Source organism: Lacticaseibacillus salsurivasis (assembly GCF_036246225.1).
GTDB classification, from domain to species: domain Bacteria; phylum Bacillota; class Bacilli; order Lactobacillales; family Lactobacillaceae; genus Lacticaseibacillus; species Lacticaseibacillus salsurivasis.
This window is the reverse complement of record NZ_BTTP01000001.1, coordinates 334786-392456: the sequence shown is the minus strand read 5'-3', so window position 1 is coordinate 392456 and position 57671 is coordinate 334786. Positions and strand designations below refer to the sequence as shown.

Sequence of the window (57671 nt, the reverse complement as noted above, 5' to 3'; positions counted from 1 at the left end):
CAACTCCTGCACCATGGTGGCCACATCTTTGTCTTTCAAAACGCCGATGATCAGGGTCACCCGCTGCGCCCCAAACACAAGCTTCGCCGCACTGAGCATCGCCTTGATGCCTTGCGGATTATGGGCGCCATCAATCACGATCAGCGGGTCATCACTGATTTTTTCCATGCGCGCTGGCCAGGTGCTGGCAGCCAGGCCTTGCCTGATGTCAGCGGCAGTCAATGGCCACTGGTAGGCTGCCGCTGCGAGCTGACTGGCGACAATCGCCAAACTGGCATTGACCACTTGGTAGTTACCCACCAACGGGATGCGAAGATGGTGCAAATCCGCCTGTCCTGGCATTGAAAAATCAAACCGTTGGCCCCAGCCCTCAAGCTGCGCCCCAGTGGCATCAAAATCCTGGCCTGCCACCAGCCACTGACTGCCGGTCAGGGCGACGCGCTTTTTGACCTCCGCCATCGCCTCGGCTGGCAAAGCGGCGGTGACCACCGGCCGTTTGGGCTTGATGATGCCGGCTTTGTGCCGAGCCACACTGGCTAGGGTCGGCCCGAGCAGCGCGGCATGATCCAAACCCACGCTGGTAATCACGGACACCAAAGGATCGATGACATTCGTCGAGTCGGTATCACCACCAATCCCGACTTCGATCACCGCCAGATCAACGTGCTGCGCGTGAAAATACCAAAACGCCAGCGCCGTGATGTATTCGAATTCCGTCACCGCAAAATCCGGCTCGTGCTCACGCACTTGCTTCAGCGCCGCATCCACTGTCGCCGCCGCCTCGACCAACGCCGCATCAGCAATCGGTTGATGATTGATCATGATGCGTTCGTTGAACCGCATAATAAACGGCGAGGTAAATAAACCAACTCTTAGCCCGCTGGCTTCCAAAATATGGGCAATGGCTGAGCTGGTGGAGCCTTTGCCATTGGTGCCGGTCACATGCACATACCGGCCCGTTTGCGGATTACCCAGCGCCGCCAGCAGCGTGAGCAACCGCTCATGATCGCCGGTTTTGGCCAAGCGGGGCAGCGCATGAATCGCCGCCACCGTTGCTTCGTATGTTTTCACGACTAAGCCTCCCTACCAAAAAAGCCGCCTGCCTGCGCAAACGGCTTTTGCTTGAATTTAGAATACCACGACTGGCGTGCCGACGGAAACGACATTCCAGAGCTTAGCGATGAAGGCTGGCGGCTGGTTGACACAGCCATGTGAGCCGTGTTTCAAGTACCAATCGCCGCCGAACGTTGGCTGCCAGGAGGCGTCATGCAGACCCACACCGGTGTTATCAATTGGCATCCAGTAACTGACTGGTGTCTTATAGTCCTCACCGACCAAAGTGGCATTACGCTGCTTGGACCAGATATCGAAGACCCCACTCGGTGTTGGCGTCGCAGGCTTCCCAGTCACCACGTCAGATTCCATCACGAGTTGACCATTCTTGTAGAACCATTCATGCTGGTTGACCTTATCCACTTCAATGTAGGTGTTGCCAATATCGGTGCCATCAGCATGGTAACCAGTTCCTTGGTACAGCACCGTCTGGTCGAAGTCGGCGCCTTTTTTGATAAGTTCAATCAAGGCTTTAGTTTCGGCCGACTGGCGAATACTCCAGCCGTAAATCCCAGCTGGCACGGTCACAGTGCCGCGCTTGGTGGACTGGAACTGCCGCGACTTGTCATAAGTGTTGTACTTGGTGGCCAGACTGGCCACATACTTGGCCACGCCTGACTCACTCACTGTCACAGCGCCGTCTTGATAACTCAACCAGCTTTGCAACGTGGCCGTCGGGATGGTTTCCTTGTGATTGGTGATGGTGATCACGGCTTTGATCTTGCTGATGGCTTTCAGCTTGGTGACCGCGTCTTTGAGCTCAGAATCCGAGCTAACGACTTTAGGCTTCACATAGCTTTTCGCCACTTGCACCTTGGTCTGGTTCGCCTGAATCGTGCTGGCAATTTCATTGGCCAGCTTCGTCGCGTCAATCTGGTTGCCGGCTTTTTCCTTTTGGATGACGTAATCACCATTTTCCACAGTGACTTTGGCATCTTCTGGCGCCGTGCGATTGGCGTTCAGACTTTGCGCTTCGCTGGTGGCATAAGCCTTGATGGCCGTTTGATCAGCGCTGCTGGCCAAGGCCGACTGCTCGCCCTTAGCCAACACCACGGTGGTAAAGCCCCACGGATTTTGCTTTTTGATCAGTTTATTCAAAAGCGCCGTGTAGTCACGATTGAGGCCCAATTCCTGACCTGACACCGTCGCCACCGTCTTGCCTTGATCCGTCAACTGATAAGTGACGTTGCCCAGCTTGGCTTTTAACGTCTGATTGGCCGCTTTCACGGTTTTGCCGCCGATGGTGACCCCCATCACCTCGGTTTTAGGCAAAAAGTGATCGCGATAGTGTGAACTGCGGACGCCGAAAAAAGCAGCAACCGCGACTACCGCTACGGCAATAACAGAAGTGATAATCCATCCTTTTTTCTTCATTGAAATCTCCCTACTTGTTACTTTTACTTGGTACTTTCAATCCGGCTCAATTATAACATACTTACTAAAAGTACGTAGAGGCCTTGCAATGCAGATTGATTATACCGCAATCAAGTCGCAGAAGGGCAACCATTTAAGCTTGCTTGGTCTGGGTCAAACGGCCATCTTCCATTTTGTAAACGGCATCAGCAAAGCCCAGCAAGCGTTCGTCATGCGTCACCACCACAATCGCTTTTTTACGGTTATGCGCCAAATCATGAAGCATTTGTCCCACCACTTGCACCCGCGGCCGGTCCAGCGCCGCGGTGGGCTCATCGGCCAGCACGATTTCCGGATCAGGATAAAGTGCCCGGGCAATGGCGACGCGCTGCTGCTGACCGCCAGATAATTCATTCGGGAACTTATTTAACAGCTCCGCGATGCCGAGCTCAGTTAGTAGCTGGGTCAGCGCAGCTGGCGCCAGGTTGCCCTGGGGCCGAATGCGGTCCACCAGCTTGAATTGATCCGCCACCGTCAAGTACGGCAGCAGATGGTAAGCCTGCAACACAAAACCAATTTGATTCAGGCGTAGTTGTTCTTTTTCTTTGGATGAGCGCTGCTGATAGCTTTCACCGGCCACTTGCACCTGGCCGCTGGTTGGCGTCAAGAGCCCACCAGCAATCGTGAGGAGCGTGGTTTTCCCGGAGCCAGAGGGACCCACGATTAGCGTGAGTTGCCCGGATTCCGCGACAAAATTCACATCGTGCAACACCTGCACCTGCGCCGTGCCTTGACCAAAAATCTGATTCACTTGTTCAACTGCTAATGCTGGCATGTTTAACCTCCTATCACGGTCAACGGATCGACCTTAACCACGCGCCGCACGGGAATTAACCCGCCAATCAAGCCCATCGCGAGCAACCCGACCCCCACTGCGGACAGCAGCGGGAGGGAAAAGGCCATTGGCACCACCGCCGGCATCGCCACTGCAGTGATAATCAGAAGCACTGTGCCCCCAACTAGCCCTGCTGCGACCAGCAGCAAGGACTGCGCTAAGGTGGCTTGCACCAGCACGCGGCTTGGCACCCCTTGCACCCGCAACACGGCGTAATTCGGCAATTTTTGCATGGTGAGAATGTACATGAACACGGCGATAATGATGAGTGAAATCACCATCAAAAAGCCGATCATGAGCTCAAAGGTCATGTTCTGGGCCGAATAGCCAGGCAATTTTTGAATGAAGGCGGCAGTTGAATAGGCTTTGGTGCCACTGGTACCCAGCTTAAAAGTGTCAGACTGCGCCACCACGGCACTGGCTGATAGATTCGGCATGCCGCCTTTCAGCGTTTGCCAAGCGCTCATGGTGCCATACAGCACCGGCGCAATATTCATTTTGGCCCCGCTGGTAAACCCAACAATGGTGTAGTGCTTGGCTAAGCCATTCAGGGTGATGGTACTGCCAAGCTTGTAGCCTTTGAGCTTCAGCGAATCATCGGCCAACACTTCGCTGGCTTTGGTTGGCTTGCGGCCGCTGGTCACAGTCAGATTTTTGGCGATGAATTGACTGGCCTTTAACCCCAGAAAAGTCGCCGAAACCTGCTCGTGGCCTTTGGCTTTTACCGCGACCGAGGCCTGACCGACCACCGCGGCATCCTTGGGCAAAGCGCCCACCTGATCCGTGGTTAACAGGGATTGCCGCATGTCGACATTGGCGTTAGCGTTCAGCACCACGGTTTTGACATGCCAAGAATCTATGGCATCCGTGTTTTGCTGAGCCAAGCCCAGGGCCAGGCTAGTGAGGATAAAAATCAGATAACTGATCAACACAATCATCGCCACAATCAGCGATGAGCGGAGCTTTTCTTTTCGAATTTCTTTAAGTGCGAGAAACATTCACAGGGCCTCGATTTTCTAAAATTTGCAGTGCGGCCGCGAGTTGCTCTAGGCGGGCTTCAGCGGCATTTGGTGCTAACAAGACGTCTTTGATGGTTTGATGGCACAAGACCTCAGCCGCCCATGCTGCAGCATCCGGTGATGGCGGCGTGGGCCGCGCTGGCAGTACCGCCTCATTGGCTTTGAAATGCATCACCATCAAGGCTCGGTAAGGACTCACCTGCACCCCGACCAGAAACTGGCGCGTATTGGCCAGATAATTGGCTGCATCAAAACCGCCAGCAGTGGCGACATGAAGGCCAGCGTGAATCGTTTGCATCGCACTGCCGAACAGATACCGATAAGCATCGGTCAGATCGGTGAAGTATTTGTAAAAAGCACCGCGGGCAATGCCGGCACTTTGCACAATTCGCGCCACCTGGGCGTCGGCGACGGGGTAAGTGCTGAATTCTTGATTAAGGGCGGCCACAATGCGCGCCTGCTTGTCAGCATTCAGATGCATAAAGGTTGCGGATACCATAATTGCCTCCCTTCAAAGTGACACCGTGTCAATTTAATAAGTCTACCACAAAGTGACACCGTGTCAACTTAAATTCAAAAAACAGAGTGACACGTGGCCACTCTGTTAGTTCGTGCTTATTTGGCTGCTTGCAGTTCCTTGATGCGAGCATTCGTGGCGTCAAGCTTCGCCGCATAATCAGCTTGCTTGGCTTTTTGCTCGTCAATCACCGCAGCTGGGGCCTTGGCCAAGAAGCCTTGGTTGCTCAGCTTCTTGTCAACACGGGCAATTTCTTCTTCCAATTTCTTTGCTTCCTTGGTCAACTTCGCAATTTCTTCGTCCAAGTCAATCAACTCTTGCAGTGGCACATACAAGGTCGCACCGGTCGTAACGGCACTGGCCGCCAAGGCTGGGGCCGCCACATCACTGCCGATGGTCATGCTCTTGCTGTGGACAAAACGGTCAATAAAGTCGCGGTTGGTTTGGAACACCTCAGCCAGGCTGGCATCCTGCAACTTAATGACCAAGTCAATGGGACTCGCCAGCGGGGCATTGACTTCCGCCCGAATGTTGCGGACGCCGCGGATGACTTCGATGATGGCTTCCATTTGACTCACCGCTGCATCATTGGCAAACGCCGGGTTAACCGTCGGGTAAGCGGCGGTAACCAGTGACTCGCCCTCATGCGGCATCGTCAGCCAAATCTTTTCGGTGACAAAAGGCATGATTGGCTGCAATAAGCGCAGCGTCTGATCCAGCACGTAGCGTAAGTTGATGCGCTTTTGGACTTTAGCCGCTTCATCATCGCCGTACAAGACTTCCTTGGCCATTTCCAAGTACCAGTCGGCCAATTCATTCCAGATGAAGTTATACAAAGCGCGGTCGGCTTCCCCGAATTCGAACTTGTCGAATAAGGTGGTGACGGTTTGGACGGTGTCGTTCAAACGGGCAAAGATCCACTGATCGGACAGATCAAACTGGCTCGGGTCTGGCTGCTGGTCCGCGGTGGTATCACCGAGGTTCATCAGGACAAACCGGCTCATGTTCCAGATTTTGTTGATGAAATTCCAGGCTGCATCCATCTGGGTGTAGGAGAAACGCGCATCCTGGCCGGGTTTATTGCCTTGGGTCAGGAACCAGCGCAACGCATCGGCGCCATATTTTTCAATGACGTCCATCGGGTCAATCCCATTGCCCAAGGACTTGCTCATTTTGCGGCCTTGTTCATCCCGCATCAAACCGTGAATCAAGGTGTACTGGAACGGCCGCTGGTCGGTAAACTCGAGGCCCTGGAAAATCATGCGGGCGACCCAGAACGGAATGATGTCGTAGCCGGTGACCAGCGTGTTAGTTGGATAGTAGCGCTTGTAATCTGGCGCGTCGGTATCTGGCCAGCCCATGGTCGAAAATGGCCACAAGGCGCTGGAGAACCAGGTATCCAAGACGTCAGGGTCTTGCTCCCAGTTTTCTGGATCTTTCGGGTCTTCCATGCCCACATAGACTTCACCGGTTTGCTTATTATACCAGGCTGGAATCCGGTGTCCCCACCAGAGCTGGCGCGAAATGACCCAATCATGGATGTTTTCCATCCAGTTCAAGAAGGTGTGTTCGAAGCGGTCCGGCACAAAAGTCACCTTGTCCGGGCCTTGCTGGTTCTTGATGGACGCTTCCGCCAGTGGCTTCATCTTGACGAACCATTGGGTGGACAGCCGCGCTTCCACCTGCACGCCGGTGCGTTCGGAGTGGCCAACACTGTGCACAATCGGCACAATTTTGATCAAATCGCCAGATGCCTGCAGATCCTTGACCAGCGCTTCGCGGCATTCAAAACGGTCCATCCCTTGATACTTGCCGGCATTTTCGTTCATGGTGCCGTCATCATTCATGCAGTTGATGCGCGGTAAATCATGCCGCAAGCCCACCTGGAAGTCATTGGGGTCATGGGCCGGCGTAATTTTAACGGCGCCAGTCCCGAAGTCCATGTCAGCATGTTCATCAGCAATAATCGGAATCTTGCGCCCCACCCCAGGGACAATGACTTCTTTGCCGATTTGATCCTTATACCGCGGATCTTTGGCATTCACGGCAATGGCAGTATCACCAAACATGGTTTCCGGCCGCGTGGTGGCAATCTCGATGCCGCCTTCAGTACCATCCGCATAAGGATAAATCAAATGGTAAAAGGCGCCTTTATCATCTTGGTGAATCACTTCAATATCGGACAGCGCCGTGCGCGCCTGCGGATCCCAGTTAACAATGTATTCACCGCGATAGATCAAGCCTTTGTTGTACAAGTCAACGAAGACTTTACGTACCGCCTTGGACAAACCATCATCCAAAGTGAAGCGTTCCCGGTCATAATCCAGGGACAGGCCCATTTTGGCCCATTGCTTGTGGATGATAGCGGCGTATTCATCCTTCCAGTCCCAGACCTGTTGAATGAATTTTTCACGGCCCAAATCATAGCGCGTCACGCCTTGCTTGCGCAACTTGGCCTCAACTTTGGCCTGAGTGGCAATCCCGGCATGGTCCATCCCCGGCAGGTAAAGCGTGTCATAACCTTGCATCCGCTTTTGGCGAATAATCATATCCTGCAACGTGGTATCCCAGGCGTGGCCCATGTGCAACTTCCCAGTGACATTGGGCGGCGGGATTACGATTGAATACGGTTTGGCCTTTTTGTCGCCGTTAGGCTTGAAAACGCCTTGTTCGAGCCATTTCTCATACCGGCCCGCTTCAACGGCCTTGGGGTCGAATTTTGGGGCTAATTCCTCTTTCATGCTGTTTCCTCCTATATTTGGTGTGACCTGTGAATGGGTAATATTTGGACCGAAGCGAGAGCTGGAGGCATAGTTGCGCTCCGCAGCCTGCCTAGTTACGCTCACGAAGGCAACGCTTGAGTGATTAGCTACGCAGTAGTCCTCGCCGCGTGCCGCGGCAATGCCGACTGCTAGGCTAATCATCAAGCTCAGTGCGCCTTCGTTCGCAGCCTACAAAAAAGCCCGCCCTATTTCTAGGACGAGCGTGCTCGCGGTACCACCTAAATTAAGCTAGCTAGGCTAACTTCTCTCGGACCTGGTAACGGGTGGTCCCGGTTGGCCCTACTGACTTCAGGTCAACAGCTCGCAAGCTACCTCTCGCACAAAGGTTCAAGGCTTGCACCAGCCGCCTTGTCGCTGAAAATCCTCTGTTTGAGCCTCTTGGTCATCGCGTTACGGCCATTATAACCAAGCCAGCCCCCAGCGTCAACGCGCCTTTTGCTTTGGCAGCGCCATTTTGGTGGCGTGCTGTTTTTGATGTGCGGTATAGAGCAGGCTTTGCAGCTCTGAAGTCAGGTCGATGTACCGAATCGTTGTTTCCGGCCGGCAGGCGACGGGCTGCGGCGCAAAGGTTAAAATCGCGGAAATGCCGGCGGCTTCGAGCTGGTTGATCACTGCCGTTTGGGCGCTACTTGGCACAGCCACAATCGCCGTGTGAATCGTCGACTCCAAATGGGCCGCCAAAGTCGCAAAGGCGTAGACCGGAATCCCGCCCACTGGTTGGCCAACTTTAGTCGGATCAGAATCAAAGGCCATGACAATGTTCAAATCCGGATTGCGGCGAAAATTGTTCTGCATCAAGGCGGCGCCGAGGCCGCCAACGCCGACCAAAATCATCGCCTCGGCAGAATCAACATCAAGCAATTGCCCGAAGGCCTTCACCAGGGTTTCGATGCTGTAGCCATAGCCGCTTTTGCCCATTTCGCCAAAACTGGAGAAGTCACGGCGAATGGTCGCTGACGGGATGTGAATAATCTCACTTAAGCGATGTGAGCGAATTCGACGAATCCCCTCCTGCTGAAGCTGCCGTACAGCCCGGTAATATAAAGGTATCCGATTGATAGTTGCTTTTGAAACATGGGTTTTTGTCGTTTGCATGCGGCCGCCTCCGCCTCAATTTAGTTCAATACTTCACACAATCAGTCTAGCATAATGATTGTGAAATATCAAACAAACTTTGACGCAAAAAAGGGCTGTGCCAATGTCACAGCCCCTAGATACACTCCGAATGTTCCAACAGAGTTACGTGCCAAAAGGCCGGAACCGAGCAGCTAGCTACGCCATCCACCGAGTCCAAAGTTCGGACTTGGTGGATGGCTTGATCAGCCCGTAGCGCGAAGCGCGTACAGGCTGACATGCGTTAGAAAGGCTACCTGTCGGTTCCAAGACCGCCTTTTGTCACAGCCCCTAATAAGCTAATCTAACTGCATTTGGATAAAAGTCACCGGTTGGCCAAACGCCTCTGCCGCCCGCTGGCCCGTGGTTTTGAAGCCTAGGCTTTCATACAAGTGGCGCGCGCGGGCGTTGAAGTCAGCCACCTCTAACCTGACCGGCCCGGCATAGTGATACCGCTGGCGCCCAAAGGCAATGCCATCCAGCACAAACTGATGGCCGCGCCCCTGGCCAGTGTAGGCCGGGGCCAGGCCCAGGCCGATGGTCATGATGCCATCAGGGAAGGAAAACTCATACATGCCAATCAAGGTTTCATCCTCGCCTTCAAGCACGGAATAGTAATCAGCGCCATCATCGGCGAAAATCTCATCCATCACTGCCGGCTGAGCGTCCTTAGGGGTGTTATAGAATGTATCGGGGTCAGGGTAGGCCCAATTCAAGTACGCCAAGGCTTCGGGCCGGTTCATGTAACGAATCGTCATTGCCAGCACCCTCCTAAAGTAGTTCAGTAATCAGATCTTGATCTTGGTTCATGAATTCATCAGAAGACTTGATCTCAGTGATTTTTACCCCAGCCAGCGCCCGTTCCATCAGGCCAGCAACATCGAGTTTGCTTTCGAAGTAACGCGACTTGTCCAAATTCGGCTTCGTCTTCGGCGAAGGCGGCGCAAAAATGGTACAGCAATCTTCAAATGGCATGATGGACAAAGCATAGGTATCAATGTTTTCCGCCACTTTGATGATTTCCGTCTTATCCATCGTTGCCACCGGCCGGATAATCGGCATCGTGGTGACGTCATTGATGGCGACCATGCTTTCAAGGGTTTGTGAAGCGACCTGACCGATTGATTCGCCATTGACGATGGCTAGGCCGCCGCGTTTTTCTGCCAGTGCCGCGGTCAGCCGGAGCATCAACCGGCGCTGCACCGTCATCAGGTACCCTTCTGGCACGGTGGCCTTGATGGTTTCCTGGATTTCGGTGAATGGCACCTGAATGAACTTGATGTAACCGGCGTAAGGCGCTAGTTTCGTGGTCAGCTGCTTGGCTTTATTCAAGGCGCTGTCGCTGGTGTAAGGCGGGCTGAAAAAGTGAACCATTTCAATATCGACCCCACGCTTCAGGGCGTAGTAGCCTGCGACAGGCGAATCAATGCCCCCAGACAGCATCAGCATCGCCTTGCCTGCGGTACCGACTGGCATCCCGCCTGCCCCCAAAATGGTTTGGGTGGACAGATAAATCGCTTCGCGGCGCACTTCCACCCGCAAGGTGAAGTCAGGCTGACGCATTTGCACCTTCAAATCAGGCCGGTGATCCACGAAAAAGTCGCCCAAGTTCAGGTTCATCTCGTTAGTGTCCAGCTCAAAGGTGTGATCAGAGCGCCGGGTGTAAACCTTGTAGGAACTGCCCTCCGGCACCGTTTCATTCATCAAAGCCAGCGCCGCCTCGTGTACGGCAGCCATATCTTTGGCGACCTTCACACTGGGTGAGTAGCTTTGAATCCCAAAGACCTTGCTCAAGCGCGCCATGACGGCGGCGGAATCCTCACCATTCAGCTCAATGTGGAGCCGATCTCGCTTGGGGCGAATGGTTAACGCCGGGAATTCGTGCAGCGCTTTGGTAATGTTGCCGTGCAAGCGGCCTATGAACGCTTGGCGGTTCTTGCCTTTGGTGGACAATTCGCCATAGCGCACCATAATTTCACTGTAATTCACTCGGTTTCCTCCTTATTCAGCATGTGCTGGCATGAGTTTCTTGAAGCCAGCATACACTTGGTCGAATGCCTGGTTGAAAGCATCGGCTTCTTGCAATGTGTTGTATTCATCTAAACTGATCCGCACCGCACTGGTAGCCACGTTATCCGGCACCCGCATGGCGGCTAGCGTACTGCTTTCGGTGCCTTTTTTACTAGAGCAAGCACTGGTGGTGGAAATATAGATGTCATGCTGCTCAAAGGCATGCACAATGGTTTCACCGCGCACGCCTGCAATGGCAAAGGTCAAAATATGCGGGGCAAAATCAGGGGTCAGCTGGCTGAACATCACGGTGTTGTCCGCTTGGGCCACATGCTCATAAATGCGCTGGCGAATGGCCGCTTGATGCGCCACCTTGCCAGCCTCGTCATCGAGCAACAGCCGCAGCGCCTTGGCCATCGCGGCAATGGCTGGCACATTTTCAGTGCCAGAGCGCAGGTTACTTTCCTGCCCGCCGCCAGTCAAAAGTGGCGCCAGGTGTTTGCCTTCCTTCATATAAATGAAGCCCGTACCACGCGGGGCGTGGAACTTGTGCCCTGAGAACGTCAGGAAGTCGATGCGCGGATTGCGTAGGCTAGGCATCAAGCCTTTACCAATCGCCTGCACCGCATCGACGTGAAAATGAACATTCGGGTAAGCGGTCAGAATTTTGGCTACCTCGTCAATCGGCTGCTTGGCCCCGATTTCATTGTTCACCGCCATGATCGACACCAAAATGGTGTCATCGCGCAGCGCCGCTTTCAAATCGGCGGGGTTGATAAACCCGCGCTTATCCACGGGCAGATACGTCACCTCAAAACCCAAGCTCTCCAGCTGCTTCATCGTGTTGATTACCGCGGGATGTTCCACCGCGGTGGTAATCAGATGCTTGCCGAAAGGCCGCTTTTCGATGGCGGTGCCTTTGATAATCCAGTTATCGCCTTCCGTGCCGCCACTGGTGAAGTAGATTTCATCGGGCTTAGCCTGCATCAACTGGGCAATCTGGGCCCGGGCGCTTTGCAGCATTTCGTCAGCCTTGCCGCCTACCGCATGCAGGCTCGACGGATTACCGAAAAAGTCCTCGCTGACTTTGCGGTACGTATCCAGCACCACCGGCAATGCCTTGGTGGTGGCACTATTGTCAAAATATATCATGACGGTCATTCTTCCTTTTCGTAAGTTTAGCTGCTTGCCAGTATACCAAAAACGCAGGCAAAAAAAAACCAGCAACTCTGGGGTTCAGCTGCTGGTGCGGGGCTTAAAACAGATTGTTGTGCTGCTGGGCGTTATAGTCATCGGCCACTTTCTGGTAGCTGCCAGCTTCAACCGCCTCGAGCGCGGTGGCAATCGTATCCGCCGCGGTTTGATAATCGTACTTGGCGTAGGCCACTTGGGCCTCGGTCATCGCCTGCGCTACCGCTTCATGGGAAGCTTTGTAGCGATTAGCATATTGCAAGAGCTGTTCGGTCATGCCGGCAGCGTCAATCACATCGCGACTTTGCTGCTTGAGCTGATCGATGTCACTAGACACCTTAATCAGCTGCTTGGCAATTGCGTCCAAATCGATTTTGACTTGGTTCATCGCCTGCTTAAGGCTGGTGATTTCGCTCGTCACCACCTTGAAGAAGTCGCGGTAGGCTTTCGGCAGGCCAGGCAAATCATGCCGCGAAACTTCATAGCGGATATCGCGCACCGAGCGGTCAAAGGCATCCACCTGATCGATGGCTTTTTGCTCGGTTTCGCGCAGGCCGCTGACCGAATCGTTGATGGTCGCCTGTTGCTTTTCGATAGCGGTCAGGTCGCTACGATCTTGGGTAAATTGACTCAGCACTTCAGAGTACACGGCCTGGTGCGCGGTCAGTTGGTCAACCGCCTGATCATAGGCCTGGTTGATATCATTCAGTTGGACCTTTAAGTTATTGGTGGTTTTGATTTCATCGTGATTCAGTTGATAGCTTTGATTCAGATGATCGAGTTCAATCGCTAAAGTATGGTTTTGCTGAAGCGCGTGATTGATAAACTGCCGTAAGTCGGTTTGACTATCAGCCACCGCGGTTTTGGCCTTGAGCTCTTTTTCCATCACCGCATAAAGGGAGTCAATCTTGTTAACGATAGTCTCGGTGTTGGCGGTCAGTTCGGTGACGGCCAAATCTTTAATCTGCTGGTCGGCGACCTGCAGCGCCGTCGTCACCTCAGCCACACCAGCCGGAACATCTTCCGTGAACTGGAACTGCTGAGCGGTGAGCTGCTCAAACCCGCTTTGAATTTCTTTGACTTGGCCGGGGAATTCATTGACCACTTCATTGACCAGCGGTGGCAAAGTCTTGACCTGCAGCTTGATGGCTGCAACCTCATTTTTCAGCTGGCCGAGTTCGCCTTTGGCCTTGGCTGGGTCACCCGCGGCATTCAGCTCATTGATGGCTGACAAGCGCGCCGCAATTTGCTGGAGACTATCTTCCAACGCCGGCAGCGCCTCACCAAAGGCAAAACTCTTCGCCAAAACCGTCTTCCGCGCTTCCTGATAGCCTTCGCGCAGTTGATTGATGCGCTTGGCATTTTCAGCCTCGCTGATCTTAATGGCAGACAGCGCCTTGTTGATCTGATTCATCTGCTTGGCCGCGCCCATTTGCAAGGCCTCAATATTAGCGATACCGTCTTTCACCTGGCCAAAGTGGAACTGCTTATTCGCCTGTTCCACATCAAGCAGCGCCGTCTGCAATTCCGTCAGCGTGCCGTCAAGTAGCTCCTGATAAGCCTTGGCCCACTTTTGAAATTCCTGGCGACTATCGCCACTCAAGTTCAGCTGTTGAATGCTGCGAATCAGCCCGGCCGCGCTGCCAGTATCCAGCGTGGCGACTTCCTCATCCAAGGATTTGATCACGCGCGCGTTGTCCACCTGATACCCCCAAACCCCTAGGCCGATCAGCACGATAATAATCAATGCAATGATAATCCAAGTCATGTTATTACACCTTCCGCCATCCGAGAGCCGCAGTTGCAATTTATCAGCGGGCCCACTAAACTGTCCCTATTACAAATCGACAATCGTCTTCGGTTCCTAGTATCTCAAAAACGCCGGCAATATGAAAGGCTTTCTCATAGGAAAACCCCGTTTCTGTAAGGAATGAAGGCAATTTCACTCAAGGAGTGCTGCATATGACCCCAATCGATCCGCTACTGGTCGCGCAAGTTGATGCCCTGCTGACCGACGAAACCAATGTGATCACTAACTTAGCCAACGCCAGTGCCGTGTTGTTCAACGGCATGGCAGCCGTCAACTGGGCCGGTTTTTACCTTTACCACCAGGCCCAAAACAGCCTCGACCTTGGCCCCTTCCAAGGGCAAGTGGCGTGCATGCATATCGCCCCAGGAAGCGGCGTGGTGGGCACCAGTTTTGCTCAGCAAAAAGCGTTGCGGGTACCGAATGTCCATGAGTTTGCCGGCCATATCGCCTGCGATGCGGCCAGCAACAGCGAAGTCGTCGTCCCGCTAGTCGTCGGCGGCACAATCGTCGGTATCATGGACATCGATTCGCCTGAGCTGGACCGCTTTAGTGAAAACGACCTGAAAACCTTACAGGACTTTGCCCAGACGCTGGCGAAACACCTTGACGCCGAGGCGCTAGCTACGGTATACTAGCCTGCGTGTAAAATAATGCAGCAGTGAATGGAATGGTCGGCTCCAGTTTGGCAACCCTTAGCGGAGAGCTTAGTAACCGCGGCTGCGAGAGCGAACAGCTTAGCTTAACTGCCCGTGTTTTGAATTCACAATTCATTATTTTACTCCAAATATAAATCTTGGAGGAAATACCTTATGTCTCGTTATACTGGTCCTCGCTGGAAGCAGTCCCGTCGTTTGGGGCTTAGCCTTTCCGGCACTGGTAAAGAACTTGCTCGTCGTCCCTACGCCCCTGGTGATCACGGTGCTAACAACCGTCGGAAAGTTTCCGAATACGGCCAACAGCTCACTGAAAAGCAGAAGCTGCGTTGGATGTACGGCTTGAACGAACGCCAATTCCAAAACCTGTTTATCCGCGCCGGCAAGATCAAAGAAGGTACCCATGGTGATAACTTCATGATCCTGCTCGAAACTCGGCTGGACAACTTGGTTTACCGTTTGGGCTTGGCCTCCACTCGTCCGCAAGCACGTCAGCTCGTTAACCACGGCCACATCACGGTTGATGGCAAGCGCGTTGATATTCCTTCTTACGAAGTTGCTGCGGGCCAAGTGATTGGCTTGCGCGAACGGAGCCAGAACCTGACCATCATCAATGACTCACTGGAAGCAACGGTTTCCCGTCCTGCTTACGTGACCTTCGATGATAACAAGAAGGAAGGCTCCTTGGTTCGCCTCCCAACCCGGGACGAACTGGAACCAGACATCGACGAAGCCTTGGTCGTTGAATACTACAACCAGAAGCTGTAATTTTAATTATTGTGTTTGGTTATCAAAAGCTTTATGCCTTGTGCATAAGGCTTTTTTTGTCGAAACAAAAAATTCCACCAACCTGATCTTGATGGAATCTTCATATCAATGCGATCTGGGATACCGCTACTGCTAAGCGACTCGTGTGCATGTTTGATATACCGGTAAATTTGTCCATAGCGCGAAGGGTGTAAACCCCACTACCTACCGTCACTTGATTTCATTTGTATCAAAGCCTCGGTGTGCTACCAACACCCGTGGCACCATGTGGATGAAAACCACACCGGAAAATACAGCTGCCAGAAAGTCACAAAGCGGTTGGGCAGCAAAGGCCATCGCTGGGGTGAAGCAAAGTGGCAAAGCAACAACACCGAGGACATAAATGCCTTTACGCAGTAGTGAACAGGTCAATGCGACTTTGGGTTGTTCCATGGCAATACTCATATCTGTCACCGTCCACTGTACCGCCATGAATAACACCCCAGATGCATAAAGCTTGATATATGGCACTGCCCGTTGTATCAAGTAAGCGTCGGCAGTAAACAAACGGACAAACACCGGTGTCGCAAACAACGTGAACATCAGCATCACAAAGCAAAACGCAAAACATACTGCGTAAATCGACCATAAGGCTGCTTTCACCCGCTCAACTTTATGGGCACCTAAGTTAAAACTCACAATCCCTTGACACCCCATCGTGATCCCGCTTAACGGCGACGTAATGAGCAACATGTAACTTTGGATCAGTGTCGCACAAGTCACCAACATGTTTCCTTCAGTTGGTCCACCGGTTCGTTGCAGAATTGTATTCAATAAAATTAATAAGCCGCTATCTAAGGCATAAGTAAAAAACGGTGCCAAACCTAAATGGATGATTTGACGACACAAAGCTGAATCCAGTTTTTGCCAATGAAGCCGAGCAGTCAATGGCATTCGGCACAAACAAATAATGGCAAAACACGCTGAAATGGTTTGCGAAATCACTGTCGCAATCGCCGCCCCAGCAACTCCTAAATGCATGCCAAAAATCAAAATGGGATCCAAAATCAGATTGAGCACCGTTCCGGCCAATACCGTCCCCACACCCAAACCAGCATGACCTTGCGCAATTAAGAAGCTATTCATTCCGCCTGATAAGAGAGCAAACACCGTACCACACAAATAAATCGTTAAAAATGCTGACGCGTAAGGAAAAATTGCGGGACTTGCACCAAACCACCATAACAGTTGATTACGGATCAATAAAAAAATCACCGTCAAACTTAGGCCCATTCGGATCAACAATCGTAACGCGTTGGCCATCACCACTTCGGCCCTTTGAATATTTCCTGCCCCTAAGGCCATGGCCATCACCGGCGTGCCGCCTTGTCCAATCAAATAACAGAATGCATACAGCACGGCAATAATCGGACCGCAAATGCCAACCCCTGCCAGCGCATCGGTACCAATCCCTGGAATATGTCCAATAAACATCCGGTCCACCACACTGTATAAAACGTTGATGAACTGCGCCAGCATTGTTGGGATTGCTAGTTTTAATACCAGTGATACGATTTTGTCTTTGCCTAAATCATTCGCTTTTTTTTGATGCATGGTTGCGCTCCTCTAACTGTCAAATTAAAGGAGTCTACATGAATTTACCGCTGATATGTTTGAAGCATGTTTTGTATCGTCGCCTGCAATAATTTACGGGCCGCGACTGGTTGCAGCAATTCAACCTTATCACCAAATGACAACAACCATTGAACCAAGCTTTGACTATCGCTGTATGCTCCTGTGAGCCGCAGCTTACCATTGGCCTCAGGCTGTAATTGGTCCGCACTAAACTCATCTAAAATACGCCATTTCACGCTTGGATCGAACAATGCGGTGAAGTGAATCGCATCTAAGCCGTGAGCAATTGGTTTCATCTCCGGCATTGGGACTGTTCTGGGGTCAAATCGAGTGGCATCGACATGCAGTGCTGACATGCGATTCACTTTATAGAGACGAAATTCGTCATCTTTCAGACTCCAGCCCCACACATACCAATTCGACCATCGAAAGACGACAAAATAAGGTTCCACCGTGCGCATGCCTTCGTTTGTTTGTGAAACATAGGCAAACGTCAACAGCCGATTTTTTTCAATAGCTTCCTCTATCATCGTCAATTTCGGGGTCAAATGGGCATGATACCAAGATGAAAGATCGATCAACATGTAATCTCGCCCATTGACGACCGAGTTTGCGCCTGTCTGGAGCTTTTCCATCAAGATTTCATAGTAGTGACTCCCACTGACACTATCCAAACTGCGCAAGCCAGCCAAAATACTCTTCATATCTTTTGAAGTCAGCAATGTCCGATCGATGCGATAGCCGCTCACAACGGAAATGCCGCCACCGGTCCCTCGCGTCGTGTATAGCGGCACACCGGCTCTTGTCAGTGCATCGATATCACGATTAATCGTGCGTTTAGAAACTTCGAATTTTGCCGCCAACTCTGGCGCCGTCACCCGATCTCTTTGCAACAGAATTGCTAAAATACCAATTAATCGATCAATTCTCATGTAAACTCCTTCACCCGCGTTTTAGAATCAAGTTAGCCACCATCGCCTCAAATTTGAGACGATAAAAAACACCAAGACAAAAGTCCTGTTATCATTGAAGCTACCATACAAACAATGAAAGAAGGATGTCTTGATGCAAGACCAGCTTATCACGCCTCACGTTAAAGGTCACCACCTAACCCCATCTGAGCGTGGAGAAATCGCAGTTCTCCACGCGCAAGAAAAGTCCAATCGAAAGATTGCCGACCACCTCGGTATCAATCGCCAAACCATCGCCAACGAAATTGCTCGCGGGCAGACCGACCAGGTCGAGAAGGTCAACGGCAAGCTGCACTACTATAGTGTTTACAGTCCTGAAACTGCCCAGATACGTTATCAGGAAAACCGCCAGCGCTGCCGTCGCCCGCTTAAGCTCTCGAAGGTCCAGGACTTCATTACCTACTTTACAAGCCACTTTCAAGAGGATAGCTGGTCACCTGACGCGGCCGTTGGCCGCGCTAGGGCAGAGGGGCTATATTTGCCCGACGAAATGGTTTGTACTGCGACGCTTTACAACTATATCGACGCTCAGCTACTGGAGGTGCGAAATATTGATCTGCTTGAGAAGCCTAGTAGACGTGTGAAGCATAAGGCCAACCACAAGTTCCAACGCATGCTGACGGGTCGCAGTATTGACGACAGGCCAAAGCGTGTGGACTCTCGTAGAGAGTTCGGCAATTTCGAGCTAGACACCATAGTTGGTAAGCGCAATGGCCAGGAGAGTGTACTGATGACACTGATTGAGCGCAAAACTCGCTTCCAGTTCGTGCGCCTGATTGATGGTCGTGATGCGGACTCGGTTAACTATGCCATGCGCGCTATCGTCAAGGACCACGGGGACATCATCAAGACCGTCACGGCGGACAACGGTTCAGAGTTCGCAGACTTGTCATTCGTACTCGACGGAGTCGCTGACGTATACTACGCCCATCCTTATCGCTCCAGCGAGCGCGGCACCAACGAAGCCCATAACCGGATGCTGCGACGGGACTTCCCCAAGGGCCTGTCTCTAAATACCGTAGGCCCTCAGGAGGTGGCCGAGGCCGGACGTAAGATCAACGACCTCCCACGTCACATCCTGAAGTACCAGACCCCCACAGAACGATTCGTGGCGGCATCCGCTCAGGTCCGACGCCGGGCGGCTAAAGCGTCGACGCCGACTAACTCACCAACTTCATAGATAACAGGCTTTCATACGCCGGATCGGGCCAGGTGGCTAACTTGTTCTTGCAATTTGCGGTAAACTCCTTCATTGATCTTAGATTAACAAACACAACACGACACCAGTATGTCATGTTTAGTAAACGAATGGAACGACGTCGATCAAAAAATTGGCCAGCTTTTAGACGGACGATTTGATCATTATTATCGAGGCACTTGAATGTTGCACGCTGTTGCAGAAATCATCAATTCATACCGATTCTCATAGCATTACCTCACGGGACTTTACTCGAATGTCTTAATGTGTCTGGATTTGTATTGAATCAAATAGGCTATATTCGCATCGTTACCACCAGAAGTTGTAATCGATCGTCCTGCTTCGGCAGACAAAAAAGCATTTGGCCATTTGGTCAAATGCTTTTTTTGCGCCTTGATTTGTCATAAAGACTACTGCTGGGTACGCTGATAACTGCGGGTTAAGAAAGCCGCCATACTCTCGGGTTCGGTGCCAGTGATGGTTTGAAAATCTGTGGTGACCTGGTCAAACAACCCCATGGCCCCAGCCGCATACATGCTGGCCAGTTCTGCCCCATCCCCTTCAGCTGCATAGATCCGGCCAAATTCTTGGGTGGTCACCGGCGCATAGCCGATTTCGTGGCCCGTCGCCGCGGTCATAATTTGGCCGAGGGCCGGCATCGTTAGGCTTTGTCTTTGCGTCAGCGTGTAAGTTTGCCCTTGGCTTTGCAACTCAGGCCGCGTGGCTAAAGTGGCGATGGCGTTAGCACTATCTGCTGAGGTGATAAAGCTCATCGCCTGTTGACCCACGGGATAAATCAGCGCCTTGCGCTCAATCAGCTCTGGGAGATACGGCACCAACGGATCGGCGTACAACGCATTTTTGATGACCGCATAATTCAACCCACTGGAGGCCAACCGCCGTGGCGCGTAGCCATAGTATGGCGCCATCACAAACGGATTATGCTCCTGATCAGCGTAAAAACTGACAAACACCACGGCTGGCACCCCCGCCTGCTTGAGCGCCTGAAGTGAATTTTCGAATTCCGTGATGCGCTGCAAAACATCGTAAGTCTTGCTGGGTATGTAAACCACCACGTCTTGGCCGGTGAAGGCGCGCGTCATCGTGGCGACATCACGATAATCACAAGCAGCTACATGAATGCCTTGTGCCGCAAGCCCCGCCGCCCTATTTGTGGTATGGACGCCGGCAGTGACTGATGCGGCACCAACGCGGTCAACCAAGTCGGCGACCACCTGCTGGCCCAAATGACCCGTCGCGCCAGTAACAAGATATTTCATCAACTGTTCCTCCTTAATCGCTACGTTCAAACCATCAGGGCATGGCGAACCAACAAAGTACCACGCCCTGTTACTTTATTATTAACATGATGATTTAATCTTACCACTAACGGCGACCAATTACGATCTCTATATTCACTCAGGCACGCCGGCCCAGCCAAACAAGATGGCTCGATGACGCCCAGCGCTAGCCCAAGATTTGACTCACTATATTGCACCCAAAACCTAAAAACACGAGCATTCTTCCATCACAAAAAGCCGGTCCCCCCTAGACTGGGAACCAGCTTAACCGACATTTTTCAATGACCATCACAGTCTCGCTTGCCAACACATCCTGTTTAATTCAACGTCTGTAGGAAAGCCGCTAACGTGACGAGCCCATGCACTGGCTCGTGGGCGCGCAAATCCCGGTAAAAAGCCTCGGTCTTTTGGGCCGCACTCATCTGAGTCATCTGGTGCGCAATCAGCGTTGGCATTCCTGCTTTGATCAGTGCTGCTTCCTTCTGATCATCCGTGATGGTCACCCACCGTAAATCAGGCAGGTGCAATCCGGCGGCGAGCCCAGCAATGAGCTCATGACCGGTTAACCATTGACTCATCACATAGCGCACTGCGTTAGCCTGAGGCACTACCTTAAACGCATCAAGCACAGCAGTCGCAATATCACGCGGATCGGTCCAGGCGCTTCGGGTGTCCGGGCCAAAGTTATTGGTGTAGATGTGCTGCGTCTGCATTTGGGTCAAGTTCGCGCGTAAGTTATCGAAGAAACCCACGGGCCGAATGAAGGTGAAGTGTGTTTGGGCGGCGCGCGTCAATTCGTTTTCAATCAGGTGGTAGGCATACAGTGCGCCAACTTCTGGGCCTTGATCCGCCCCCACGCTGGACAGATTAACCGCGTATGGTACCTGTGCAGCCTCCAGTGCTTGCCGATAACGTGTGCCTTGTATCTCCCCCAACGCCACCGGATCGCCACCGGCTGTGCCCATGCCTGTCAGCATCAGGTATACCGCATCATTCCCTTTGAACGCTTGGGTCAAGAAAGACACATCCTCAATCGACCCCACTAGTGCCGTAGCGCCAAGTTTTTGAATTGCGCCCACTCGGTCTTCACTATGCGTGATGACCTGAACCTGATGGCCGGCGGCGACAAGCGCCGGAATCGTAATTTGGTTAATATGACCCAGTGAGCCAGTTAATGTGATTTTCATTGTGTGAGAGCCTCCAGCTTCTATAAAAGATAGTCTTATCTTTATTGACGAGTTTCAGTTTAAAGATAGTTCTATCTTTTGTCAACCTTGTTCTTTCAGCTTTTCTTAGTTAAAATGATGCTATGAAAACAAAAGATTCGGAAAAATACGCCAAAATTCTCGCCGCTGCTAAGGCGCTGATTCTGCGCGACGGCGCTGCAACCATTAGCACAACCAAGGTGGCCAAGGCGGTCGGCATGGCTCAGTCCAACCTCTACATCTACTTCAAAAACAAAGACGACCTGCTTCGGCAGTTGTATGTCAAAGCTCAGACTGAAGTCCAACAGGATTTTGCCAAGCACGTGACGCCGAATGCAGATCTGACGACCGCCGTGCACGAGTACATTGACGCGATGTACGCCTTCGCCAGCACACACTTCGACACGTTTGAGCTGTTGCACCAGATCAAGGCGCTGCCCAATGCCGAGTGGACTCACACGATCACTGATGCCCAGAATCCGGCCCAGCTGATACAAGCCGCAATCGATGCCAGCATTTTGCGCCCAGTTAGCCCGGCCATCATCATGGCCATCATCTACAATGCTATTCGCCAGTATGTACTCGGCGTTCAGCATGGAGACCAAACTGACTTCGATGAGGTACGCGAACTCTTACTGAACGGCATTATGCGCCGTGATTAGAAGGGCTTAAGGCTCGTCCAGCTAAGCCTTAAGCGCTCTGTTCGGAAGAGGTTGCCCGCAATTAACCTACCGTGGTTGCCACCTATCCTGCTTCAGCAGACAAAAAAGCATTTGGCCATTTGGTCAAATGCTTTTTTTGTTTCTCCCCGGCCGCAGTCGCCAGTGAACCTCAGCAAAGCGCCGTTGCAGCTCACGGTTTACCTGACGGATCGCCTCAGCATCTACTTTCATCACGCGCCGGTCAAACGTCCACAAGCCGTTCACCTCGCCATGAACGTCGCTGACTTGAGTATAAATGCTAGCCGCGAGCCCGTGCTTAACAGCCGGCAGCACCTGCTTGCGGTATAGCTTGACCAGCGCAGCGGTTAACTTTTGCCGGCTATGGTAGTACCGGTAACCAAACGCCTCTTCCGGGGCATGGCCTGCCCACGGCAAACTGTACCCACCGAATTCGGTGAGGGCTTGTATTCGGCCGAACCGATCACGATGCAAGTGAAATGGCTTGTAGTAGATATGCCAGGAGCGAAAATCACCGCCGTGTTGGTCATGCCAGCCGGAAGCCTGATCGATTAAGCGCGTGGGATCTAGCACCGCCAGTTCCTGCGTGATGGCCTGCGTAGCAAATTGACCCCAGCCTTCGTTGAATGGGACCCAAGTACAAATTGAGACCACATTCTTCAGTAGCGCGACTGTGTGCTGCAGGTCGCGGTGATAAACGGCCCGGCCAGCTGGGGACTGGCGGCCAAAGCCCGCATGGGTATCTTTCAAAGTGATGCCAATGAACGGCAAAATCTGAATCACCCACCGCGAATACGGACCGCCACCGGACACGAAATCTTGCCACACCAACAGGCCCAGCTGGTCGCAGTGGTAGTACCAGCGAAGTGGCTCGATTTTGATGTGTTTTCTAATCATGTTGAAGCCCAAGGTCTTGATCTGCTTCAACTCGGCCACCATGGCCTCATCACTAGGCGCAGTGTAAAGCCCATCGCTCCAATAACCCTGATCCAGCAGCCCAGATTGATAATAAGGCTTACCGTTCAGCAAAAAGACGGTCTGGCCATTGGCATCAACCCCGCGCCCAAAACTACGCAGGCCGAAATACGACGTCACGGTATCCTCACCGACTTGGACGGTCACATCATAGAGAAAAGGATCCTCCGGCGTCCAGGAATGCTTGTCCGGCAAGGTCAACGTGACGGTCAGGCCGGCAGTTGTCGCTGCAGCCACGGTTTGCCTCTCCGCGGTAACAGTCACGGCTAACGTATCAGTGCTGGCCTGATTCAAGGTCACCTTGACCGTCACTTGCCCCCTAGCCAAATCCGGCGTTAACGTCAAATCTTCGATGTAAGTCGCCGGCACCATTTCCAGCCAAACGGTTTGCCAAATGCCACTTTGCGGCGGATACCAAATGCCCCCGGCCTCAAGGCGCTGCTTGCCCGTGGCCTCATCGCTTTGGTCGCTGTGGTCTTGCACCGCCACGATCAGCTCAACCGTTTTGCCCCAAGTACTAGCAGGCAGCTCACAACTAAAGGGCCAGTAGCCGCCGCGATGCGTGGCCAGTTTTTGCCGGTCCACAAAGACCTGGCAGTACTGATCCACTGCCCCAAAATGTAATAGACAGTGACCCACAGCCGTTGCCGGTACATTGACCAGCCGTCGGTACCACAAGGTTTGGGTTGGCTGCAGCGGTGGCAAGCCGCCGCCGAGCTCACTTTCCGGTGAAAAAGGCACGGTAATCTGACCCGCCCACTGCTTGGGCAGCGTCGGGGTCGCCGTAATCGCATAGTCCCATTGGCCGTTCAAATTGGTCCACTGCTGCCGGCGCAGCTGTGGCCGCGGATATTCAGGCAGTGGCTGCTCCCGATTGAGCTTTTCCCCCCATGGCGTTAACATCGTCATCACCTCTTATTGTCAGTGTACCCCACCAGCACGCAAAAACCGCAAGCAACTTTGCTTGCGGCCATGGTTTAGTTATGTTTGAACACCGACCAGCCGGTATTGGGCTTGAACCCAATCCAGTTCGGCATCGTGGTAATCTGCTTGGCGGATTCCGTGAAGTCACTTGCATTCAAGCCTTCACTCACCAGAATTTCCGTGAATGGGGTGCCAGCGAGCACCGCGGGATCCAGCTTATCTTGGACGATTGGAATCAGGTGCTCGCGCAGTTTATCGTAGCTGGCCAACTGAGCAAAAATCGGGGTGTCAGCGGCGACATACAAATGGTTGTGGCGGTCCACATGATCCATCAGCCACCCTGCCATCAACGCCGCCTCGGTTTGAAATAACCGCACCGGCACCGCATGGTCATCCAACAACCACAACTCCGAAGGCGAAAAAGTTTGGGCAAATACTGGTCGCCCGGCTTCAGAATACAACGTGCGGCTCATGATGCTATGCACAGTCGGCGCATCACGGCCATCCACCAACTGCGCCGAATTGGCGGTGGCTCCGAACTGCTCAGACATCAAAAGTCGTTGATGCTGGTCGTAGGTGTCCACCCGCACCGGCTGCCCGCCAGCAAAATAGTTGATGGCACTGACCCGGCCGCGTTCGTCCCGATCCACCCGGTAAATTGGCTGACCATCCCCATCATGATAAACGGTGGCACTGCGCGCATAGTCTTCGAAGGTTTGCAGATCGCCCAGATAACCTGCCAGCGGTAGTGCGGTCAGCGGCTGATTTTTCATTTCGCGATGGCCATGCAGCTCAGCAAAAAAGTTCTCATGCGGCGTGCCCTTGGCAAAGAAATGACCCTTGTCGCGATACAGCGTGAAGTTGTCATTAGCTCGCGGATCCAGCCCCCCGGACAACACCGTCACCGGCCGCTCAGCCAGCGCCGCCTTCACGGCCTTCAAATGTGCCGCCGCCTCAATCGAAATCGTTGGGGCAATGCGATCAAGGAAATAGTAATCAGGGCCAGTGCTTGCCGTTTGCACTGGCTGTTTTGACTTGAATAAACTCATGATGGCCTCCTAACGATAATCGAAGAAATGGGCGTCAAAGAGCGGTGCTTTGGCCCTCGCCACCCGTTCCAGGTGCCGATTGCGAATCCGCCAGCCCCAAACCGTGATGGCCTGGATGATCAGCAAAACCACCAAACCGAAACTGGCCGCCAGACTGACCTTGAGCCCCTGTCGCAACTCTGGGAACGTATATTTCAGTTCCACGCGATGTGTACCCGCAGTCTTAAGGTTGATTTTCATCAGCTCCAAATACTTGTGCACTTTCACCCGTTTGCCATCCACCGTGACCTGCCAGTCCGTATCGTAAGGCAAGGTCATAATCAGGGACTGGTCGGCTTTGGTAGCGGTGGCTGTGCCTCGCCAGTGGGTGGTTTTCAGGCGCTTGAGGTTGACCGGTTGCTGGCTCATTTGCTTCAGTGCTTGATCAAAGCGTTCCTGATAACCCACCAGGAGACTGTATTTCGGAAGGTGGGTCACGCGCTTTTTCTTATCGAATTTCTTTTGCGTTTTGGTGTAGTCGAGCACTTTCAGCGTCACTGTGATGGTTTGGCCCTCTGGATAGGTCCCCAGGGGAATGACCCCACTTTCGGTTTCCTTGCCATCGGTCACAATTTTCTTGCCGTTGACCAAAACCACCACATCGGGCCGGGTTTCCGGTGTCAAAGTGTAAAGCTTATCATGCCTCAGTTCGAGGTAAAGTGGTCGGTTAACCCCGCCACCAGGCACCGAAATGTTGACCGTCCGCGTCTTCAAGTCGCGTTTAGTTTCTTTCACCCCACCGCGTAGCATGTAAATGTTATCGACGCCACTTAAATCACCGTAAACCATGCCCACATTCGCGACCCCAATGTACTTATAGGTCGATTTCACCTGGGTGGCTTGGGTGGGAGCGACTATCCCGATTTTTTGCGCCAATGGGTTCTGATAGATATGGTAGCCATTCACATTGGCCAAGGGCTTGAGGCCTTGGGTCACCAAGCGACTGGCTTGGTTCGACACGCCGGCGGGGCCATCGACAAGGTACTTAATGCCAAACAAGCTATCGGCCGCGCGCGTCGAGCCACCATCATAGGAGGTCCAAGGCGAACTAGAAAGGTAGCCCATCGTTTGCATCATGAAATTAATGGCGTGGGGCTGACTCGAACTGAAATGAGTCAACCCATTGAACCCGAATTCCATTGGCGTCGTGCGATCGCGCTGATAGTTCAACTCCATCCGGTAAAAGTCGCTTTGGTCATGCTGTTTGACCCAAGCCACCGCCACGTTCGTGCTCTTCACTTCCCGCGAGTAGCGTGCCATGTTGAAGTAAGTGGGCTGGTGTCCATAACTCCAAACCGTGGCCGCCGCTAAATCGGCCACGCCAACGACCGCCACCAACACGCTCGTCACGCGTTGCCATTTGGGCTGAGCGAAGTACAGGGTCAAAACTAAGGCCCCCAGCGCAATCATCGCCACATTATAGGCGAAAGTCACATTGGTAAATTGGTTAACCGAATAATCCCCTTGGTAGCTGAAAATTCTGACCTGATGAAAGGCCACCATAATTGCAACCAACACGACGACTAAGAAGAGATAGCGCGCCGCTCTGGCACTCACGCGCATCAAGCCAAAGGTAAACAGCGCCATCAAGATAAACAAAAACCCAAACACAAAGGACCAGCGTTGTAAAAATCCTACTGGTTTGGAGAAACCATGCCAGGCGGTATTCGTCCCATCGAACAAGGACTCCAGCGTTAGCAACACTAACGTCACCCCGGTCGTCACCCGAATGAGTGCAGGAATACGATTAGCGAAGAAAAAGGCCGCCAGCAGCATCATCACGATGACCCCGGTATAGATTTCCGGCCCGGGATTGTTCCAACTCATCGGCGTATAGGTCAGGTTAAAGAGGTTATTCAGCATTCGATAAAGTGTCCACGTATGGGTCAAGGTGAAGTGATACGCCGTGGTGCCTTTAACGCCTTGCAGCGTCTTCAACGTGGGCCAAATGATCACCCATGCTAACCCCACCGTCACCAGTGAAATCGCCCCAAAATAGGTTAATTTCAGCAGAATTTGTTTGAGCTGCCACCCAGCGATGCGCCACTGAATGACCATGCGGAGGACAAAATAATGCACCAAAAACAAGGCCACCATGTAGCCGATATAGTAATTCAAAATCAAGGACAACCCCAGCATCACCGAGTAGAAGGCCCACTTGGTGTGGGTAATGTAACGCTCCACGCCCAGCACCACCAACGGCAGTAAAATCACCGTATCTTGCCACATTAAGTCCATGGAGTAGTGCAACATCCACCCGGAAAACGCCCAGGATAACGCAAGTAGTACCTGGAGCGGGACGTTGACCTTCAGCGCATAGTGGCGGTTAAAATAGCGCACCAGCACCAGCATGGTAGCGGCCGCAGCCGCATTTTTCGCCACGGCCATCCAGGCCACCGCAATTGGGAGTTGACTAAAGGGAAAAAGGAACAACAAGACATTGAACGGGCTCAGCAAGTAGTAAGTCGTCAGCCCAAACATATTCCCGCCCAAGGTCATATTGCTCGAATAGAGAAACTGCTGCCAGTCGCCAAAGTTCCGTTTCAAATAGGTAAAGTAACTGGCATATTGCTGGTTTAAGTCCTGCCGCAAAATCGTGTGCGGACCAAACGGGGCGACCCCGTTAACCTTCAGCCCGATGATAGCGACGCCCACCGCCGCCGCTATCACGAAAAGATACAACCCTATTGGCCCAATAACCCGCCGAACCGCCTTCATAAGTCCTCCTCCGCCGCTCGGCCCCCCAACCGCGCAGCGTCTTCCCCTAATCATCACTGATTAATTATTATAAATTAATTTTATCATTTTTGGCTGGCAATGTAGCGCTTTTATTAAGTCTGATGCCAACAATATTTTATCAATGACCGCACCAGTTTCACTCCGATTCAAAAAGTGGCCATTGCTGGCCACTTTTTGATTCTCATTGTTGCTCAATGATTCCTTTAGCCTCAAGAATTCGCTGCCAGCCCCGCTGCAACTGCGCATCAGCACGGTCTTCATCGAAGACTTTGGCTTGCGGCAGCTCGGTGTGAAACTGACTGGTGATAATCAGATCATCTGCCTGAGGCGTAATCCGCAAATCACCTTCACGAAGCCGATAGCCATGTTTGACCCCTTGAAGCTGCGCAACCGCTGTGTCGTACTCCCGCCGTTCCGCCATAATCAAAGCGCCGGTATTGGCCAACGGCTCCAGCATTGCCTGGACAAAGCCGGCGAAGGAACCGTACTGCGCACCGGTCGCATTGATGGTGAGCAGGCCGCCTTGATTAAAATCCTGCGTCGCCGCCGTCTGTCCCTGCGGCGTTAAGTAGGTCACTTGCTGCAAGTGGTTTTCGACATAATGGCGCACCTGGCTGAGAAAGCCGCGGCAATCATAGAGGTCGCGGCGGGAGCGGGTCCCACTTTCATCAAAGTAATCCACCGCGTCGACATGGCCGGCTTCATCGCGCCACACTTTGGCCATCAACTGCTCCTGCCGGTGATACTCGTCGCCATCGTCCTGACGCAGTTTTACCCAGTCACTCGGAAAAGCCAGCACATCCGCCATGAAGGGTGCAATTGCCAAAGTTGGCACCTGCTGAATTTGATCGAAGACGGACACTACCTGCTCCGGCTTCACCCCATAATCGCCGACGACCTGCGGCCAAGTTGGCGAATCGCCCAAGGTGACAATCGTCGCGCGCACCCCCAGGGCAGCGAAAACCTTCACCCGCTCGTAAAGTGTTGCTTCAACGGCGGCTGGCGGCGCCGCTAACGTGCCTGTGACAAAAAACGCCTGCATCGCGTTTCCTCCCTGCTATGCGTTGACGGAAACATGCGCCGTTAGCGGCGAAATTCGCTGCAAATAGGCATTGAATCGAGACGGCGCGGCATTCCACGGCGCGGCCGGGTTCAGGTCGCTGACCCGCAAGTCATCGACAAACGCCATAATTTGGGGCCATTTTTCCGCATGCACTGCCGTCAGCTCGGCCATCTGTGCCGTCATCGCGGCGTCCCCTCCTGATTGTGAGTAGAACCGCACGATCGTTTTGGCCAAGGTCGGCACATACTGATCAGGGGCTAAACTCCGCAGGCGCGTGAGAAAACGAGTCATCATCCGCACCCATTCCAGCTGCAAGATTTCAGGCTGCGGCGGTAGCACCGTTTCCGGTAGCGCCCGGCCCATAAACTGCACCGCCACCACACTTTCCAGCTTGCGTGGGGCTTGCGCGATAGCTTCAATCTGCTGGCCCACGTGCTGCTCGGTATAGACGCCAAAATCTTCAAATTTGATTTGACTTTGCATCAATAAGGTGCGGTTGATGAAGCGGCCGCTTAACAAATGGTTAGCTGACTCAACCTTATAGGCATAGCTGCGATCGTCGTTCATCTCTTGGCGCATTAACAGGCCGGAAATCAGCTGGGCTTCAGGATGAGCCGTAATCGTCTGCAGCACTTGCTGCAAGACATCGACGGCATTGAACTGAAAATTCGGCCCCAGAAACGCGACGTATTTGCCCGTGGCCAACATGACGCCTTGCTGAAAGGCATTAGCCCAAGACCAAATTTTCGCTGGCTTGATATAGCGGAAGGTCAGGTGGTTGAACACCCGAAGCGGCTCCAAATCTTCCAACTGATAGCGCCCGTTATCAATCAAGAGCACCTCAATCTCGCGAAAATCCACGCCTAGCTGATTGTTGATGGATGATAACGGCACGGCCAAATCATGCACCGAAGCCGATTCCATCGCAATAATAAGACTGACCCGCTTGTTCATACCTGTTCCTCCAAGTTGTTAAAATAGCCTTCATCCGGTTCCCGCGTCCTGCCTTTGTTGCTGCTTACCTGCCGCGATGGGTGTTCAGCAACCACTATTCGGATCAGCTCAAAGCTGACGTTATGCGTTGCAAACACTTTCACCGGTTTCAAGTTTACTCCAATTGTCGTGCAGACAGAAGGCGGCCTCCGGGCAAAATCAGCACCGTCATCTAAATGAAACAAAATGCTGATATTTGCGATGGCTTCATTCATGGTTTTGCGCCTCAGCAAAGGCATGTCTTAGCAGCCTCATCTGAATTGACAAATATTTTTCCATCCCAGCAGTGGACCAGCCGACCCGTCTGCCGCCAGGTTCACTGTCTCTAATGATTAGTTTTCTGACTTGCTCTTGCCCTTCATCGGTCCACAAACTGCGATTTTCCACCAAGAGCTTCGTGTGTTCGGCAATAAAGGCGTCCGGATCAACAGCCGGATGCTGTTTTTCACGGTAAAACAAATCTGCCATATATTCATAGAAATCACGGGGCCAAACCGAGGGCTTCTGCTGCCGCAGTACTTCCAAGATATAGCGGTTGGATTCCGCCCAAGTATGCAGCTGATGATCGAATTCGTGACCATTTTTACGCACCGTTGATTTAGGATTCCACAACCAGACATACACCGGTTTGTCGAGGTAAAAGCGATCCTGGGCCAACTCACAAGCCAACCCCACAAAATAGGTATCCTCGAAGATCCGCAAATCTGGGTGCCAAGTCAACCCAATCCGCTTGATGTACTCCCGGTGATACAACTTGCCATACGCCGCTTTCCAGTCGTATTTAGCTGACAGCGCATAATTAAACCCATCTCGCCGGTATTGTTGCTTGGTATAGCGCGCAATGATCAAGTCATGATCCTGCTCACGCGTCGGTGCCAGCATGTCTCTTAACGCGAAAACATCACTAAGTTCGTCGTCGGCGTCAATGAACATAAAATAGTTGCCTTCTGTGTGGTCAATGCCGACTTGCCGCGCCACGCCTGCCCCGCGACTGGGCTGATAGTTCAGCTGACGCACAACCAATCCGCGTGGCGCTTGGAATAAATCATTCGGCATGGCCGCCACACCATCGCCGATAAGCGCGACTTCAATGTCACTAAAATCTACGTCGACTTGCATGGTCACGCTGGCAAAGGCGCGCCGGACCTGTTCCGGCGTCTCGTTATGATAGGTGATGATAATAGATAGTTGTTTCATAAGTGTTTACCTCGTTTAGTACTTATATGTAAGAACAAACTGACCATCTCGTTTGCTTGAGATGCTCAGCTTGTTCAGCGCTCATGCTTGCATGAGTTTAGTATAACGGTTCGTCGTCTTTACCGCGCCGTTTTTTGGCAACTGCGAATGCAGCTAAGGCATCCACCATTGTCAAACCTACGCCAGCCAAGATCATTTCGGCATTGCTTGATTCACCCGTTTGTGGCAACTTGCTTGCCCGTGCGTTTGAACCCGAACCAGAAGCATTACCATTCATGCGAGTTCCAGTGAAGCGACTCTGATGGGTGTCTGTCGACGTACCAATTGAGTTATCACTTGGGTCACCGATCGGATCATCTTTTGACGCTCCTTCAGGGTTGCCCGCGAGATTATCTTCTGGATTGCCGTCCTGGTTGTCATTGGTATGATCATCAAGATTTCCAGTAGGGTTGCCATCGAGGTCGGTATCCGGAACATTGTTAGGATCGCCTGTTGGGTCACCAGTTGGGTCGCCTGTTGGGTCGCCAGTCGGGTCACCTGTTGGGTCACCTGTTGGGTCGCCTGTTGGGTCAACGTGTAGCGGCTTGCCAACCCGAGTGATCGTGATCGACTTAATACCATCACCAAGTGTTGCATTGTTATCACTTGGATCATCGGTCGGGTCGCCAGTCGGATCGGTTGTACCTGTTGTCGGGTCCACATGAAGCGGCTTGCCAACCCGAGTAATCGTAACCGATTTAATGCCATCACTAGGGATTACATTGTTATCGCTTGGATTATCAGTCGGATCACCTGTTGGATCACCGGTGTTGTCACTCGTTGGATCAACATGGAGAGGGACACCCACACGAGTGATCTTAATTGATTTAATGCCATCACCAAGGACTACATTGTTATCGCTTGGGTCATCTGTCGGATCACCTGTTGGATCCCCAGTGGTGTCACTCGTTGGATCAACATGGAGAGGCACACCTACACGAGTAATCTTAATTGATTTAATGCCATCACCAGGGACTACATTGTTATCGCTTGGGTCATCTGTCGGATCACCTGTTGGATCCCCAGTGGTGTCACTCGTTGGATCAACATGGAGAGGGACACCCACACGAGTAATCTTAATTGATTTAATGCCATCACCAGGGACTACATTGTTATCGCTTGGGTCATCTGTTGGATCACCTGTTGGATCCCCAGTGGTGTCACTCGTTGGATCAACATGGAGAGGCACACCTACACGAGTAATCTTAATTGATAAGTCACCGTTTCCTGCCGTGCCTTTGTCGCCGGTCATACCTTTGTCACCGGTCGTACCCTTGTCGCCGGTTGCACCTTTGTCGCCGGTCATACCTTTGTCGCCGGTCGTACCTTTGTCGCCAGTCGTGCCTTTGTCGCCAGTCGTACCCTTGTCGCCGGTCGTACCTTTGTCGCCGGTCGTACCCTTGTCGCCGGTTGTACCTTTGTCGCCGGTCGTACCTTTGTCGCCGGTCGTGCCTTTGTCGCCGGTCGTACCTTTGTCGCCGGTCGTACCTTTGTCGCCGGTTGTACCTTTGTCGCCGGTCGTACCCTTGTCGCCAGTCGTGCCTTTGTCGCCGGTTGTACCTTTGTCGCCAGTCGTGCCTTTGTCGCCGGTCGTACCCTTGTCGCCGGTTGTACCTTTGTCGCCGGTCATACCTTTGTCGCCGGTCGTGCCTTTGTCGCCGGTCGTACCTTTGTCGCCAGTCGTGCCTTTGTCGCCGGTCGTACCCTTGTCGCCGGTTGTACCTTTGTCGCCGGTCATACCTTTGTCGCCGGTCGTGCCTTTGTCGCCGGTCGTACCTTTGTCGCCGGTCGTGCCTTTGTCGCCGGTTGCTCCCTTATCGCCAGTTGCACCTTTGTCGCCAGTTGCGCCCTTGTTGCCTTCGAGGAAATCAGCTAGATCAATTGTGCCATCACCGTTGACATCAGAGCCGCCATTCAACAACCAGATTTCGAAAGCGCTCTTACCGTTTGCGCCGGTATCACCCTTGGCACCCGTGTCACCCTTAAGGAGTTTGATCATGTCGTCAACATCGATGTCGCCATCGCCGTCGGCGTCAGTACCACCATTATCCTTCCAGGTTTCGAATGCGGATTCACCAGAGGCACCGGTATCACCCTTAGCACCTGTGTCACCCTTGGCACCTGTGTCGCCCTTGAGGAGCTTGATCATGTCGTCAACATCGATGTCGCCATCGCCGTCGGCGTCAGTACCACCATTATCCTTCCAGGTTTCGAATACGGATTCACCAGAGGCACCGGTATCACCCTTAGCACCTGTGTCACCCTTGGCACCAGTGTCGCCCTTGAGGAGCTTGATCATGTCGTCAACATCGATGTCGCCATCGCCGTCGGCGTCAGTACCACCATTATCCTTCCAGGTTTCGAATACGGATTCACCAGAGGCACCGGTATCACCCTTAGCACCTGTGTCACCCTTGGCACCCGTGTCGCCCTTGAGGAGTTTGATCATGTCGTCAACATCGATGTCGCCATCGCCGTCGGCGTCAGTACCACCATTATCCTTCCAGGTTTCGAATACAGATTCGCCTGATGCGCCGGTATCACCCTTGGCACCCTTCAAGCTGTTCAGGAAGTCATCTTCCGTCTTGCCAGGGTTCTTTTCTTCCCAGAGTTCGAATGCCGACTTACCGTTGTCACCAGTTGTACCGGTCGCACCTGTATCACCGGTTGCACCCTTTAAGCTGTTCAGGAAGTCATCTTCCGTCTTGCCAGGGTTCTTCTCTTCCCAGAGTTCGAATGCCGACTTACCGGCATCGCCGGTTGTACCGGTGGCGCCTGTGGCACCTGTATCACCGGTTGCACCCTTCAAGCTGTTCAGGAAGTCATCTTCCGTCTTGCCAGGGTTCTTTTCTTCCCAGAGTTCGAATGCCGACTTACCGTCGTCACCAGTTGTACCAGTGGCACCTGTATCACCGGTTGCACCCTTCAAGCTGTTCAGGAAGTCATCTTCCGTCTTGCCAGGGTTCTTTTCTTCCCAGAGTTCGAATGCCGACTTACCGTTGTCACCAGTTGTACCGGTCGCACCTGTATCACCGGTTGCACCCTTCAAGCTGTTCAGGAAATCATCTTCCGTCTTGCCAGGGTTCTTCTCTTCCCAAAGATCGAATGCCGATTTACCGGCATCGCCGGTTGTACCGGTGGCGCCTGTGGCACCTGTATCACCGGTTGCACCCTTTAAGCTGTTCAGGAAGTCATCTTCCGTCTTGCCAGGGTTCTTCTCTTCCCAGAGTTCGAATGCCGACTTACCGGCATCGCCGGTTGTACCGGTGGCGCCTGTGGCACCTGTATCACCGGTTGCACCCTTCAAGCTGTTCAGGAAGTCATCTTCCGTCTTGCCAGGGTTCTTTTCTTCCCAGAGTTCGAATGCCGACTTACCGTTGTCACCAGTTGTACCGGTCGCACCTGTATCACCGGTTGCACCCTTCAAGCTGTTCAGGAAATCATCTTCCGTCTTGCCAGGGTTCTTCTCTTCCCAAAGATCGAATGCCGATTTACCGGCATCGCCGGTTGTACCGGTGGCGCCTGTGGCACCTGTATCACCGGTTGCACCCTTCAAGCTGTTCAGGAAGTCATCTTCCGTCTTGCCAGGGTTCTTTTCTTCCCAGAGTTCGAATGCCGACTTACCGTTGTCACCAGTTGTACCGGTCGCACCTGTATCACCGGTTGCACCCTTCAAGCTGTTCAGGAAATCATCTTCCGTCTTGCCAGGGTTCTTCTCTTCCCAGAGTTCGAATGCCGATTTACCGTCGTCACCAGTTGTACCAGTGGCACCTGTATCGCCTTTAGCGCCTTTTGGCAAAGTGATTTTGTCGCCGTTTGAAAGATTCAGAACGATATTACCGTCAGCATCAGTGGTGTAGTCCGTTATGCCCACACCATTTTGGCCATCAGTACCATTGTTAATAGTGTATTTTTCCCCATCAATGGTTAGGGTATAGCCTTTGACTTTGCCGTCTTCAGTAATCGGATCAACACCAATCGTTGAGTCAGCACCGTGGTTAACCGTAATCTCCTTACCATCTGAGAATTCGATTACCGTATTGCCATCTTCATCAGGGTGTTGTCCTGTAATTGTAAGTGGCGTGGCAGCATCCCCAGATGCACCTTTGTCACCTTCAGGACCTTTATCACCTTGAGGGCCTTTGTCGCCGACCGCACCAGTGGCACCGGCGTCACCGGTCGCACCAGTATCACCGGTAGCGCCTTTTTCACCAGCTTTTGGCTTGGCAACGTACATGACCCAGATGTCTTGACCAGTCGTATTGAAGGCAGCATCAGCCTTGCTGTTATCGGGTAGGAAGTTGATTTGGCCGCCATTCATATCAGCCGTTGCGTAGTAGTATAGCACGCTGGTATCAAGCGTACCGCCAGCATCAGGTAAGTCCTTTCCTTCACCGCTCAACTGATCGGGAATACTATAATCGTTCGAGTAATCATAGCCTTCTTCACCAGAAACATACTCAGGCTCTTTTAGTTCAACGCCATTAACATCCTGGTAAACATAGTGAACCACACCAGTGCCTTGTTCGGGCGGAACGACTGTGTAGGTCGCAGTGATCGTAGCCGTATCATCCTTGTCGAGATCAGAACTTGAGAACAGTGTCGCTGCTTGGTTGGCCGAAATGCCCTCGGTGCCCACTGCGCTCCCGTCGATAACGGTTGGATTAACCGTATAACCAGAAATCACTTCTGGCGTGACGGTATTAAATGCTGTGTCCTGCTTCCAAGTACCATATTCAACCACGGTATCGGAAGGATCATTCACATCCGTGGTGTAAGTGCGGCTGAAGGTCAGCTCTTGCTGATCAAGCTGCTGAGTTTCGCCATCCTTAGTCGCGTTGACAATGATGGTCAATGTCTTATGCGTTTCTTCATAGTGCTTATCGGTCGGGTCGTTCGGAGCTGGATGAACAACCAACTTCGGATCCTTGGTGTAGGTAACCGTAACATTAGCTGTCTGGTCCGTATCGCCGTCCGCAGCCTGCATTGCAGCCGCCAGACCATCAACGGTGGAACCATCATCCGTGGTGGTTTTGCTGGTGACAATCTTCTTATCAGCGGTGTAGCCGTCATAAGTGGTTGGCGTGTAGTCACTATACGTGTTCGCAACTGTCCAATCGCCGTAAGCCGTTGCTTCATTACTGTCGCTGTTGTCGTCCTTTTGATATTCGCGCGTCAAAGTGACAGTCTGGGTGTTCTGGACCTTCTTGTTGCCGTCTTTAACTTCAGTGACCGTGACGGTTAACGTCTTGTGCGTATCATTGTAATGCGGGTCTGTAGTTTCTGTCGGTGGCTGATGCCACTGCAAGTTCGGTGTATCCGCAGTGTAGTTGACGTTACGAGTCACGATGAACTTCGTATACGCTCTTTTCTCCAGAATATCCCCGCCCGTAGCGTTGATGTTACCTTGGGTCTTGCCAACACCTTGCAAATCCTGTGAAGTAATATCCTGGTTTGTTGATTCATCAATAGTGCCTTTTGCGCCTGCAACAACTGGCACATACTGCGGATCATTAGTAATACCATCCAACAATACTGTATCATCGCTACCAGCGACGCCTGAAGTGTTAGTGGTCCACGGTGTGTAGTGAATGGTGCCACTATCGTCGATGGTCGCCGTCCGGTAAACGAAGAATGGCTCAATGTCTTTATCTGTTGGTAGGCCGGCCACATCACCCGTGTAATGGATATGCGCACCTACCGTGGCAATCAAATAACGTTGAGTAACGCCAGTTGGATCGCCATTGTTAAAGGTACCTGGATCGTCCGGTGTGTAAACGCGTGGTCCATCGGCTTTATACACAATCTTAAGACTCTGTGTGTCGCCCGTTTGGACAATATAGCTGCTGGTAGTCGGATCAGTTTCGATGGTGTAGCCATCAACAGTTTTATTCAAACCGGCAAAATCAAGCGTATCACCCTTCACACCGGTATAGTCAACACTGCTTTGACCATCGGTATTCTGAAGACTTGAGCCTGCTTCATCAACAAACGAGACCGTTACTTTCTGTACTTTAGCGAAAGTAATCGTAACAATTGGCATTCCATCGGCAAACTTCAACGAGGCAATGGTGCCATCACCGGAGAGTTTGTACCCGGTGACCGTCTTATTAATACCGGCAGCGGTCCAATCAACATCGGTACCCGGTTGGCCACTTAACGTATAGGAAGACTTACCATCCGTATTCGTCACGGCTTTGCCATCAGTATCGATTAAGTTGACCGTCAGAGTCACATCAGGAATTTTCTCAAAAACAATTTTGACCACATTATTGTTGCCGTCAGTCACTGTATAGGCCTTAGTTGTCCCATCTTCGATCAGTCGATAACCAGGCAGCTCTTTATTAATATTGGCAGCAGCATAACTATCGGCAGTGAGGATATCGCCAACACCGGCATCAATTTGGTAGGTGGTCGTGTACCCTTCAAGGTTGATAACCGTGTCGTTGTCATCAACCAGTTCAACCAGAACCCCGGCTTTCTTCTTGTACAGAATATCAATTGTTAGGTTATCAGCAACCACTGTTGGGGTGAGCGTATTATCCTTGACCAGCTCATAGCCTGTGATGTCCTTGTCAATGTTCAGGGTCGCAAAATCGATGGCTTCACCAATGGGGCCGGTGTAGGAATACGTGTTTAGCTTATTACCAGCCTCAACAAGTTGCTGTGTCGCCTGATCTTTCAGATTAATGGTGACAGTGGCCGTTGGAATCTTATCAAAGTAAACATCGGCATACTGATCACCATCTGCAGTGGTCGCGTACATCATTTGAGTCAGCGACTGGTTGGGTTGAATCTGGTACCCTGGGACCGTGTAATTATAGCCTTTAGTCTCAACACCGGTGCCCGCAGTATACGTTTTGGTGCCAACGCGAATTGTCGACACCCCATCTTTGTTTTTAACCGGTTGCCCCTGATTATCAACAAGATTGAGAAATAGCTTATGCGTATTCTGAGTGTATTTCAGATCAACCGTCTGGGCTTTGTCAGTAAAGTTAATCGGCGTGGTGGTGCCATCTTCCGTTAGTGTCCAATCATGAATTGACTTATTAATCGAACTGAAGTCCACCGCATCGCCAATGGTGCCGGTCAGCGTGACCGCTTGCTTAATCGGCTTGGTTGGATCGGCCACATTGATAAAATTGACCGTGACCGGCTCGCCTTGGGTTTTCTTGCCTTGATAGGTGATGGTGACGCCAGATTCACCGCCGGCCTGAATATAATCCGCGGCAGAATCAAGCCCATACGTATGCATCATCTTGTTCAAACTAGCAAATTCAGTTGCAGTTGGAAGCGTCTTCTTCACTGATGAGACGATGTCTGGATTCGCGTCAGGTGGCAATGTGATCTGGGTCTTGGCTGGATCGAACTCATACCCTGCCGGTGCATCTTGCGGTGTATAGTCAATCGTCCCATCTTTAGCAATCTGAATAGTCTTGGTCGAGTCTGGAATTTCCTGGCCATTTTCATCGATGTACTTATAAGTCACGGGAAAACCATCAGTGATCGGTGGTGTGGTCGTTTCTCCGGTATCACCGGTATCCCCTGTGTCACCGGTTGAGCCGGTCGTGGGCGTGCCGACATCCACTTTGACGCCGTCACCAATGTCACCATCGGCACTCGGGATAATCAAATCGGTAATCACAGCATCGTTCAGGGCCTTATCAGGCCAGAGCATCAGATAGCCACCATGATCAGCAAAGGCTGCCTTTACCTGATCTGCCGATAAGGTAACCGTCATACTCGAGGAATTATCGTCTTTGTTCACCGTGAACAGGCTAGAAGTGGTAAAGGTCTGCGCTGCCCATGTGGCATCAGTGTTGTAATTAAAGTTCGGTTTATCTAGGGCAGATTGAGTGGTCGTCCCAATCTTTAAAATTCCGGCATCCGTCAAGGGTGCCATGCGGAACAAATCGCCGGTCTTCAAGCTCGCCACTTCGTCGTCGGTGCCGTGAAGCAAAGTCTGAGTCACCGCGTCAATATTGGCCATTTCACTCTCATTGGAAAGATGATAGGTATAGTCTTGCTGGAAGGTGCCTTTTCCTCCCCCCATGACATTACGAATGTCTGAGACCCAGCCGGCAATCGTCCCTAAAATAGAGCTGAGAATGCTCCCATTGCTTGAACTGCCCATAACCTTAATCGCGCCGATCTTGGAGAAGCGTTTAAACGTCACCGTAATTGGTTGGTCATACGCCAAGTACTTCTTGGTGGTGTCCCCATTTTGAACTTCCCGTACACCAGCGGTCACAATGATCTGCCCGTCCACACTGGTCGTAGCGTTCGGATTGGTCAGCTTCAACGTATCCAGGAATGACTTGTTGTAAACCTCCTCGACCGTCGAGTTTTCATCGGCCGCCTCCACGACTTGGCTGCCTGTCGTCGGCAAAATGAGCGCACTCGTGAAAGTGCCCCCAGTCAGGACTGCACCGGCAAACATGGTGAACGCGAAACGCCAAAATTTTCCGGCCTTATACATTTTATAATCTTTTACGACAGGGTCATATGGTTTTAGTAGATGACCCGATTTTGGTCGTGATTTCATAGTACTCCTCCTTATATCATGCAAAAGCAATGTGCCCATATAAGATTAGCAGGGTTAACAACCCCACGTTGAGACGAGTATAGCATTCGTAAAAACGGCGTAAAAATCAATTAACGAAAAGTTTTTTTGTTTTTTTGAAATTCGGTTTGATACAAGTCATTGATATAACGCGTTTCTATGTACATAAGGGCTAAAGCGGGAATGATTTTCGAATTTGTAGGAACAAAATATTTATAGAATTATGATAGCCCATGTTAACGATTGTTTAAGTCGCACCCAAGTAGACCGACTAAGATGGCAGTTACCCTTGGTGCTGATCATAGAATCAAAAAAGCATTGACCTCAGTGAGATCAATGCTTTTTCGTTACCGGCCCTTACTTTCGTTTCTGCCGGACAGCTTTCATTTTCGCTTGCATCTGCTTCTTACCGCCAAACATGCGCTCAATTTTGGCATTTTCACGCGCTTTGCCGCGCAGTTGGTGATCCGCCTGTTCTGCTTTGAGCTGCTGATAACTGGCGAAGCGCTCCGGAGCCAGCTCGCCGGCGGCCAAAGCGGCTTGCACCGCACAACCGGGCTCGCTTTGATGCTGACAATCCCGGAAGCGGCATTGCGCGGCTAACACCTGGATGTCGGCAAAAGTCGCATCCACGTCAGCTTCCAGCAGGCCCAACTCACGCATGCCTGGCGTATCAATCACCAGGCTCCCATTCGGCAGCTTCAAGAGCTGCCGCGCCGTCGTGGTATGGCGGCCATGGGCATCGCTGGCGCGCACACTTTGGGTGGCCAGGTTCGTGCTGCCTGACAGCCGATTGATCAGCGTTGATTTGCCAACGCCGGAAGAACCCAGCAGCGCGTATGTCAGCTGCGGTTGCATCAATGTTTCTAATTCGGCTAGCCCGCCTGGTTGGGTGGCGTCACAGACAATGACTGGCGTCTGCCCCGCCACAGACGCCACCTCAGCTTTAGCGGCCGCTAAGTCGGCGGTTTGGTCTGCCTTGGTCAACACAATGGCGGCTTGAGCGCCTGACGCAGCCGCGACGGCTAAATACCGTTCGAGCCGACGTAGGTTAAAGTTGCCATCCAGCGCCATGCACAGCAGCAGCCAATCCACATTGGCTGCCACGAGCTGGGCCGAGGTGCTGCGGCCCACCGCTTTGCGCACGAACACCGTCTGCCGCTCGACCAAGCGTTCAATGGTGGCAAAATCAGTCGGGTGCGCAGGCAAGCGCACCAAAACCCAATCACCAACCGTCGGAAAATCCTCTGGTCCCACGGCAAAATTGGCTAAGCGGCCGGCGACTTGGGCCTGAAACTGGCCTGCCTGGGCGATGATGGTGTACTGCTGATGACTGGCGCCAATCACGCGCGCCGCGGTTAACCCGGCAGTAATGGTTTGGGCTGGCATCAGCCCATATTCAGTAAAATCGATGGTTAGGTCCTCCTATGTGGCGAGGACTAGGATTGGTAGCCCTCCAGTGACGTCGCAACGTCGAAAACAATGCTCAACATCTACCTCACCCTTTCTGAGCGGCTCTTGGCCGCGTTAGCCTCATTGTACTTAATCCAAAGCAAGAAAAAAAGCCCGCAGTGGCCTGCGCGCTTATTCTATCGAGCCAGGAGAAATTCAATTTGGCTTTGCAGCTGGGTCAGCTGGTCAGTGGCCAAGGTGCGCTGATTGCGCAGCAACAGCTCCGTGAACAGTGGTGAAATCACTAGCGCCGCAATAATGGAAGTCAGCACTGGGATTTGGGTCTCGCTGTAACCCAACTTTGGCCCCACCGTGGCCAGGCCCGCCAAAATTCGTTGTTCAAGGCCGCTGGTGTAGCCATCTAGCCAGTCCGAGCCCGCCTGGGACAACATCATCCGATTACGCACCGTAATAATGAAAGATTGATAATTATCTTCGCGCGCCAGACTTTGCCAGACGCCATCGATCAGCCTCAACAGTTGCTCGGCTAGGGCCGTTTTGGAGTCAACGTGGGAGAAATCCACGGTAAACTCGTTGGCGCGGCGGGTCAGGCCTTCCTCCACAATGGTATCCAAAATATCTTGCTTCCCATGCGGAAAATAATAATACAGGAGACCATCGCTGGTGCCAGCCGCCTGGTTCAAGGCGCGGGTGGTGGTGGCTTCATAGCCTTGCGCGGCGAACAAATCGCGTGCCACGTCGATCAGATGGGCACGTTGATGCGCACCTTTTTCCATGAGCAACCTCCTTAGGCGACCAGGCCGACGGTTTGCAAAATCAGGTAGATATTGAGCACCACCAGCACCACCGTCGCCACCCAGGCACAGATTTTAATCCAAGGTTTGTTGGCAAATTCACCCATCAGCTGCTTGTTGCTGGCAAACAGCACCAGCGGAATCACGGCAAAGGGCAACGCGATACTGAGGAACACCTGAGAGAAGGTCAGCAGGCCTTCGATTTTGGCTTCATTGCCATGATAGATGATGGCAAAAATCAGCACTGGGGTCACCGACAGCAAACGAGTAATCAGACGCTGCACCCACATTGGGGCTTTGATGCGAACGAACCCTTCCATGACGATTTGGCCGGCTAAGGTGCCGGTAATCGTTGAACTTTGCCCGGAAGAGAGCAAGGCAATCGCGAACAGCATGGACAAAGCCGGGCTGGCAATCGCGCCGACAATGGCGGGATTGTTCAAGGAAGCAAACAGGTCAGCAAAGCGGCCCATGCTGGAGTTTTTACCGAAAAACAGCGCCGCGCCTAAAGTCAACAGCAGAGAGTTGACGATGAAGGCAATGAACAGCTGAATGTTGGAGTCGATGGTGGCAAAACGCACTGCCTGCGCGACTTCCCCGCGATTCTTGCGGTCGACTTTCCGGGTCTGGGAGATGGAAGAACCAAGGTACAGGTCATGCGGCATCACCGTGGCGCCGACAATCCCCATGGTCAGATAAAGCATGCCATGGTTGGTGATGAGGTCGCTAGTCGGCAGATAGCCATTGACGATGCCGCCGAGGTCTGGCTTAGCCAGGAAAACTTCATAGCCGAAGACCACCAGAATAACCGCAACCAAGGTTGCCACAATCGCTTCGATCTTACGAAAACCCATTTTCATCAGCAATAGCAGTAGCAGCACATCCAGCGCCGTGATCAGAATGCCAACAATCAACGGAATGCCAAACAGCAGTTGAATTGCAATGCCTGAGCCAATGATTTCGGCGATATCAGTGGCCATGATGGCCAATTCTGCAATCACCCATAATACAAATCCGCCCACTTTGCTGGTGTGTTCGCGGGTCAGCTGCGCCAAGTCTTTACCGGTTACAATGCCAAGTTTAGCGGCCATGGCTTGGAGCATCATGGCAATCAAACTTGAAATCAGAACCACGGCTAACAGCCGATACTTGTACTGGGCGCCGCCGGCAATCGAGGTGATCCAATTACCGGGATCCATGTAACCCACAGCAATCAATACGCCAGGGCCAGTGAAGGCCTTGAGCGTCCGCCAGAACCCGGCGTTTTTGGGCACTTCGATGGTGCCATTCACTTCGTCTAGACTTTTACTTACCGCCTGGTCGGCCTCGACCGCCTGGCTGTGATTGAGATTTTCGAGCATGGTGAGGACCTCTTTCCTTTGTGTTGGAATTCGGTGAGTCTTGTCAAAACTGAGCAAGCTCTCAAATTCATTTTCCTCGACTTATATTACGCTCTCTTTTCAGAAAATCAATCACTTTTGAGCAGATGATCAAAAATATTTTAGTGACACCTAATCTGGGCTTCAAACTTACCGCTAGCGGCCACTGTCTGTTATTTTTGTCGTTCGATTTCGACGGCAGTTTAGGGAGGTTAAACATTATTTTCGATCTCCGCTCGTGCTGTTGACTTGACAGGAAAGCACCAAACGAGGCTAAGCAATTATTTGTTCATTATTTAACTAGAATCCGTTCGTAAGCGCTTTCTTTTGTGCTATACTGTGTGTGAACATTTTAACAAAGTCTGAAGGAGGAACCATCAATGGACAACCAGACCCAACTCGTTACCGCCATGCAAACCCTCGCTGAGGCCCTCGCACATCGCGCCCCAGCAGCTGCAACAACCAAACTCATCAGCGAAACCGCAACCAGCCTCGCCCAATGCAATGGTGTGGCTTTTACCGGCACCTTCCAGCAATTTCTCAATCAAGTGCCGGTCACGAAATTCTCGGATGGTTTATCCTTCACCCCTGAAGAACACCGGCTCTGGCAACAGGTGCAAGCTCACAAGCAGCTCGGCAATAACCTCTGGGCCGCGCGCGTTTAGCGCAGACAAAATCAGGCATGACCACAGCGGTCATGCCTGATTTTTATTTAGGGGCCACCATGCTGAGTTGAATCCGTTCGCGCTGTAGATCGACCGATTCGATCCACACCTCGACGACATCCCCCACTGCCACCACGGTTTTCGGGTCCCGGACAAAATGGCTCGCCATTTTGGACACATGCACCAGCCCATCGTGCTTGACGCCGATATCGACAAAGGCACCAAAGTCCACCACGTTGCGGACCGTTCCTTGCAGCTGCATCCCCGGCTTCAAATCTTCTATCGTGAGCACATCCTGCCGTAACAGCGGCGCGGCTAGACTGTCCCGCAAATCACGGCCAGGATGCTGCAGGCTGGTAATGATATCTTGAATCGTTTCGGCGCCCACGCCGGCGGCCAAAAATGGCGCGCGGTCGACTTGAAGCACTTGCGCCACCTCATCCGTCCCCACTGCTTTGGGCGTCAGGCCAGCGGCTTTGAGCAATTGCTTGGCCACCGGATAACTTTCCGGATGGATATCGGTATTGTCCAACGGCTGTTTACCACCGATGATTCGCAGGAACCCCACGGCCTGCTCATAGGCTTTCGGGCCGAGGCGCGGCACCTTCTTGAGTTCCGTACGACTTTCATAGCGGCCGTGTTCATCGCGGTAAGCAACAATGTTTTGAGCGATGGTTTGTGATAACCCAGAAATCCGCGCCAACAGCTGATAGCTCGCAGTGTTGAGGTTAACCCCTACGCGGTTAACGGCCCGCTCAACCACCGCATCGACCTCATTGGCCAAGGCTTTAACTGGCAAATCATGCTGGTACTGACCGACCCCGACTGAGGCGGGATCGATTTTGACTAGCTCGGCCAAGGGGTCCTGCAGGCGGCGGGCAATGCTAATCGCGCTGCGCTGTTCCACGTGCAGGTCGGGGAATTCATCGCGGGCTTCCTGGCTGGCTGAGTACACCGAGGCCCCGGCTTCATTGACGATGACATAATAAATCGGCCATGCCACCTGTTTGATCGTTTCCGCGACAAAAGCCTCTGATTCGCGGCTGGCAGTACCATTCCCAATCGCAATCATGGTCACATGGTACTGTTCAAGCAGCGCCACAAACTCCCCAGCAGCCGCCGCCCGTTTAGCTTCAGGCGCCGGTTTGTGAGGATAAATCACCGCTTTTGCGAGGAATTTACCATTTTCATCCACGACGGCGAGCTTACAGCCGGTGCGGTACGCCGGATCAAAGCCCAGCACCACTTTGCCGCGAATGGGGGCTTGCATCAACAGGTTGTAGAGATTTTGCCCGAACACTTTGATGGACTGTTCTTCAGCGACCGCGGTCAGCTCCCCGCGGGCTTCACGCTCAATGGCCGGGCCGATGAAGCGCTTGTACGCATCTTGGTAAGCGGATTCAATGGCCGCCGTGGCCTCAGTGGCAGGCTGTTCGCCAAGCAATTTGAAGTGCAAATAGTGCATGATGGCTTCGGTATCCACTTGCACTTTCACCGTCAAGATTTTCTCTTTTTCGCCGCGGTTAAGCGCTAAGGTGCGAGTCGCGGTCATTTTGTTGATGCTTTCACTGAAGTCGTAGTACTGCTGGTAAACGCCTTTCTCATCGAGCGCGGCGGCTTTGGGTTTCAGTGCCGCTGTGATGTTACCGGTGCGCGTGGTGTAGCCGCGGATCCAGCTGCGCAAATCAGCGCGGTCACTGAAGGTTTCCGCCAAGATTTCATGCACGCCAGCTAAGGCTTCGGCTGCTGTTGGCACTTCGTCAGTGATGTACTTTTCGGCCGCAGTGGTGATACTGGTGAGCGGAAATTGCAACAACCAATCGGCCAGCGGCTGCAGGCCTTGGGCTTTGGCGATGGCAGCCTTGGTTTGGCGCTTTTGCTTGTAAGGCAAATAAAGGTCTTCCACGTCTTGCAGTTTAGTGGCGCCATTGATTTTTTGGGCCAGTGCCGGAGTTATTTGGCCCTGCTCCGTGATGCTTTTGATCACAGCGGCTTTGCGGTCCTGCAGCGCCGTGACTTGCTGAAAGGCGGTTTCAATGGCCTGAATTTGCACTTCATCGAGGCTACCGGTCATTTCTTTGCGGTACCGGGCGATGAACGGAACCGTGTTGCCGTCCTGCATCAAGGTCAGCACGGTGCTGATTTGATGCGCACTAATATCGGTCAGACTTTGATGCACGAGCTGTAAGGTTTGAGCTTCCAAGCGATTTTCCCTGCTTTCTTCATTCAAGTACAATGGGTCTATTTTAATCGAAATCCGCTTGCTTCGCCAACTGGACAATACGGATCGATTAGGCCAATCGACCAAGAAGGCGGCCACTGCGTTTGATGGTCGCCTTCTGGTTTAGTCAGCAATTCCTAAGATCAGTTTGATTTCTTCAGTACTCAACCCGGCCTTTTGCTCGACGCCGCCAAGGACTTGATCGACGAGGTCACGCTTTTTAGCCTGAAGTTTGACGATTTGTTCTTCAATGGTCCCTTTAGTGATCAGGCGGTACACATCCACCGCGTGCTTTTGGCCAATGCGGTGTGCGCGGCCGGTGGCTTGATCCTCAACCGCAGGATTCCACCAGAGGTCGACCAGAATCACCACGCTGGCCCCGGTCAGGTTTAGCCCCGTGCCGCCAGCTTTCAGCGAAATCAGAAACAGGGACTTCTCGCCGGCGTTGAACGCATCGACCATCTCCAGGCGATCCTTCGGCTTAGTGTCTCCGGCCAGCCGGAAATAGTCTTGGTGCTGGGCATCCAGGCGTTGCTGAATTTGGGCCAGCATCTGAGTGAACTGGGAGAAAACCAACACTTGCTTGCCGCCATCAAGGGCTTCCTGAATCAAATCATCAAGCTGATCGAGTTTGCCCGAGCCGCCGCGATAATCGTCTAGGTAAAGCGCCGGGGTATCACATATTTGCCGTAGCCGGGTTAAACCGGCGAGAATGGCGAGCTTGTTTTTGACCAAGCCACTGGGCGACAGGCCTTTGACCTTCACTTGCATTTGCTGAAGCTGGGCCAGGTACACGGTCTTTTGAGCCTTAGTCATTTCGTTATGCAGGTTGAACTCGCTTTTGGCCGGGAGGTCCTTCAACACTTTGGCTTTTTCGCGCCGCAGAATAAAGGGACTAACGCGCAGGGCAATTTCTGCCGGAGTCAGCTGATTGAAGGCGCGCTTGCTTGGCAGCAGACCTGGCATCACCAAGGCGAAAATCGCCCAAAGCTCTTCCGGTCGGTTTTCGATCGGCGTTCCAGACAATGCAAAGGTATTCTTGGGCTGAAGCTGCCGCAGTGCCTGGTTGGTTTTGGCACTGCTGTTTTTGACGTACTGCGCCTCATCCAGCACCAGATACCCTAAATCTACCGCCGCATAGGCCTCCGCGTCACGCAAGGCACTGCTGTAACTGGTGATCAAAAGGTCTGCCCCCGCCGCGATTGTGGCCTCTCGCTCAGCCTTGCTGCCGTCCACCACGACCGCGTGCAGGCCTGGGGTGAACTTCTCGCACTCGGCGCGCCAGTTATACAGCAACGACGCCGGTGCCACCACCAAATCAGGCTGGCCTGGTTGATGGCGGGCTGCCAAAAAAGTCAGCAGCTGCAGGGTTTTGCCGAGGCCCATTTCATCGGCCAAAATCCCACCGAAGCCGTGCGCATCCAGCATTTCCAGCCACTGCACCCCTGCCACCTGGTAAGGCCGCAGGTGAGCGTTTACTGAAGCCGGTACGTTCACTGGATACTGCGCCGGCTGCCGCAAATCGGTAGCAATCTGGTTAAATTGCGCATCAAAAGTGGCTTGATCACCTAGACTAGCTTGCACCACCAAAGCCTGGGCAGCGGATACCTGCATCTGACCGTCCTTCAAGGTGCCATGTCGCAGTTGGCTTAACGCCTTAGAGAGATGACGCAGTTGCTCGTCCACTATGACAATGCCACCATCACCACGCTGCACGTATGGTTTGGTGCCATCCAGTTGGGCCAGCACCTGATCGATTGCCGCTGGGGCAATGCCGTCGAAGCTAAAAGCGACCGTTAACAGGCCGTCGGCTTCGCTGACGGCCACCTGCGGATTCAGCTCAGCGCCGTTTTGCTGCAGTGCTGCTAGTGCCGGGTCAATGGTGACCACCCCGTTTTGCTTGAGATTCGGCAACTCAGCGGTGAAAAAGTGATACAGCGTCTCGCCATCGCTAAAGCTCTGATGCCACGCCCCATTGGCCAGCCAGAAGCCGAGGCTGCGCAGATAATCTCGGGCCTGAGTTTCTTGGATCGGATTGCGCTCAATGCCACCCGCTGGCGTATTTTCAGCAATCAGGTGGTCGCCATACGCATACTGCAAGGTCAGATCAAGCTGCTGATCATGCCGCCGCAGATCAAAGTGCGCCACCATGTGCGGAACCTCGATGGTATCGGCTTGAACCTGACCCACTTGCCGGAAAAAGTGCATGAATTCTTGGAGGGCGGCCATTTCATCAGGCCGAAAATGCAGCAACGGCCCCTTGCCCCTATGCTGGTCAATCGCCCAACTCAACTGGTTGAGGAGCTGATTCAAGGTCCCGGTTTGCGCCGGAGTGAGCTGAAAGGCCTGATTAGCCGCCATAATCAGACGTTCGGCCGGGATTAGAATGCTGAAAGGCTGGTTGACTGAAACCGCAAAACCGGTTCGATCTCGCCCGACCTTGAGCTTGAGGGGACTTTGACTAACCTCGTAAGGCGCAACGCTGAACGACCGGTAAACCTCACCGTCATCAAAAGGTTCAAAGCGGAACGCGGCGAGTTGATTAAACACCGGCGTCAGCGCCGTCACCTGCCCGACATTCAACATCGCTAACTTGCGTGGGGCATTCGTTGAATAATACAAATGGTCAGTTTCCACTGGCGCCGTGACGCTCAGGGCATCCAGCACGGCTTGTTCTGGTGCGGCAAAGGCGGCGTGGCTCAAGGTTAACTGGGCTTTCCCGCCAGTTTGATAGGTGGTTTCTTCGTTGTAAGCGCGCAAAAAGCCCTGCATATCGCCCACCACATACCACCGGCCGCCGGCTTCCCCGACCCGCAAGGTCACGAAAAACCGCGGCTCGTCCAAATACGCTTCGCGGCGGTACTGACTGATGAACAAGGTCACTTCGAGTTTCAGCGGTCCGGACCCAGCGGCGTTCAAACCATGAAAATATTGCACCGGCGGCAGCGCCAAATGCGCCACCAACTGCGCCCCACTGGAAGCGGGGGCCGGTTGGTGCGTTCGCATGGTGATGCTCGTCGGGGCATCCGCTTGTTTCATGGTCAAAATCACGGCTGCGATATGTTTGCAGTAAGCGTGACTGAAGAAGTATGGACAGTCGCACCAATCATCGGCCTCATTTGCCGCCACCGTCACGCTGTAGGCTTTGGTGCCATACACCGTCGCCTGCACGGATCCGGCGTTTTCGTCCACCTGGACGATTTCCACCTGACCGGCGCTCACAATTTTGCGTCCTCGTGTCCACATGACACTAGGCATTCGCCGTTCTAAATTCATCTTTTCACCTCAAGCTCTAACCACCAACCAGCCAGTCTACCCTAGTCCCCCTGCCGCAAAAATACCAGGCGGTCAGCACGGGACAAGGTCGGCTCATACCGATAATGCGGGTCGTCAAACTGTTGCAACGCTTCAACCGTCTGCACCTGATGCTCAGCGGCAAAGCGCACCATCGCCCCGCGCGCCTGCTTGGCTAACGTCGCCCGCGTTTTGACCTGACCGGCCACTAAATGACCAAAGACAATGTCAATCAACTGATCTTGGGGTTGCAGGTATGGGGTAATGGCTTTGGCGTATTCTTGCGAGGCCAGATTGATCACAGGGCTCTGCCAGTTCAAGGCCTGATACAAACGGTGACCCCAGAACTGATAAAGGTTTTGCGTCTCCCCGACGACGAACCGGCTGCCCATTTCCAAGCGGTACGGCACAATGGCATCAAACGGCCGTAGCACACCGTAAAACCCTGAAAGAATGCGCAAGTTCGCTGCCAAGTAATCCAGGCCCGGCGCCGTCAACAGATCCGGCGCCATGCTTTGGTACTGCAAGCCCACGTAACTCATCACCGCGGGTGTCACTTGCTGGTACAAATCCAGCTGCTGCAGCCAAGCATAGTTAGCCTGCGCCAATCGGTCACTACACTGCCAAAGTGTCTTGGCTTCTGTATATGAAAGCTGGCGCATGGCAGCCAGCAGTTGCTTGGTTTGCGGGAGAAATTGCGGCCAGGCTGTCGGGGCGAAGTCATCTGGGGCGACTTGCATTTTTTTAGCAGGTGAAATGATGAATTGCATGAAAAATATCCTTTCTTCGGGGCAAGGCGACGCGTGCATCGCTGTCGCACTGTGGTACACTGAAAGCGCATTCCTAAACTAGTCTTAAAGGAGTTTACTATGAATAATTACTTAGCCGCCAGCGAGCGGTATGACACCATGCAGTACCGCCGCGTGGGCAACAGTGGCTTGAAGCTATCCGCCTTGTCGCTGGGCCTCTGGCACAATTTTGGTAGCGTCGATCCTTTGGCCAACCAGCGCCAGCTTCTGCGCCATGCCTTTGACCTAGGCATCACCTGTTTTGATTTGGCCAATAATTACGGCCCGGAACCAGGCAGTGCAGAAACGAATTTCGGCCGGCTGTATCAGGCCGATTTCAAACCTTACCGCGATGAGCTGATCATCACTTCCAAAGCCGGCTACACCATGTGGCCTGGCCCGTATGGCGATTGGGGTTCGCGCAAATACATCATCGCCAGCTGCGACCAAAGCTTGCAGCGGACCCAGCTTGATTACTTCGATATTTTCTACTCCCACCGCTTCGATCCCGAAACGCCGCTTGAAGAAACGGCGCTGGCGCTGGATCAACTGGTCAAAAGCGGCAAGGCGCTGTATATCGGCCTTTCCAACTACGGCCCTGAAGCCACCGCCACGATGACAGCCATCTTCAAGGACCTGAAGACGCCCTACATCATCAATCAAGACCGCTACAACATGTTCAGCCAAGAAAAAGCCAAGGCCCTGTTCCCGACTTTGGCCGAAACCCATAAAGGCGCGGTGGTCTTCAGCCCCTTGGCGCAAGGCATGCTGACCGGCCGCTATCTCAATGGCATCCCCGCTGACTCGCGCGCGGCGCGTAAGGACAGTCCCTTCCTCAATGTGGAGAAAGTCGAAGCCCAGCTCGCTCAGATCAAGGCGCTCAACGCCATCGCCGAAAAGCGCGGCCAGACCCTCGCCGAAATGGCGCTGGCTTGGGATCTGCGCCAACCCGTTGTGGCGTCGGTCATCATTGGCGCGAGTCGCGTCAGTCAACTGGATGACAACGTGAAGGCGCTGGACCATCTGACCTTCACCGCCGAAGAAGAAGCCGCCATTGATCAGGTCTTAGGTTAAGCTTTAAACCGTCGCCTTCGCGGCGGTTTTTGATTCTCCTAGGCGGAGGCCGCGAAAATCGGTAAAATGGAGATTAAGGACCATATTCTCTAGATTGAAGCAGGTGAGGCCATGAAGCTCATTTTAGCTATTTTACTCCTCCTCTACGCAGGTGCAACGCTGACCGCCGTATTCGTCAATGACCGGCAAGCCTTAGCCAAACACGCCTTGATGATTGGTAGCGCCGCGGGGCTGCTCTTAGGGCTGTGGTGGCCGATTTTTGTGCCACTGGGCATCCTCGGACTTTTGGCCGCGGCCGTGATGAATGGCTTGCGCATGTACGGCGAAATCCATTTTTCGCATCTGGCGGTGCGGCTAGGCTACTCGCTGGTGGTGATGCTTCTGTGGTGGCAGGTGTGGGGCTAACCCAAAACAAAAGACGCGGCTAGGCCGCGTCTTTTGATTCAAACCCTTAGTTCATCCGTTGCTTCAACGCGGTAATAAACGCCGCGGCATCCCCAGTGAAGGTGTAATCCGACTGGGCAAAAATCGGCGCCTGGGCATCCCGATTAACCGATACCACCAGCTTGGCTTGCGTCATCCCGACGATGAATTGCGTCGCGCCGGATACGCCAAGATTGAGGAGGAAATCAGGCGCGATGGTGGTGCCGCTTTGGCCAATCTGCTGCTCCACCGTGAAGTCAGGCAGATCTGTCAGCGGCCGTGACACCCCAACGCTGGCGCCGAGCCGGCTGGCAATTTCCCGGGCGCTGGTGATATCAGCGGGCGTCGCTGCCCCGCGACCCAACGCCAGCACTTTGTTGGCGCTGGCAATGCCAGTGGCGTGCGACACCCGCACGGTTTCGTCAACCACTCTCCCCTGGGGACCAGTGGTCTGGGCCACCTCAACTGGCGTAATGATTGGCGTTGCCCCGGCTACTTTTTCGGCGGCAAACGTGTTCGGCCGCACTGATGCCATTTGCGGGCGCCGATCGGGGCAAGTAATTTCACACATCACATTGTCGCCATAAGAAGGCTTCACTTGCACTAATAAATCATCTTCATAGAAAAAGTCCAAGCAGTCCGCTGTTAGCCCCGTTTGCAGCGCCGCCTGCACCCGCGGCGCAATCGAGCGGCCTAGTGGGGTTGCGCCAAACAGCACCGCGTTAGGCTGATACTCTTTGGCTAGCCTGGTTAAGGCCCCGGCCATCACCTCATCACTGGCCTGGTCATAGGCGGCAATTTGCGCCAGCAAAATTTCGTCTGGTCCATATTCACTAATCGCCTGTTCAAACTGTTGGTCCGGCGCTTCCAGCAAGACCACCACCACCTTTTTGCCCTGCGCGATGGCTTTGGCCTTCGTGATCAGCTGAAAAGTGACGGGATTAATCCGGGCGGGTTCGCGCTCGGCGACAATCCAAATTGCTTCTGTCATGTTCTTGCCTCCTTAAATCAGGCCATGCTGCTGCATGATCACCAGCAACTGATCAACGGCTGCCGCTGGTTCACTGGCTAGCGGCTGTTGGGCCCGGGTCTTGGCTTCTGGGGCGTAAACCTTGCGCACCACCGTTGGCGAACCTTTTTGGCCAAGCTTTTCGGGATCCAAATCCAAGTCCGTGTCCCGCCAAATCGTGACCTGCTTTTCAAAACTCTGCTGAATGTGTAGCGGCGTTTCGTAACGCGGCGTATTGGCCTCCGCCCGCACCGTGACCACCGCTGGCAAGGTCAGTTCAACGGTTTGCGTCAGACTATCCAGATCGCGCACCACGGTGAGTTGATTGCCATTAGCGGTCAGCTGGGTGGCATAGGTGGCCTGCGGCTGGTTCAGGTTGACAGCAATAATCGGGCCAACCTGACCGGTGTCGGCATCCACCGCCTGCCGGCCAAGCAACGTCAAATCGACGTCGCCAATTTGGCGCACTGCCTGCGCCAACACATAACCGGTGGACAACGTGTCTGCCCCAGCAAAAGCGCGGCTGCTCAACAGGTAGGCACTGTCGGCCCCCATCGCCAAGCCATCACGCAAAATTTCGGCAGTGGAATCTGGGCCCATGCTCAGCAGCGCCACTTCGCCGCCCACTGCATCGCGCAGGCGCAGCGCGGCTTCAATGGCGTTTTTATCGAAGGGATTGATTCGCCCACTCATGCCGCCGCGCATCAGGTTATGGGTAACAGGATCGAATTTGACATTATTGCTTTCTGGCACCTGCTTGATACAAACAACAATTTTCATCAGCGCGCCTCCTTACTTGGCCAGCTCTGCCGCCGCGATTGCAGCACGCATCTTTTCGACGGTCCCTTCAGCGATTTCCAGCGCCCGGGCATCGGCAATCAAATGCGCCAACGGGTAGTCCCGACTGTAGCCATAACCGCCGAAGACTTGCAAGGCGTCATCACACGCTGCCACTGCCGTGCGGGAACCATAAGCCTTGGCCATGGTGGCTTCTTCGCTGTACGGTTGACCCGCCGCGTGAAGCGCCGCCGCATTTTGATACAACAAGCGCGTGGTTTCGCGGCCCATGGCAATGTCCGCCAGCTTACGTTGAATGCTGCCGAGCTCACCGATTGGGGTACTGCCTGCTTTGCGTTCTTTGGCATAGCTGGTGGCCAAGCCCAACGCGTGATCCATGATGCCGGTGAGCACTGCCCCCATCAAAATGCGGGCATCATCATGGGCTGAATCGCCAATCTCACCGCCTTGGCCAACCTTGCCCAGCAGATAATCATCGCTGACCCGCACGTCATTCATGAAGATTTCACCTACCGGCGTGCCGCGCAACCCGATGAAGTTCTCGCGCTTCCCAAAGGCAAAGCCTGGCATGTCTTGGTCCACGACGAACACTGACAGTTCTTGCGGACCCGTTTTGGCCAGCACACAGTACACTTCAGCTAAGCCGCCGTTGGTGATCATAATCTTATTGCCGTTGAGCACCCAGTCGCTGCCTTGCCGCACGGCGGTGGTGCGAATGCTCATGGGATTGGAGCCACCGGTCGGTTCGGTCATGCCGAAGCCAAAAATCCGCTGACCGGCCGTTGGGAAATACTTGGCCTGAAGGGCCGGCGTGCCATACTTCAGCATTTGATAAACCGTTTTGTAGTGGCCTTCGAGCGTCGCCGCCATGCTGGCATTACCTTCCGCCACGCGGCGCACGACCTCAGCCGTCACTTCCGGGCCAAAGCCGGCGCCACCGAATTCATTGGGTAACATCAAGCTCAAAAAACCAGTCGCCACGACTTGCTCGAACAAGCCGTCGGGATAGCGGCCGGCATGATCGATTTGCAAGTCCAACGGGGCGATTTCGTTGGCGGTAAATTCACTTGTCATCCGCAGCAACATTTGCTCTTGCGGGGTCCATTGTTTTGCCATCGCTGACTTCACCTTCTCTTATTTGATAAAGCGCTTACAAGAACTATTGTACACCTCTGCACATGGCTTGCCTATCCTGTTATATTAATTTTTTCGAAACTGTATTAATATTCGGGTCCAATATCACTGCTTAATCCTGCAATTTTCGCCATTCTTCGCGGAGAATGCCATATTTCACCGAATCGTAATATTGTCCCTGCCAAAAGCGGACCTGCCGAATCCGGCCTTCTTCTTTCATCCCCACCGCAGCGCCTAGCCGCATCATTCGCTCATTGCCTGACCACGTGGTGAAACCCAGATGCGGTAAGGTCGTGGTGGCAAACAAGTGTGTCAGCCATAACCGCAGCGCCTGCCGGCCAAGATGCTGGCCCCAGCGATCTTCGCGGTAAATCACGAGTCCCACTTCGAGCCACCGCTTCAAATCGCCGTCTTCATAGTAAGCAGAGACAGCCCCTACAAGCTCGCCATCGCTGACGATTACTTGCCGCAGCGGATTGGCCACCCACCGCCTCGCCGCTAAAAATTCCGCTAAGGTCGGCGTGACGTCTTGGAAATACGGTCCGTTCCATTTGGTCCATTCCGCGTTTGGGTTGCTATAAGCCAGCTGCCAAAGCTCGGTTTGTTCGTTTGCCCGCAACTGGCGTATCGTGATGGTCATGTCATCCCCTCCTTGCGTTTAGTGTACCGGAAAGCACCACAAAAACAATGGCGCTGCCGAGAAGGCAACGCCATTGCGCTTGAAACCTAGATTGAGAAATACTTTTGTCGCTTACTGTTCACGCCGGCGCAAGCCTAAGCCACTGAGGCCTGCCAGCAATGCCCCCAATCCCACCAAAACGGGATTGATGGTTTCACCAGTTTTTGGCAAAGCGCGCTTGCCTTGGCGTTGACCCTTAACGTGAGCATTGACTGCTTGTTTACCAGGCTGATTCTTGGTCGTCGCAATCGAAGGCTCACCCTTATCGGTGCCTGGTTGCGGCGTCGGCTCTGGGGTTGTCTCCCCGCTAGGTTGACCATCGCCACCAGGAGCTGGGGTTGCTTTGACTGCAAGCGTGGACAGCCCCAGCTCGGCCAAAGCCCCCGCCTTGGCAGCCGGCGCCAAGGTCAGGCGAATACCAGCAACCTCATCAAAGTCAATCGCCAGCCGGGTGATCAACTGCTTGCCATCGGTCGTGCCAACGGTCTGCCAAGTGTCACCAACTTTAACGGCGACGGTGCCTGGTACTTGCCCAACCACCACGACTGAGTGCATGCCGGTCAGTGGCGTAGTGAAGTTCTGCTCGATTACGCCACCTTGCGTTGGATCGGTCAGTTGCGGCGTGAAAGTCGTTTCGGTCGTGCCGTCAAAGACATTTTGCACGGCTTGGCCGGTGGCACTTTCGACATTGTCTAGAGCCAGGCCGGTGCCACTATAGGCAGATAATTCACGAATCTGAAGCCAGCCATCGGTCGGTTCATCGGCGACAACGAACAGATACTGCGCATCAACAGGGCGGCTCAGGTCTAGCTGATACAAGCCGGTCGCGGTGACATGGCCAATCGCCACTTTGTCACTGCCATCTGCTTTCGTGCCAGCATACACGGTGGCCGCGGTAAAGAGGTCACCAGAGGTTGCTGCGTCTGAAGTCCCTTGCTGCAAAATCACGCGCTGAACCGACTCGACCTGGCCCAGATTTAAGGTTAGGGTGTCGCCTTTCGCCACATTGCGGGAACTCCAGAACTTGGTGCTTGGGTCGCCATCGGTCATGTTTGCCGCACTGTTGCCTTCATACTGCGAAATATTGGTGCTAGCTGTGCCAGTCAATTGAGTGGCCTCACTCTTAATCGGGGTAAGCTGTAACCACTGGTCAAGCGCCTGGTAGGCGGCACTCAAAGCCACCTTGAACTGGCCATCGCCCACGGTTGGCGTAATGACTGGGTCCGGCTTGCCAGTGCGGCTGTTCGGTACCGCCTTAGCTTGCGCTGCCGTGATTTCAGCGGCCATGGTTTGATAACTGGCGCCAATCTTCGTCTCAGAAGCATCGTTTTTTTGCGTCTCATCCATGATGGTAATGCCGGCCAACGTCGCTTTCGCCCAATGTGAAGCGGCATTAATCCAAGGCAAAGCATCATTATAAAAGCCTGACACCGCAATGGTTTTCAGTGTTGTGGGCGCGTTGACAATCAGTTCAAGATGTTGCTGCAAGGCTGCCAGCGCTTTTTGGTAAGCTGGCGTCCCAAATTTAGTGTTCTGATAGTCAGCAAACAATCCTGCCAGCAGTGGTGCCTGCACCCGCTGGTCGGCTGGTGCATAGTTCCAATCCTGATTCAAATCAACGAAGGCTTGCAGCGCTGCGAGCTTCGCCGGATCAGCGCCGGCGATTTCCTTCAGCACATTATTCAAGGACTGCTGAGGGTCGTACTGGCCAGCATTCCACATGTAATCGGCAAAGCTGCCAATGCCAATCCAAGAGGCATAAGGTTCAATCATCGGGTTAGCGGTAAAGCCGTCCGTCACCTGATACAAATCGTCCGCCCGGCCGCTCACAGGATTCAGATACAAACGGTCCTGGTTCGAGTCGTTGACAGGGAAATTATCCCAGATGAACATGTGATCAGTGTTATAAGTTTCCTTCGCCTTGGTAATCGAGTCGGCACTCAAGGTCCCAGAAAAGACGCCTTCGCCGGTCCACTGCATGCGAATGTTCGAATCCAGTGATTGGCCTTGGGCTTCCTTGAACGGGTCGCGCGCCGAGCCATTGTAGTTGGTTGGCACTAGCCACAAGTCAGGCAATTGGTTGGCCTGGATATACTCACGCTCTACCCGGTTCAGGTAATACGACTGGGCATCAGCTAACGTCGACCACTGATTATACGAATAATTCGGCGTGGCATGGGCCGGGAACTTGGCCTGGTCTGCCGGTGTCACACTCAGTGGAATAT

General features: G+C 53.2%; 41 protein-coding genes and 1 other annotated feature (2 of these 42 only partly in view). Of the genes, 7 read left to right on the top strand and 34 right to left on the bottom strand.

The window, feature by feature from the left end; translation table 11 throughout:
• The 11 genes from AAA927_RS02130 to ezrA form a co-directional block, all read right to left on the bottom strand.
• Positions 1-1071 carry the 5' portion of a bifunctional folylpolyglutamate synthase/dihydrofolate synthase gene (locus AAA927_RS02130; protein WP_338215247.1) on the bottom strand. The gene continues 225 nt to the left of window position 1, outside the view, so only the first 1071 of its 1296 coding nucleotides appear in the window; its start codon is at positions 1069-1071; its stop codon lies off the left edge, out of view.
• A gap of 57 nt (positions 1072-1128) precedes the next feature.
• Positions 1129-2487, bottom strand: a complete 1359-nt coding sequence (locus tag AAA927_RS02125; protein WP_338215245.1) for a L,D-transpeptidase family protein — start codon at positions 2485-2487, stop codon at positions 1129-1131.
• A gap of 133 nt (positions 2488-2620) precedes the next feature.
• On the bottom strand, positions 2621-3301 hold the full coding sequence (locus AAA927_RS02120) for an ABC transporter ATP-binding protein (protein WP_338215243.1): 681 nt from the start codon (positions 3299-3301) through the stop codon (positions 2621-2623).
• A gap of 2 nt (positions 3302-3303) precedes the next feature.
• The gene (locus tag AAA927_RS02115; protein ID WP_338215241.1) at positions 3304-4359 is read right to left on the bottom strand and encodes an ABC transporter permease; all 1056 of its coding nucleotides are present in this window, start codon (positions 4357-4359) and stop codon (positions 3304-3306) included.
• Positions 4343-4879, bottom strand: a complete 537-nt coding sequence (locus tag AAA927_RS02110; protein ID WP_338215240.1) for a TetR/AcrR family transcriptional regulator — start codon at positions 4877-4879, stop codon at positions 4343-4345. The genes AAA927_RS02115 and AAA927_RS02110 overlap by 17 nt, the downstream gene beginning before the upstream one ends.
• Positions 4880-4995: 116 nt before the next feature.
• Complete coding sequence (locus AAA927_RS02105) at positions 4996-7638, bottom strand: valine--tRNA ligase (RefSeq protein WP_338215237.1); 2643 nt, start codon at positions 7636-7638, stop codon at positions 4996-4998.
• 231 nt (positions 7639-7869) lie between these two features.
• Positions 7870-8075: a binding site (T-box leader), on the bottom strand.
• Between the two features lie 28 nt (positions 8076-8103).
• Positions 8104-8775: a redox-sensing transcriptional repressor Rex gene (locus AAA927_RS02100; RefSeq protein ID WP_338215235.1), complete on the bottom strand. Its 672-nt coding sequence runs from the start codon at positions 8773-8775 to the stop codon at positions 8104-8106.
• A gap of 317 nt (positions 8776-9092) precedes the next feature.
• Complete coding sequence (locus tag AAA927_RS02095; RefSeq protein WP_338215233.1) at positions 9093-9551, bottom strand: GNAT family N-acetyltransferase; 459 nt, start codon at positions 9549-9551, stop codon at positions 9093-9095.
• Positions 9552-9564: 13 nt separating this feature from the next.
• Positions 9565-10782 carry a tRNA uracil 4-sulfurtransferase ThiI gene (gene thiI / locus AAA927_RS02090; RefSeq protein WP_338215231.1) on the bottom strand — a complete coding sequence of 406 codons (1218 nt, stop codon included), beginning with the start codon at positions 10780-10782 and terminating at the stop codon, positions 9565-9567.
• Between the two features lie 12 nt (positions 10783-10794).
• Positions 10795-11955 (bottom strand): cysteine desulfurase family protein, encoded by a 1161-nt coding sequence (locus AAA927_RS02085; RefSeq protein WP_338215229.1) that lies wholly within the window; start codon positions 11953-11955, stop codon positions 10795-10797.
• A 103-nt stretch (positions 11956-12058) separates the two neighbouring features.
• Positions 12059-13762, bottom strand: a complete 1704-nt coding sequence (gene ezrA / locus AAA927_RS02080) for a septation ring formation regulator EzrA (protein WP_338215227.1) — start codon at positions 13760-13762, stop codon at positions 12059-12061.
• A 194-nt stretch (positions 13763-13956) separates the two neighbouring features.
• Here ezrA and AAA927_RS02075 point away from each other — a divergent pair, with 194 nt between their 5' ends.
• Both AAA927_RS02075 and rpsD read left to right on the top strand, forming a co-directional pair.
• Positions 13957-14439: a GAF domain-containing protein gene (locus tag AAA927_RS02075; protein WP_338215226.1), complete on the top strand. Its 483-nt coding sequence runs from the start codon at positions 13957-13959 to the stop codon at positions 14437-14439.
• Between the two features lie 174 nt (positions 14440-14613).
• Entirely contained in the window at positions 14614-15225 is a 612-nt protein-coding gene (gene rpsD / locus AAA927_RS02070) for a 30S ribosomal protein S4 (protein ID WP_204119179.1), read from the top strand.
• A gap of 210 nt (positions 15226-15435) precedes the next feature.
• Here rpsD and AAA927_RS02065 read toward each other — a convergent pair whose 3' ends face one another.
• Together AAA927_RS02065 and AAA927_RS02060 are read right to left on the bottom strand one after the other, a co-directional pair.
• Positions 15436-16818, bottom strand: a complete 1383-nt coding sequence (locus AAA927_RS02065; protein ID WP_338215222.1) for an MATE family efflux transporter — start codon at positions 16816-16818, stop codon at positions 15436-15438.
• Positions 16819-16862: 44 nt separating this feature from the next.
• On the bottom strand, positions 16863-17771 hold the full coding sequence (locus AAA927_RS02060; RefSeq protein ID WP_338215220.1) for a helix-turn-helix transcriptional regulator: 909 nt from the start codon (positions 17769-17771) through the stop codon (positions 16863-16865).
• 133 nt (positions 17772-17904) lie between these two features.
• Here AAA927_RS02060 and AAA927_RS02055 point away from each other — a divergent pair, with 133 nt between their 5' ends.
• Positions 17905-18990: an IS30 family transposase gene (locus AAA927_RS02055; RefSeq protein ID WP_338215217.1), complete on the top strand. Its 1086-nt coding sequence runs from the start codon at positions 17905-17907 to the stop codon at positions 18988-18990.
• Between the two features lie 428 nt (positions 18991-19418).
• Here AAA927_RS02055 and AAA927_RS02050 read toward each other — a convergent pair whose 3' ends face one another.
• Positions 19419-20288: an NAD(P)H-binding protein gene (locus tag AAA927_RS02050; protein ID WP_338215215.1), complete on the bottom strand. Its 870-nt coding sequence runs from the start codon at positions 20286-20288 to the stop codon at positions 19419-19421.
• Positions 20289-20626: 338 nt separating this feature from the next.
• Complete coding sequence (locus AAA927_RS02045) at positions 20627-21496, bottom strand: SDR family oxidoreductase (RefSeq protein ID WP_338215213.1); 870 nt, start codon at positions 21494-21496, stop codon at positions 20627-20629.
• Between the two features lie 122 nt (positions 21497-21618).
• Between AAA927_RS02045 and AAA927_RS02040 the strand changes: the two genes are divergently transcribed.
• Positions 21619-22176 carry a TetR/AcrR family transcriptional regulator gene (locus AAA927_RS02040; protein WP_338215211.1) on the top strand — a complete coding sequence of 186 codons (558 nt, stop codon included), beginning with the start codon at positions 21619-21621 and terminating at the stop codon, positions 22174-22176.
• 123 nt (positions 22177-22299) lie between these two features.
• On the opposite strand, the gene AAA927_RS02035 is transcribed toward AAA927_RS02040, so the two are convergent.
• From AAA927_RS02035 to AAA927_RS01985, 11 genes are all read right to left on the bottom strand, one after another.
• The gene (locus tag AAA927_RS02035; protein ID WP_338215210.1) at positions 22300-24072 is read right to left on the bottom strand and encodes a glycoside hydrolase family 2 protein; all 1773 of its coding nucleotides are present in this window, start codon (positions 24070-24072) and stop codon (positions 22300-22302) included.
• Positions 24073-24146: 74 nt separating this feature from the next.
• A complete protein-coding gene (locus tag AAA927_RS02030) occupies positions 24147-25142 on the bottom strand; it encodes a hypothetical protein (RefSeq protein ID WP_338215208.1) in 996 nt (331 codons plus the stop codon).
• Positions 25143-25151: 9 nt separating this feature from the next.
• Positions 25152-27899: a YfhO family protein gene (locus AAA927_RS02025; RefSeq protein WP_338215206.1), complete on the bottom strand. Its 2748-nt coding sequence runs from the start codon at positions 27897-27899 to the stop codon at positions 25152-25154.
• Positions 27900-28101: 202 nt separating this feature from the next.
• A complete protein-coding gene (locus AAA927_RS02020) occupies positions 28102-28962 on the bottom strand; it encodes a glycosyltransferase family protein (protein WP_338215204.1) in 861 nt (286 codons plus the stop codon).
• A 15-nt stretch (positions 28963-28977) separates the two neighbouring features.
• Positions 28978-29937: a glycosyltransferase gene (locus AAA927_RS02015; protein WP_338215202.1), complete on the bottom strand. Its 960-nt coding sequence runs from the start codon at positions 29935-29937 to the stop codon at positions 28978-28980.
• Positions 29934-30191 (bottom strand): hypothetical protein, encoded by a 258-nt coding sequence (locus AAA927_RS02010; protein WP_338215200.1) that lies wholly within the window; start codon positions 30189-30191, stop codon positions 29934-29936. Before AAA927_RS02010 ends, AAA927_RS02015 begins: the two co-directional genes overlap by 4 nt.
• Entirely contained in the window at positions 30184-31173 is a 990-nt protein-coding gene (locus AAA927_RS02005; protein ID WP_338215198.1) for a glycosyltransferase family 2 protein, read from the bottom strand. The genes AAA927_RS02010 and AAA927_RS02005 overlap by 8 nt, the downstream gene beginning before the upstream one ends.
• A gap of 97 nt (positions 31174-31270) precedes the next feature.
• Entirely contained in the window at positions 31271-39691 is an 8421-nt protein-coding gene (locus AAA927_RS02000; RefSeq protein ID WP_338215196.1) for a mucin-binding protein, read from the bottom strand.
• Positions 39692-40132: 441 nt separating this feature from the next.
• Positions 40133-41164, bottom strand: coding sequence for a ribosome small subunit-dependent GTPase A (gene rsgA / locus AAA927_RS01995; RefSeq protein ID WP_338215194.1), 1032 nt, complete (start codon positions 41162-41164; stop codon positions 40133-40135).
• A gap of 200 nt (positions 41165-41364) precedes the next feature.
• Positions 41365-41964: a TetR/AcrR family transcriptional regulator gene (locus AAA927_RS01990; RefSeq protein ID WP_338215192.1), complete on the bottom strand. Its 600-nt coding sequence runs from the start codon at positions 41962-41964 to the stop codon at positions 41365-41367.
• A gap of 11 nt (positions 41965-41975) precedes the next feature.
• The gene (locus AAA927_RS01985) at positions 41976-43343 is read right to left on the bottom strand and encodes an Nramp family divalent metal transporter (RefSeq protein ID WP_338215191.1); all 1368 of its coding nucleotides are present in this window, start codon (positions 43341-43343) and stop codon (positions 41976-41978) included.
• Between the two features lie 398 nt (positions 43344-43741).
• Here AAA927_RS01985 and AAA927_RS01980 point away from each other — a divergent pair, with 398 nt between their 5' ends.
• Entirely contained in the window at positions 43742-44026 is a 285-nt protein-coding gene (locus AAA927_RS01980) for a hypothetical protein (protein ID WP_338215189.1), read from the top strand.
• Positions 44027-44069: 43 nt separating this feature from the next.
• On the opposite strand, the gene AAA927_RS01975 is transcribed toward AAA927_RS01980, so the two are convergent.
• The 3 genes from AAA927_RS01975 to yaaA all read right to left on the bottom strand — a co-directional run bounded on the left by AAA927_RS01975 (position 44070) and on the right by yaaA (position 50311).
• Positions 44070-46229 carry a Tex family protein gene (locus AAA927_RS01975; protein WP_338215187.1) on the bottom strand — a complete coding sequence of 720 codons (2160 nt, stop codon included), beginning with the start codon at positions 46227-46229 and terminating at the stop codon, positions 44070-44072.
• Positions 46230-46370: 141 nt separating this feature from the next.
• Complete coding sequence (locus tag AAA927_RS01970; protein WP_338215186.1) at positions 46371-49523, bottom strand: DEAD/DEAH box helicase; 3153 nt, start codon at positions 49521-49523, stop codon at positions 46371-46373.
• A 41-nt stretch (positions 49524-49564) separates the two neighbouring features.
• The gene (gene yaaA, locus AAA927_RS01965) at positions 49565-50311 is read right to left on the bottom strand and encodes a peroxide stress protein YaaA (RefSeq protein WP_338215184.1); all 747 of its coding nucleotides are present in this window, start codon (positions 50309-50311) and stop codon (positions 49565-49567) included.
• A 99-nt stretch (positions 50312-50410) separates the two neighbouring features.
• Between yaaA and AAA927_RS01960 the strand changes: the two genes are divergently transcribed.
• Both AAA927_RS01960 and AAA927_RS01955 read left to right on the top strand, forming a co-directional pair.
• Positions 50411-51403, top strand: coding sequence for an aldo/keto reductase (locus tag AAA927_RS01960; RefSeq protein WP_338215182.1), 993 nt, complete (start codon positions 50411-50413; stop codon positions 51401-51403).
• Positions 51404-51514: 111 nt separating this feature from the next.
• Positions 51515-51808, top strand: coding sequence for a hypothetical protein (locus tag AAA927_RS01955; protein WP_338215180.1), 294 nt, complete (start codon positions 51515-51517; stop codon positions 51806-51808).
• Between the two features lie 46 nt (positions 51809-51854).
• Here AAA927_RS01955 and AAA927_RS01950 read toward each other — a convergent pair whose 3' ends face one another.
• The 5 genes from AAA927_RS01950 to AAA927_RS01930 form a co-directional block, all read right to left on the bottom strand.
• A complete protein-coding gene (locus AAA927_RS01950; RefSeq protein WP_338215178.1) occupies positions 51855-52817 on the bottom strand; it encodes an electron transfer flavoprotein subunit alpha/FixB family protein in 963 nt (320 codons plus the stop codon).
• Positions 52818-52829: 12 nt separating this feature from the next.
• Positions 52830-53615, bottom strand: coding sequence for an electron transfer flavoprotein subunit beta/FixA family protein (locus AAA927_RS01945; RefSeq protein WP_338215176.1), 786 nt, complete (start codon positions 53613-53615; stop codon positions 52830-52832).
• Between the two features lie 12 nt (positions 53616-53627).
• On the bottom strand, positions 53628-54749 hold the full coding sequence (locus tag AAA927_RS01940; protein ID WP_338215174.1) for an acyl-CoA dehydrogenase family protein: 1122 nt from the start codon (positions 54747-54749) through the stop codon (positions 53628-53630).
• A 130-nt stretch (positions 54750-54879) separates the two neighbouring features.
• Positions 54880-55407 carry a GNAT family N-acetyltransferase gene (locus AAA927_RS01935; RefSeq protein WP_338215172.1) on the bottom strand — a complete coding sequence of 176 codons (528 nt, stop codon included), beginning with the start codon at positions 55405-55407 and terminating at the stop codon, positions 54880-54882.
• A gap of 111 nt (positions 55408-55518) precedes the next feature.
• Positions 55519-57671, bottom strand: the 3' portion of a protein-coding gene (locus AAA927_RS01930; protein WP_338215170.1) for a beta-N-acetylglucosaminidase domain-containing protein. 1111 nt of this gene lie beyond the right edge of the window; the window shows 2153 of its 3264 coding nt (coding positions 1112-3264); the start codon falls outside the window, past its right edge; it ends in the stop codon at positions 55519-55521.

Excerpts from the sequence above, each read along its gene's own strand:
- AAA927_RS02105 (WP_338215237.1), bottom strand. The coding sequence starts at position 7,638 with ATGAAAGAGGAATTAGCCCCAAAATTCGACCCCAAGGCCGTTGAAGCG.
- AAA927_RS01990 (WP_338215192.1), bottom strand. The coding sequence starts at position 41,964 with ATGGAAAAAGGTGCGCATCAACGTGCCCATCTGATCGACGTGGCACGC.
- AAA927_RS01955 (WP_338215180.1), top strand. The coding sequence starts at position 51,515 with ATGAAGCTCATTTTAGCTATTTTACTCCTCCTCTACGCAGGTGCAACG.
- ezrA (WP_338215227.1), bottom strand. The coding sequence starts at position 13,762 with ATGACTTGGATTATCATTGCATTGATTATTATCGTGCTGATCGGCCTA.
- AAA927_RS02055 (WP_338215217.1), top strand. The coding sequence starts at position 17,905 with ATGCAAGACCAGCTTATCACGCCTCACGTTAAAGGTCACCACCTAACC.
- yaaA (WP_338215184.1), bottom strand. The coding sequence starts at position 50,311 with ATGCAATTCATCATTTCACCTGCTAAAAAAATGCAAGTCGCCCCAGAT.
- AAA927_RS02045 (WP_338215213.1), bottom strand. The coding sequence starts at position 21,496 with ATGAAAATCACATTAACTGGCTCACTGGGTCATATTAACCAAATTACG.
- rpsD (WP_204119179.1), top strand. The coding sequence starts at position 14,614 with ATGTCTCGTTATACTGGTCCTCGCTGGAAGCAGTCCCGTCGTTTGGGG.
- AAA927_RS02030 (WP_338215208.1), bottom strand. The coding sequence starts at position 25,142 with ATGAGTTTATTCAAGTCAAAACAGCCAGTGCAAACGGCAAGCACTGGC.
- AAA927_RS02035 (WP_338215210.1), bottom strand. The coding sequence starts at position 24,072 with ATGTTAACGCCATGGGGGGAAAAGCTCAATCGGGAGCAGCCACTGCCT.
- AAA927_RS02125 (WP_338215245.1), bottom strand. The coding sequence starts at position 2,487 with ATGAAGAAAAAAGGATGGATTATCACTTCTGTTATTGCCGTAGCGGTA.
- AAA927_RS02120 (WP_338215243.1), bottom strand. The coding sequence starts at position 3,301 with ATGCCAGCATTAGCAGTTGAACAAGTGAATCAGATTTTTGGTCAAGGC.
- AAA927_RS02110 (WP_338215240.1), bottom strand. The coding sequence starts at position 4,879 with ATGGTATCCGCAACCTTTATGCATCTGAATGCTGACAAGCAGGCGCGC.
- AAA927_RS02040 (WP_338215211.1), top strand. The coding sequence starts at position 21,619 with ATGAAAACAAAAGATTCGGAAAAATACGCCAAAATTCTCGCCGCTGCT.
- AAA927_RS02085 (WP_338215229.1), bottom strand. The coding sequence starts at position 11,955 with ATGATATATTTTGACAATAGTGCCACCACCAAGGCATTGCCGGTGGTG.
- AAA927_RS02000 (WP_338215196.1), bottom strand. The coding sequence starts at position 39,691 with ATGTATAAGGCCGGAAAATTTTGGCGTTTCGCGTTCACCATGTTTGCC.
- AAA927_RS01980 (WP_338215189.1), top strand. The coding sequence starts at position 43,742 with ATGGACAACCAGACCCAACTCGTTACCGCCATGCAAACCCTCGCTGAG.
- AAA927_RS02115 (WP_338215241.1), bottom strand. The coding sequence starts at position 4,359 with ATGTTTCTCGCACTTAAAGAAATTCGAAAAGAAAAGCTCCGCTCATCG.
- rsgA (WP_338215194.1), bottom strand. The coding sequence starts at position 41,164 with ATGCCAGCCCAAACCATTACTGCCGGGTTAACCGCGGCGCGCGTGATT.
- AAA927_RS02020 (WP_338215204.1), bottom strand. The coding sequence starts at position 28,962 with ATGCAGGCGTTTTTTGTCACAGGCACGTTAGCGGCGCCGCCAGCCGCC.
- AAA927_RS02095 (WP_338215233.1), bottom strand. The coding sequence starts at position 9,551 with ATGACGATTCGTTACATGAACCGGCCCGAAGCCTTGGCGTACTTGAAT.
- AAA927_RS01945 (WP_338215176.1), bottom strand. The coding sequence starts at position 53,615 with ATGAAAATTGTTGTTTGTATCAAGCAGGTGCCAGAAAGCAATAATGTC.
- AAA927_RS01940 (WP_338215174.1), bottom strand. The coding sequence starts at position 54,749 with ATGGCAAAACAATGGACCCCGCAAGAGCAAATGTTGCTGCGGATGACA.
- AAA927_RS02100 (WP_338215235.1), bottom strand. The coding sequence starts at position 8,775 with ATGCAAACGACAAAAACCCATGTTTCAAAAGCAACTATCAATCGGATA.
- AAA927_RS01950 (WP_338215178.1), bottom strand. The coding sequence starts at position 52,817 with ATGACAGAAGCAATTTGGATTGTCGCCGAGCGCGAACCCGCCCGGATT.
- AAA927_RS01985 (WP_338215191.1), bottom strand. The coding sequence starts at position 43,343 with ATGCTCGAAAATCTCAATCACAGCCAGGCGGTCGAGGCCGACCAGGCG.
- AAA927_RS02060 (WP_338215220.1), bottom strand. The coding sequence starts at position 17,771 with ATGAGAATTGATCGATTAATTGGTATTTTAGCAATTCTGTTGCAAAGA.
- AAA927_RS01970 (WP_338215186.1), bottom strand. The coding sequence starts at position 49,523 with ATGAATTTAGAACGGCGAATGCCTAGTGTCATGTGGACACGAGGACGC.
- AAA927_RS02065 (WP_338215222.1), bottom strand. The coding sequence starts at position 16,818 with ATGCATCAAAAAAAAGCGAATGATTTAGGCAAAGACAAAATCGTATCA.
- AAA927_RS02010 (WP_338215200.1), bottom strand. The coding sequence starts at position 30,191 with ATGAATGAAGCCATCGCAAATATCAGCATTTTGTTTCATTTAGATGAC.
- AAA927_RS01960 (WP_338215182.1), top strand. The coding sequence starts at position 50,411 with ATGAATAATTACTTAGCCGCCAGCGAGCGGTATGACACCATGCAGTAC.
- AAA927_RS02015 (WP_338215202.1), bottom strand. The coding sequence starts at position 29,937 with ATGAACAAGCGGGTCAGTCTTATTATTGCGATGGAATCGGCTTCGGTG.
- AAA927_RS02005 (WP_338215198.1), bottom strand. The coding sequence starts at position 31,173 with ATGAAACAACTATCTATTATCATCACCTATCATAACGAGACGCCGGAA.
- AAA927_RS02050 (WP_338215215.1), bottom strand. The coding sequence starts at position 20,288 with ATGAAATATCTTGTTACTGGCGCGACGGGTCATTTGGGCCAGCAGGTG.
- AAA927_RS02025 (WP_338215206.1), bottom strand. The coding sequence starts at position 27,899 with ATGAAGGCGGTTCGGCGGGTTATTGGGCCAATAGGGTTGTATCTTTTC.
- AAA927_RS01935 (WP_338215172.1), bottom strand. The coding sequence starts at position 55,407 with ATGACCATCACGATACGCCAGTTGCGGGCAAACGAACAAACCGAGCTT.
- AAA927_RS02075 (WP_338215226.1), top strand. The coding sequence starts at position 13,957 with ATGACCCCAATCGATCCGCTACTGGTCGCGCAAGTTGATGCCCTGCTG.